Source organism: Ensifer aridi (assembly GCF_002078505.1).
Lineage (GTDB): Bacteria > Pseudomonadota > Alphaproteobacteria > Rhizobiales > Rhizobiaceae > Sinorhizobium > Sinorhizobium aridi.
Genome location: NZ_LUAV01000016.1, coordinates 290374 through 348044 on the forward strand (window position 1 = coordinate 290374; position 57671 = coordinate 348044).

Below are 57671 nucleotides of genomic sequence, written 5' to 3' on the forward strand. Positions count from 1 at the left end.
CCCTAGCCCTCTCCCCGCAAGCGGGGAGAGGGTTCCGGCAGGCGGATGAGGGGCAATCCCTCCACCGCTACTTCGCCGCCTCGACCGCCGCGACGAGTTCCTGCACAGCGTCTTCCGAGCTCAGCTCGCCGTTGAACTGACGGGTGACGACGTCGTAGATCGCGTTCTTGACGGCGGCCGGATTGGCGTGGCCATGGGCCATGGAGCCGTAAAGCGTGCCATTGGCGTTCGCTTCGGCCAGATCTTTGATGGCCTTCTTGCCGCAGGCATCGAAATCGGTGTCCGGGACGTCGGTGCGGGCGGGTGCCGAGCCCTTCACCACGTTGAAGGCCGACTGGAAGGTCGGGCTCTCGATGGCGGATGCCATCTGCAACTGCGCCGGAACCTTATCCTCGGAGACCTTGAACATCACGAACTGGTCGGAGTTGAAGGTGACCGAACCTTGCGTTCCCGGAAAGCGGATGCAGACGAAATCGGTACCCGGCTTCTTGCCGGCCTTCAGGAATTCGCCCTTCGCCCAGTCACCCATGAACTGCAGGCCGGCCTTATTCTCGATCACCATTGCGGAGGCGAGGTTCCAGTCGCGGCCGGAGAAGTTGTCGTCCACATAGGAGCGCAGCTTCGTCATGCGGTCGAAGGCTTCCTTCATCTTGTCGCCGCCGAGCGCTGCCGGATCGAGGTCGATGAAGGCCTGCTTGTAGAAGTCGTTGCCGAGCGAAAGAACGACGGCGTCGAAGATCGTCGCGTCCTGCCAGGCCTGGCCGCCATGGGCGACGGGCGTGATGCCCTGCTCCTTGAACTTGTCGAGCAGCGCAATCAGCTCCTCCCAGCTCGTCGGCTCCTTGCCGCCGGCCTTGTCGAGGGCCGCCTTGTTGATCCAGACCCAGTTCGTCGAATGGACATTGACCGGAGCGGCAATCCAGTGGCCGTCATATTTGGAGAACTGCTGCAGGGCCGTCGGAATCACCTTCTCCCAGCCTTCCTTAGCGGCGATATCGTCCAGATTGCCGAGTGCGCCTTCCTTGGCCCAGTCGAGAATATCGAAGCCGAGCATCTGCACGGCCGTCGGCGCGTTGCCCGCAGTGACCCGGGCGCGCAGTACCGTCATGGCTTCCTTGCCACCGCCGCCGGCGACCGGCATGTCGGTCCAGGTGATGCCCTTGCTTTCCAGATCCTTTTTCAGGACCTCAAGTGCTGTGGCCTCGCCACCGGACGTCCACCAGTGCAGCACTTCCACGTTCTCTGCTGCGCGCGCGGCAGTAGCCGCCAACATCAGTGCTGCAACAGCCGTCGTCGTCATCAACTTGCGCATCGTTATCCTCCCGTTTTGCAAGTTACCGAAGCGGGAATCTCCTCCCGCCTTTTTAATGCCGCCCTCTCCTGCGGACGGCATGGGCTTGCGGTATGTGCCGCCCAACCCATTTAAAACGTTACACCCTTTCGTCGATTGCGACGACTTCCCCCTTCGCCGGATATCTCCCGCGCGCATCGAGGCGCAACTGACCCGCGAAGGAACGGCGAGCCGCGATCATTGTCGTCGCACCCGATGCCATTTTTCGCCTTGCCTCCCGACCTCAGCGCGGCACCCACCAGTTGGTGCGCTCGCCGATATGCATGTTGAGCGTCTTGGTCTCCGTATAGTCCTCCACCGCGTGCCGTCCGAGTTCGCGGCCGAGCCCCGACTGTCGGTAGCCGCCGAAGGGCAGTTCCGCCGCGCCGTCCATGAATGTGTTCATCCAGATCGTCCCGGCACGCACCCGCCGTCCGATCGTGAGACATGTGTCGAAATCGCGGCTCCAGACACTGGCCGACAGGCCATAGTCGATCGAATTGGCGATGCGGATCGCCTCCTCCGTCGTCTCGAAGGTGAGCACCGAGAGGACCGGCCCGAACACCTCCTCGCGCGCCACCGCCATCTCCGGCTTGACGGCCGAGAGGATGGTCGGCGTCATGAATTGGCCCATTCCGAGATCGAGCGGCGCGCCGCCATGGGCGACGGTCGCGCCATCATTCGACGCAGCAGAAACATAGCCGGCGATCTTTTCGAGATGCTGCGGCGTGATGATCGCGCCGACCTGTGTTTCAGGGTCGAGCGGATCGCCGACCTTGACCTTGGCGGAAAGGCTGGCGATGCGCGCCGTCACCTCGTCGGCGATATCGCGGTGGAGAATCAGCCGCGAACCGGCATTGCAGCATTCGCCGGCATTGAAATAGGCGCCAAAGACGGCGGCATCGACGAATTCGTCGAGATTGGCGTCGGGGAAGACGATCTGCGGGTTCTTGCCGCCGAGTTCGAGCGAAACCTTCTTCAGCGTCTGCGCCGCATTCGCCATCGTCAAACGGCCGACGCCGGTCGAACCGGTGAAGGAGACCATGTCGACGTCCGGATGGCTGGTGAGCGGCGCACCCGCTTCCGGTCCCGTGCCGACGATGATGTTGACGACCCCGGCCGGCACGCCGGCCGCTTCCAGGATCTCGCCGAGAACGAGCGTCGAAGCGGAGGTGAGCTCCGATGGCTTGACCACCGTCGTGCAGCCTGCGGCAAGGGCAAAGGGTAACTTCTGGCTGACGATCAGGAAAGGGAAGTTCCAGGGTGTGATGATCGAGACGACGCCGATCGGCTCGCGCAGCACGACGCCGAGCGCGCCCTCGCCGAGCGTATTGTAGCTTTCGCCAGAGAGCTCGCGGGCAAGTGCGGCGGCATAGCGCCAGATGTCCGCAGCCCCTGCCAATTCACCCCTGGCTTGGCTGATAGGCTTGCCGGATTCGATCGCGTCGAGGAAGGCGAGTTCATCGGCGCGTTCCGCAATCATGTCGGCGGCGCGAAGCAGGATCAGCGAGCGTTCCGACGCGGTCATGCGCGCCCAGGGACCGTCCTCGAAGGCGCGCCGCGCGGCTGCGATCGCCCTTTCGGCATCGGCCTTCGTAGCCGCCTGGTAACGGCTGACGACGACGCCGTGACCGGGCGCCACGCGCTCGATCGTGCGGCCCTCGGCTCCGTCAGCCCATTGGCCGTCGATCAGCATGCGGAATTCGCGGTTTTTGTAGTCGCCGAGCGCCTTCGGCCTCACCAGAACCGTCATCACCAGTCTCCCTTGAAGCGCGCTTCGCGCTTTTCGCTGAAGGCCGCGACACCTTCCTTGAGATCGCCGGTCTTGGCGACGAGGATCGAACCCAGCGCCTCGACCGCCGCGCCCCTGTCCTCGCCGCTCGCCGAAGCGATCATCAGCTTCGATATTTCGAGCGCCGCCGGCCCGCGTTTCGCAATCTGCGCGGCATAATCCCGCGCGGCCGGCATCACCATTCCGGTCTCGGTGACCGCGTCGATGAGGCCCTCCGCCCTCGCCTCCTCCGCGGAAAACATCTCGCCGCCGAGCACCATCCGGCGGACGATCTGCGCGCCGAAGCGGGCGACGAGGCGCTGCGTGCCGGACCAGCCGGGCACCATGCCGAGGCCCGTTTCAGGCAGGCCGATCTTCACCTGCTTTTCGGCGATGCGGATATCCGCCGCCGCGGCGAGCTCGAGACCGCCGCCGAGCGCATGGCCGTTCAACGCGGCGATCACCGGCATGCGCAGCGTGGCGAGCCGCTCGAAGACGCGATGGCCGAGGCGCACCCAATCATGACCGAAGGCGGCGGGCTCCATCCCGCCCCAGGCCTTGATGTCGCCGCCGGCGGAAAAGGCCTTGCCCTCGCCGGTTAGAATGACGACTCGTACATCCCGCTCTGCTTCGACCCTATCGCAGGCTGAAGCCAGCGCCTTGAGCATGTCGATGTCGAAGGCGTTGAGCTTTTCCGGCCTCGCGACGGTCATCGTCGCGATCGCGCCGTCGAAATCGATGCGGATGCGTTCGTCAGCCATGACCGCCTCCTGCGAGCCGGCGCGGCGCCTTGGCCGGCAGCCTGAGACCGATCGGCGGCTCTTGGAACAGCGCGGCATTCATGACCTTCAGTTCATCGGAAACGATCAGTGGAAATTCCGACTGGTCGAGGATATGAGTCTCAACATCGACGCCCGGCGCGATCTCGGTCAGCACAATACCTTCCGGCGTCAGCTTCATCACGCAGCGTTCCGTGACATAAGTGATGTCCTGGCCTTGCTCGATCGCACGACGGCCGGAGAAGGTGACGTGCTCCACCTGATGGACGAGCTTCTTGAGTTTGCCTTCCTTCTCGATGACGAGCCGGCCGTCGGCCACGCCAAGTTTCGCGCCGGCATTGAACATCCCGGAGAAGACGATCTTCTTCGCCCGCGCGGTGATATCGACGAAACCCCCTGCCCCCGCCGTCACGTGCGGTCGGAAGCTGAGCTTCGAGACGTTCACCGAGCCGGAGCGGTCGATCTCCAGGAAGGAGAGCAGCGACGCATCGAAGCCGGCGCCCTGGAAATAGGTGAATTGGTGCGGCGACGGCATGAATGCATCGGCATTGGAGGCGCAGCCGAAGGCGAAGTCGAGGAGCGGCACGCCGCCGACTGCACCCTGCTCGATCACCCAAGTCACCGCCCCATGCAGCCCCTCCTCCAGCAGGATGCGCGGCACATTTGCCGAGATGCCGAAGCCGAGATTGACCGCGCTTCCCGCCTGAAGCTCCTGCGCGACCCGGCGCGCGATCACCTTCTGGATGTTGAATTCCGGCAGGCGGAAACTGTCGAGCGGCCGGAAGATCTCGCCGGAAATCGCCGGATCGTAGAGCGTCTGCGTCGTCTGCTTCTGCTCCGGATCGACGACGACATAATCCACGAGAACCCCCGGCACCCGCACGTCATGGGGTTTTAGCGAGCCTTCCTTGGCGAGGCGCTTCACCTGGGCGATGACGATGCCGCCGTTGTTGCGGGCGGCGAGCGCCTGGTCGAGACCGCCCAGATAGGCTCCCTCGTGCTCATAGGTGAGATTGCCGCGTTCGTCCGCCGTCGTCGCGCGGATGATCGCCACCTCAGGCGCGATCGCCTTGAAATAGAGCCAGTCCTCGCCCTCGAAGGTAACCTTCTTCACGACCGGCTCGGCGGCAGCGGACGCGTTCATGGCGCAGCCCTCGCGCGACGGATCGACGAAGGTGTCGAGCCCGACCTTGGTCATCACGCCCGGACGCTTGGCCGCCGCCTCGCGGTGCATGTCGAAAAGGATGCCGGAGGGGATGTTGTAGGCGGCGACCTCGTTCGCGTCGATCATCCGCCAGATCAGCGGCGGCTCGGCGCTCGACGGGCCGGAGGGATAGGAGCCGCCGATGATCTTCTTCAGAAGTCCCCTCTTGGCGATGTAGTCGACGCCTTTGATACCGCTCATGTCGCCGGCGGCGATCGGGTGCAGCGTCGTGAGACCCCGCGGATGGCCGGTCGCATCGAAGTGCTCGCCGATCGCCTTCAGCATCAGGTCCGGGCAGCCGAGGCCGCTGGACGAGGAAACGGAAACGATTGCCCCGTCCGGGATGAGAGCGGCCGCGTCGGCCGGGGAAACATGCTTGCTCATGGTCATGCGCATCAGAGTCCTGCTTCGATCTGGACGGCCATGCCGGTGGCCGCCGCCTTGACGACCGCGAGGCCGGTGGCGAGCGACCAGACCCCGTCCTCGCCAGTCGCCGACGGGGCGCCGTTGCCTTCAATCGCGGCGTGGAAAGCCTCAAGCGCCGTCTCGTAGAGATTGCGGTGGTCGAGCGGCAGTTCGCTCTCGCCCTCTTCGTTGCGCAGCGTGACGGTGCCGACGGGCCGCTGCGTCATCACGTTGCGGCCGATCAGCGAGCCTTCGGTGCCGTGCACTTCGAACCCGGTCTCGGCATATTTCGTCGTGAAAGCATCATGGAACTGGGCGATCACGCCGGAGCGGAAGCGTAAGACCCCCATGACGCCATCCTCGAGCCCTTCCTTGCCCATGCCGGCGCTGTGGCTTATCGCCACGGCCTCGATCGGATCGTCGTCGAGGACGAAGCGCAGCGTATCGGCATCATGCACAGTAATGTCGAGGATGACGCCGCCGCCGGCTTCCGGCCTGTCGAGCCGCCACCCTTGCAGATGCGGCGGCAGATAGACGGCGTGGAAGACCCGCGCCGCGATCGGCCTGCCGATCCGTCCCGCGGCGATCGCTTCCCGCATGGCGCGGTGCGTAGCGGCATTGCGCAGGTGATGGTTGGTGCCGAGCACGACGCCGGCCTCGCAGGCGGCGAGCACCATTTCGCAGCCGTCATTCAAGTTCATCGCCAGCGGTTTCTCGCAGAGAACGTGCTTGCCGGCACGGATCGCCGCGAGCGCCTGATCGTGGTGAAGCTCGTTGGTCGTCGAGATGTAGACCGCGTCCACATCCGCATCGCCAACGAGGTCCTCGATATTCGTTACGGCCTTGCCGATGCCGTTTTCCGTTGCATAGGCCTCACCACGCTCGGCGCTGGAACTCATCACCGATGTCACCTCGCCGCCAGCGGCGCGGATGGCGCCGATCACCCATTCGCGCGCGATCGTGCTCGCGCCGATCAATCCCCAGCGAATCATCGCGATACCTCCCTGGTTCTGCGCTCGACGGCCGCGCCGCAGCTCTGGCGAACGACGAGCCGTACCGGGCTGACGATCGCCTCGGACTCGGCGCGCCCCGCATTGATCTGCTTCAGCAGCAATTCCGCCGCCCGCTCGCCCATGCCCTGCGGGTCGACCGAGACCGTGGTCAGCGCCGGCACGGCGGTCTTCGCTTCGATCACGTCGTCGAAACCGATCACTGCGAAATCCGCACCAGGCTCAAGCCGCCGCGCGCGCAGACCGTCGCAAACGCCGAAAGCGACGGCATCGTTGAAACAGAGCGCCGCCGTTGGCCGCTCCTTCAGCATCATCGCCTGCTCGATTGCGGTCACGCCGCCGGCGCGCGACGGCGCCGAGCCGATGACGAGCTCGTCGGGGGAAGCCAAACCCGCCTCGCGAAGCGCACCGCGGTAGCCGCGCATACGCGCCTCGAAAACGGCGGTATCGGGAAAGCCGCCCAGAAATGCGATGCGGCGATGGCCGCGCTCGATCAGATGGCGGACTGCCGCCATGGCTCCGGCATGATTGTCGGAGGTGAGCGAGGAAACGCCTGCCCCGGCGATATCGCGGACGACGAGCACGACGGGGATGCCGCTGGCAACCAGCGGAGCGAGATCGCCCGCCTCCGTGCCGCGCGCCGGCGAGATGATCAGCCCGGACACGCCGTGCTCGCGCATCGAGGCGATGACTTCGCGCTGACGTTCGATCTTTTCGCCGGTATTGGCGAGGAACTGAACGAAGCCGGCGGATTGCACCACCGCATCGACCCCGACGGCGAGCTCGGCAAAGAAGCTGTTCGTGAGATCGTTGACGACGATGCCGATGATCTTGGATTTCGCCTGCCGGAGATTGGCAGCGCTGCGATTGTAAACATAGCCGAGGTCGCGGATCGCGGCATTCACCCTCGCCCGGGTCGCCTCGTTGACGAGCGGACTTCCCTGCAGGACGAGCGACACGGTCGACTTCGACACGCCGGCGGCGCGCGCAATGTCGACAACCGTCACCCGTTTCTTTGCCATCACTGTCCTCCCACCGGCATTTCTCATTCTTTCCTCTTTAATAATTGGAACGTTCCAATCTCGTCAAGAGCCATTCGCTCACTTTTTGGATCCCCCGTTGATCGGCAACCCGCGCGACGCCAGCGAAAGGCGCTGAGTTAAGCCATTGATGTAGTTGGTACGAAAGGGCTAAGCGGCGAAGAGGACAATGATCACGGAGACCGAGAAGGCTTCTGCTGAGATGCGGAGCATCGCTTTTGCGTCTTGATATTTGGAACGATCTAAATTACTCGATGCCGCAAACTAGAGGAGGATGCACGCCGATGAACAGCCTTTTGCTGCCACGCCAGGACGGCTCGCTCGAGAAATACCGGCTCCGGGGGACGCCGATCGCCCGCCCGGATGCGGTGCCGCGCTTCAACCGCATCGCCTATGCGGCGGCGCACGTCGTCTCCGATCCGCTGCGCGACGCCGACCCCTGGGGAAATCCGGCAATCGACTGGGAGGCAACGATGGCCTTCCGCCATCATCTGTGGGGGCTCGGCTTCAAGATCGCCGAGGCGATGGATACCGCGCAGCGCGGCATGGGCCTTTCTTGGGCCGGCGCCCAGCAACTGATCCGCCGCTCGCTCGCCGAGGCGAAGAGCGTTCCGGGCGCCGATCTTGCCTGCGGCGCCGGCACCGACCAGCTTTCACCCGCGGAAGCGCGATCGATCGAGGATGTCATTGCGGCTTACGAAGAGCAGATCGGTTTCGTCGAGGGCGAGGGTGGCCGGGCGATCATGATGGCGAGCCGTGCGCTCGCGCGGGTGGCGCGTTCCGCCGACGACTACCGGCGCGTCTATGGCCGTATTCTCGCTCAGGCGAAGGACAAGGTTGTGCTGCATTGGCTCGGCGACATGTTCGACCCGCAGCTCAAAGGTTACTGGGGCTCGGAGAACTTCGAGGAGGCGCTCGCGACCGTGCTGTCGATCATCGGCGAGAACAGCGCCAAGGTCGAGGGCATCAAGATCTCGCTGCTCGACAATGTCAAGGAGGTGGCGCTGCGCAACGGCCTGCCGGACGGCGTGCTCTGCTTCACCGGTGACGACTTCAACTATGCGGAGCTGATCGAGGGCGACGGCGAGAGATACAGCCACGCACTGCTCGGCATCTTCGACGCCGTCGCGCCGTCCGCCTCCAAGGCGCTCGCTGCTCTCGCCGCGGGCGATTTTTCGACCTTCCGCGGCACGATCGAGCCGACCGTGCCGCTATCCCGCAAGATCTTCGAGGCGCCAACGCAATACTACAAGGCCGGCGTCGTCTTCCTCGCCTGGCTGAACGGCCACCAGCGCCATTTCACCCTGCCCTCCGGCCTGCAGTCGGCTCGCGGGCTCCTGCATTATGCCGACATCTTCCGTCTGGCCGATCAGGCCAATGTGCTGGATAAGCCGGATTTGGCAGCGGCGCGGATGCGCAATCTGCTTGCGGTGCTGGGAGTGGGGCAGGCGGACTAAGAGGCGGGCGAGGGCGGCGCTACTGCCACCAACCCCTTTTTCGCCAGCATCGCGTCCGGGCTCGGCAGCTTGCCGCGGAAGGCCTTATAGGCGTCTTCCGGATCTATCGAGCCGCCGACGGAATAGATGTTGTCCTTGAGCCTGGCCGCCATCGCCGGGTCGAAGGGATTGCCGGTCTCCTCGAAGGCGGCGAGGGCGTCGGCGTCGAGCACTTCCGACCACATGTAGGAGTAGTAGCCGGCGGAATAGCCGTCGCCGGAGAAGACGTGCAGGAAGTGCGGGCTGCGGTGACGCATGACGATCGATTTCGGCATGCCGATTTTCTCGAGTGTCGCCGCTTCCAGCATCATCGGATCACTGACCGGTTCCGCCGTGTGATAGGCCATGTCGACGAGCGCCGAGGCAGTGAACTCGACGGTGGCGAAGCCGGAATTGAAAGTTCGGGCCGCAAGCACCTTGTCGAGCAGCGCCTCGGGCATCGGTTCACCGGTACGGTAGTGCACGGCATATTTCCTCAGGATCTCCGGCACCGTCAGCCAGTGCTCATAGAGCTGCGACGGCAGTTCGACGAAATCGCGCGAAACGCCCGTGCCGGAGACGGTCGGGTAGGTGACGTCGGAAAGCATGCCGTGCAGTGCGTGGCCGAATTCGTGGAAGAGGGTGCGGGCGTCATCGATTGAGAGCAATGCCGGCTTACCGTCGGCGGGTTTTGCGAAATTGCAGACATTGTAGACGATCGGGATTTCGCCGATCGTCCCGTTCTCGAGCTTCAGCTTGTGCTGCGACTGGAACGAGCTCATCCAGGCGCCCGAGCGCTTGGAGGGACGGGCGAAATAGTCGCCGAGGAAGAGCGCCACGAGCTTGCCCGAGGCGTCGCGAATCTCGAAGACGCGGACATCCGGATGATAGGCGGTAATTCCCTTCTTCTCCGTCGCCGTGATGCCGAAAAGACGATGGGCGACATCGAAGCAGGCATCGATGATCTTTTCGAGCTGCAGATACGGCTTCAACTCGCTTTCCGAGAAGCTGAACTTTTCAGTCCTCAGCTTTTCGGCATAGTGGCGCCAGTCCCACGGCATGACCTCGTGATTGCGACCTTCCGCCGCGATCAGCTTGGCGAGATCGGCCTCCTCTTCGCGGGCGCGCGCCACCGCCTTTTCCCAGACCTGCAGCAACAGGCCGGTGACGGCCTCCGGCGTCTTCGCCATCGTGTCGTCGAGCTTCAGTGCCGCATAGTTCCCGTAGCCGAGCAGCTTCGCCTTCTCGGCCCTGAGTGCGAGAGTCTCGGCGATGATGGCGCGGTTGTCGGTCTCGCCGCCGTTTTCGCCGCGCGCCGTCCAGGCTCTGAACGCCTGCTCGCGAAGCTCCCGGTTCTCCGAAAAGGTCAGGAACGGCTCGATGATCGAACGCGACAGAGTGACCGCGTATTTGCCCTCCTCGCCGCGGTCGCGCGCGACGGCCGCCATCGCGTCCCTGAGGAAGTCGGGGAGACCCGCCAGTTCCTCTTCGCTTGTCAGTAGCAGCACCCAGTCCTTCTCGTCGGCAAGCACGTTCTGACCGAATTTCGCTCCGAGACCGGCGAGCCTCTCGTTGATCGCCGCAAGACGCTCCTGCTCGGGCTTGTCGAGCTTGGCGCCCGATTTCACAAAGCCCTTCCAGTGCCGTTCGAGGACGCGCGTCGCCTCGAGATCGAGGCCGAGTTCCTCCCGCTGCTCCCAGAGCGTATCGATTCGGCGGAAGAGGGCAGGATTGGTGCCGATCTTCGAGTAATGGCGCGACATCTTCGGCGCGATCTCGCGCTCGAGCGCCTGGATCATCTCGTTGGTATCTGCTCCAGCCTTGGTCCAGAAAAGGGCCGAGACGCGCGAAAGATCATCGCCGGCGATTTCCAGCGCGACGACGGTGTTCTCGAAGCTCGGAGGTTCCGGATTGCCGGCGATCGCCTCGATCTCCGCCTCATGGGCGGCGAAGGCGGCCTCGAAGGCGGGCGCGAAATCTTCGTCCTTGATCGCTTCGAAACGCGGCAGGCCTTCATGCCCGGTCCAATTCACCAGGGCGGGATTGAGCGAAGCACTCGCAGTCATGGGATTCCTTTCGCATGCAGGACCGGCAAGGCCGGAAGAGGTTGTGCGCGAGGCGCGGAGAAAGTCAGGTGGTCCGGCCGAAGCCAACCGTCAAGGCTTGCGCACGCCAAAAAGACCGGGTGCCGCATGCCAGACCGCCTGCGCCGCGAAACCGATAAACAGCAGCCCCGAGAGCCGGACGATCGTCAGCTCGTGGCGGCGATAGAAGCGGCGCACGACCGAGGCGCCGATGATCGCGATCAGGATCACGTCGGCAATCAGGAAACCGGTCAGCGACACCGCGAGCAGCATCGGCAGGGCAGTGAATTCCAGCGCGTTGGCGGAGCCGGCGAGAAGTGCGGTAAAGGTCGCAAGCGCCACCGGATAGCCCTTGGGATTGGTGAGGCCGAAGATGAGCCCACGCCTGAGCGGCCGCTCGACGGTCAGGAGCGGCCTGTTCTCGCCCTTCGGGCGGGCGTTGAGGGCCGTCCAGCCGATCCAGGCGAGATAGGCGCCGCAGATGAGGCCGAGGACATCGAAGACTGCCGTGCCGATCGACCGGGCGCCGATGATGGCGACGAGCGCCAGCCCCGACCACAGGAGATCGCCGGCAAGATGGCCGCCCATGAACAGCGCACCGGCTCTTCGACCTTGGCCGGCGCCGATGCCGAGCAGCGCCAGAAAGGCGGGGCCGGGGATCAGCGTATAGGAGAGCGCGGCGAGAAAGGCACCGACAAAAAGCGTCTCGGACATATCGGAAACCCCGGGGTTGCAGCTCGGCCATTCGAGCCGCTGCACTTGATTCCGTCAAGCGGAAACGTGGTTGGGGGAGGGCTGGGCAGGCGATAGCGGTGAGAAGAAGGAGCCGTACAATTCTTTCGCCGATGCAATTTCCCTCGAAACGAAGTTGCGCTAAGAACGCGGCCTGCAGCACCGTGCGCCTGTTTGGACGCACTAAGGTCGCTGTGCATTTTAAGGTGCTGCATGCTCTCATCCTTAAATCGGGCGGGATTTAAGGGAACGTGCAGTGTTTCCCCGCGAAAAGGACTATCCATGACTGTGCGCAATCTCTTCCTTCTGCCCGGCGACGGCATCGGCCCGGAAGCCATGGCGGAAGTCCGCAAAATCATCGCTTACATGAACGCCGAGCTCGCTGCCGGGTTCGTGACGGACGAGGGACTTGTGGGTGGTTCGGCCTATGACGCCCACGGCGCGGCGATCTCGGAAGGCGACATGGCGAAAGCGCTTGCCGCCGATGCCGTGCTCTTCGGTGCCGTCGGCGGACCGAAGTGGGATGCCGTGCCCTACGAAGTGCGGCCGGAAGCCGGGCTCCTGCGCCTGCGCAAGGATCTGGAACTCTTCGCCAACCTCAGGCCCGCCATCTGCTATCCGGCGCTTGCCAACGCGTCCTCGCTGAAACCGGAGCTCGTCGAAGGCCTCGACATCCTCATCGTCCGCGAACTGACCGGCGGCGTCTATTTCGGCGAGCCGAAGGAGATCATCGACCTCGGCAACGGCCAGAAGCGCGGCATCGACACGCAGGTCTACGACACCTACGAAATCGAGCGCATCGCCGGTGTCGCCTTCGAACTCGCACGCACCCGCAAGAACCGCGTCTGCTCGATGGAAAAGCGCAACGTCATGAAGTCGGGCGTGCTCTGGAACCAGGTCGTCACCGAGACCCACAAGGCGAAATATGCCGACGTCCAGCTCGAGCATATGCTGGCGGACGCCGGCGGCATGCAGCTCGTTCGTCAGCCGAAGCAGTTCGACGTGATCGTCACCGACAACCTCTTCGGCGACATGCTCTCCGACGTCGCTGCGATGCTCACCGGTTCGCTTGGCATGCTGCCTTCGGCTTCGCTCGGCGCGCCCGATGCAAAGACCGGCAAGCGCAAGGCGCTCTATGAGCCGGTGCACGGCTCGGCGCCGGACATCGCCGGCAAGGGCATCGCCAACCCGATCGCGATGATTGCCTCCTTTGCCATGTGCCTGCGCTACTCCTTCAACCTGGTCAAGGAAGCGGACAATCTGGAAAAGGCAATCGCCAACGTGCTCGACAAGGGCATCCGCACCGGCGACATCATGGCGGAAGGCTCCCGCCAGGTCGGCACCACCGAGATGGGCGACGCGATCCTTGCCGAGTTCAAGGCGCTTTCGGCCTGACCAGCCGCGCCCTCTTTGCCCGCAAGCCGAAGAAACACCTCCGGATGACCTCCGGAGGTGTTTTCGTTGGAATCCCTTGATTTTTCCTCCTTCGCCTTCACATGGATGAAAGCGATCAGGGAAAAGCAAACATGAACCAACCACTTGCCTCCACAGGCTGGATCTTTCTCACGACGCTCATCCTGGTGCTGGCCTTCGTTCCTTTCGATCCGCAATTATCGGAATGGGCACAGGGCCTTCCGGACGAGATCGTCGACTTCAACCGGACGATCACCGATTTCGGCACCTTTGCCTGGATGATCTACACTTCGACTTTTCTGCTGCTGATCGCCTTCATTGCCAAGCGCGCCTCCGCCCGCGACACCGTTCAACAAAGAGCCCGATCCGCCCGCAATCTCTCGGCCTACTTCCTACTGACGGTTGGCACCGCGAGCGCGCTGGTGCATGGGCTCAAATTCCTGATCGGGCGCGCCCGCCCGGAACTTTTCGCCGACTACGGCGCCTACAGCCTCGCGCCTTTCACCGGTGACAGGTTGTTCGAGAGCTTCCCCTCGGGGCATTCGACCGCCGCCGGCGCCCTCTTCGGCGCGCTGGCAATGCTGCTGCCGCAGCTAAGGCCGCTGTTTTTCATACTGGCGCTGTTGATCGGCGTTTCGCGCGTCATCGTCGGCGCCCATTATCCGAGCGACGTCGCGGCCGGCCTCCTCCTCGGCCTCTGGGTCGCCATGATGATGGCCTTTCTTTTCGCTCGCGAAGGCTGGCTCTTCCGCCTGGACGCTGCCGGGTGGCCGATGCCGAAGGTGGCGGACCCCAACAGGAGGACGAATAGGCAGGAAGGCAAATAAAAAGCCGGCGCGGAAGGCCGCGCCGGAGGCAGGAGAGCTCATTTTTCGGGATGAGGCTTTCCGCCCCTATCCCGCTCAATCAAGCGTGTGGATGTCCCGATCCTTGGTTTCCGGCAGGAAGAGCATGCCGATGACCAGCGTGATGCCGGCGAAGACGATCGGATACCACAGGCCGTAGTAGATATCGCCCTTGGCCGCGCTCATCGCGAAGGCCGTTGCCGGAAGCAGGCCGCCGAACCAGCCATTGCCGATATGATAGGGCAGCGACATGCCGGTGTAGCGGATGCGGGTCGGGAAGAGCTCAACCAGGAGAGCGGCGATCGGGCCATAGACCATCGTCACATAAATGACGAGGACGCTCAGGATAGCGATGATCACCGTCCAGTTGACGCGGGCCGGGTCGGCCACCATGGTGAAGGGGCCGCCCTTGTCGATCGAATAGACCGCCATTTCGGTGGCACCGCCGAGTTCTTCCTTGGTCAGCAGCTTGTCAGCGATCAGCTTGTCGGCCGGAACCACGGTCTTCTCGCCGGCGCGGACAGCAGCGGCGTCGAGTGCCAACTCGGGATTGGCCGCGACGAAGGCGTCGAGCTTGGATTCAGGCACTTTGGCAGCACCGCGTACGAGCGGGTAGCCAGAGGTCTGCAGGGCCATGTTGACCTGTTTCTTGAATGCGGCGTCTTCGGACTTGGCCTTGTCGCCGGCAGCAACCGCATCATAGCCCGTGATCGTCGTTTCGCCGATCTTCACCGTTGCCGGGGTGCCCGCAGCTGCCGTGGTCACGACGTCATAGGGAACGGAGTTCTTGGTCAGGAAGTCGGTGGCGATGTCGCAGGAAGTCGTGAACTTCTGGACGCCAGTCGGGTTGAACTGGAAATTGCAGTCGCCCGGAGCGGCGGTGACGGTTGCACGAATGTTCTGCTGCGCCTCCGCAAGCGCCGGATTGCCGGCCCATGTCATCGCCTTGAACAGCGGGAAGTAGGTGAGCATGGCAAGCAGCAGGCCCGCCATGATGATCGGCTTGCGTCCGATCTTGTCCGAGAGCCAACCGAAGAAGACGAAGAAGCCGGTACCGATCAGAAGCGATGCGGCGACCATCAGGTTAGCCGCCTGAGCGTCGACCTTGAGAATGTTCTGCAGGAAGAACAGCGCGTAGAACTGGCCGGAATACCAGACCACGGCCTGGCCGACGACGGCGCCGAAGAGAGCCAGAAGGGCGATCTTGGCGTTGCGCCATTGACCGAAGGCCTCCGTCAACGGCGCCTTCGAACCCTTGCCTTCTTCCTTCATCTTCTTGAAGGCGGGCGACTCGTTCATCTTCAGCCGGATCCAGACAGAAACGCCGAGCAGCACGCAAGACAGCAGGAACGGTATGCGCCAACCCCACGCAGCGAAAGCTTCCTTACCCACGATGAACTGCACGAGAAGGATAACGACGAGCGACAGGAACAGGCCAAGGGTCGCCGTCGTCTGGATCCACGATGTGAAATAGCCGCGGCGGCCATGCGGCGCGTGCTCGGCGACATAGGTTGCGGCACCGCCATATTCACCGCCGAGCGCCAGGCCCTGCAGCAGACGCAGGACGATCAGGATGATGGGCGCGGTGATGCCGATCGAGGCCGATCCGGGCAGAACGCCGACGAGAAAAGTCGACAGGCCCATGATCAGGATGGTGACGAGGAACGTGTATTTGCGGCCGACGAGATCGCCGAGACGGCCGAAGACTAGCGCGCCGAAGGGTCGCACCAGGAAGCCGGCGGCAAAGGCCAGCAGCGCGAAGATGTTCCGGGTCGTCTCCGGATACTGGCTGAAGAATGTCGCGCCAATATAAAGGGCAAGCGACCCGTAAAGATAGAAATCGTACCATTCGAACACGGTGCCGAGCGAAGAGGCGAAGATGACCTTCTTCTCTTCACCGGTCATTGGGCCGGCTCTTGCGCCGTCCGCCGTTGCGACATTCGCCATTTTGATATCCTCCACTTCAAAAACGGCATACTGGAGCGCCCGTTGTTGTCTGATCCGGTTTCCTCCCCTTACAGCGCCGCGCGTCTATTCAGACGCGCAAAAATCGCTGTAACACTTTCAAGTGCTGCATGATTTCTCCTTAAATCGATTCCGATTTAGGGAATCATGCAGTGAGTCTCCGGACGGGGTGCGCCTTGTGAGAGGATGTCAGAAAAGTGAGGGCCGAGGCAGGGATGCTTTCGGCTTATGACTTTCGTCTAATGCGGCGATCAAGCGCGCCTCATGAGCCGGATCACGGAAAAGTGTGACGCATCCTTCCGCCCCGAACCGGAGCGGACTGAACTGAGGGACTCGCGCGAGACGCGCCGCCTTCTTGACTCTTGCCGAAAAGCGGGTATGAGCAGCGGCGAACGAGGAAACCGCCATGCGACCGAACGGTCCGTCCATTGCTGCGCTGAACTTGCCGGCCCAATCCGCCGGGCGGGTTCACCATTTCTCGCTCGCTAGCAAAACCACGGCCAAAACGACGACGAAAACCGTCTGACGTCTCTGGCCCTCCGCTCTCTCCCCGGTAAGGCCGGGGACCGGAGCCTCGCGGACGATCCGCGCGGTTTCCCCTCCACCAGACGAGGAGAGACAGAAAGAGAGCTTAGATCATGGGTTTCAAGATTGCTGTCGCAGGCGCCACCGGCAATGTCGGCCGGGAGATGCTGAACATTCTATCCGAGCGCGGCTTTCCGGCCGACGAGGTCGTGGCACTCGCCTCCTCGCGCTCGATCGGCACCGAGGTCTCCTACGGCGACAAGACGCTGAAGGTTTCCAACCTCGAAACCTATGACTTCTCCGACACCGACATCTGCCTGATGTCCGCCGGCGGTGCGGTTTCGCAGAAATATTCGCCGAAGATCGGCCAGCAGGGCTGCGTCGTCATCGACAACTCCTCAGCCTGGCGCTATGACGCCGACGTGCCGCTGATCGTGCCGGAAGTAAACGCGGATGCCGTTTCCGGCTTTACCAAGAAGAACATCATCGCCAACCCGAATTGCTCGACCGCGCAGCTCGTGGTCGCGCTGAAGCCGCTGCACGACCGCGCGACGATCAAGCGCGTCGTCGTCTCCACCTATCAGTCGGTTTCCGGCGCCGGCAAGGACGGCATGGACGAGCTCTTCAACCAGACGCGCGCGGTCTTCGTCGCCGATCCGATCGAGAGCAAGAAGTTCACCAAGCGCATCGCATTCAACGTCATTCCGCACATCGACGTCTTCATGGAGGACGGCTACACCAAGGAAGAGTGGAAGGTGCTCGCCGAGACGAAGAAGATGCTCGATCCGAAGATCAAGGTGACCTGCACGGCCGTGCGCGTTCCAGTCTTCATCGGCCATTCGGAATCGGTCAATATCGAATTCGAGAACGAGATCACGGCGGACGAGGCGCGCGAGATCCTGCGTGAAGCGCCCGGTTGCCTGGTCGTGGACAAGCACGAGAACGGCGGCTACGTGACGCCCTACGAATGCGCCGGCGAGGATGCGACCTATATCTCGCGCATCCGCGAGGACGCGACGGTCGAGAACGGGCTCAACATGTGGGTCGTCTCCGACAACCTGCGCAAAGGCGCCGCGCTCAACGCCGTGCAGATCGCCGAGCTGCTGATCAATCGCGGTCTGATCAAGCCGCGCAAGCAGGCCGCCTAGAAAGGCCACAATCGGAATGCAAACGGAACCCCGCTCGGACCTTTGGCCTGCGGGGTTTCGCATTGAGACGGATTCACGTGAAACCAGGGCGGGCCGCACTGCGGGGCACATGTCAGGGTCTGTAGAGATTTTCGAAGGCAACATATTCGGGCAATGACGGGGTATCTCATGCATATGGCAAAGCGCGCAGCGGCAGGGCTCGCGGCCCTCATCACAACGGCAGTTCTTCCGGCCACCGCCATCGCGGCGCAGTGCGGAAACGACGGCAGCGGCTTTGCGGCCTGGCTGTCGGAGTTCAAGCGCGAAGCCGCCGGCAACGGCATCAGCCCTTCGGTGGTCGAACAAGCGCTCGCCAATGTCTCCTACAACAGAGCGACGATCCGCGCCGACCGCGGCCAGAAGAGCTTCAAGCTGTCGTTCGACCAGTTCATGAAAAAACGCGGCGGTCAGACGATCATCTCGCGCGGCAAGAAGATGCGGGCGCAGAACGCCAGGCTTTTCGACAGCATCGAGCAGCGCTACGGCGTCCCGGCCGGTCCTCTGATCGCGATCTGGGGCATGGAGACGGGCTTCGGCTCCTTCATGGGCAAGGAGCATACCCTCTCTGCGGTTTCGACGCTCGCCTATGACTGCCGCCGCTCGGATTACTTCACCAACCAGCTCTACGCCGCCCTCCAACTCGTCGAGCGCGGCGATCTGAGCCCGACTGCCCGCGGCGCTGCCCATGGCGAAATCGGCCAGACGCAGTTCCTGCCGCTGAACGTGCTGAAATACGGCGTCGACGGCGACGGCAACGGCCAGATCGACATGGTCCGCTCCAAGGCGGATGCGCTCGCTTCCACGGCGAACTTCCTGCGTGGCCACGGATGGCAGCCGGGCGGCGGCTATCAGCCCGGCGAGGTCAACTACGCGGCCATCCAGGGTTGGAACGCCGCCAGCGTCTACCAGCAGGCGATCGCCGTCATCGGCGCCGAAATCGACGGCGACTGAAAAGATCAGATGTCGCGATAATTTGGTTTGCCCCTCACCCTAGCCGGCAGGCCGGATGAGGGCTAATCGAAGAACGCGCCTATTTGATTCAGATGCTTTGACTCACGTCCCCGGCCGGGCGAAATCTCCGGTCTTCGCGTCCATCACCCAGAGTTCGCCGGTCGAAATGTCGAACCAGGCGCCGTGGAGGCGCAGCTTCCCCTTCGCCTCGAGGATCTGCACACAGGGAAAGGTCCTGAGATTGGCGATCGAATTGCGGATCGACACGCGCTCGAGCGCCCGCTGGCGCTCCGCCTGGGTCATGAGCTCGTTGCTCTGGATCTGTTCGGCAGCGGGCTTCAGGAGGTTCATCCAGCGGCCGATGAAATCGCCGGGGGAGAGGGGCTCTGCTTCCGGGTCAAGCGCAGCCTTGATGCCGCCGCAACGGCCGTGCCCCATAACCACGATATCGCTGACGCGCAAGGACTGAACGGCAAACTCCAGCGCCGCGGAGGTCGAATGGTAGTGTCCGTCCGGTTCGTAGGGCGGCATCATGTTTGCGACGTTGCGGACGACGAAGAGTTCTCCCGGGCCGCTGTCGAAGATCGTTTCGGGCGCCGCGCGCGAATCGCAGCAGGCGATCACCATCGTCGTCGGCTTTTGCCCGCTCTCCGCGAGCGTCCTGTACCGTTGCTGCTGTTCGCTGAAGCGACCGCTCATGAAATTGCGGTAGCCGGTCAGGAGATTTTCCGGAAAGCTCTGCTTATCCATCAGTTACCCCGTGTCATCCGCTGTCAATCACTGCTGCATGGCCTGTCGGGAACCATGAAGCGTCGAAGTGTTACAGCCACCTTTGCGGATCCGAAAGAGCGAAGAGGGCTTATGAGCTATTTCTTTTATGCCGCCTTATTTCTTCCGCACCTGGCTCGGGTGCATGAGGCGGCGCATCTGCACCATCGCCATCGGCGTCGCGAGGCTCGATGCATCCAATTCGAGCGTCAGTTCGTCGGCGCCGCGTTTGCTGGTCCGGGCGATGATCTCGAAAACGCTGGCGGTCGCCATTTGCAACGCGCGCTCTTCCGGGAGCCCCTCCATGAGCCGCGCGAGGAATACGGCCGCAAGCAGGTCTCCCGTGCCGTTCGGCGGATTGTCGACCAGCCGGTGCTCGGCAAGCAGCGCATGGCGCCCGGACAGATAGAGATTGCCCGTGCCGCCGCTCATCATCGGGATCGCGGACGTCACCAGCACGCGTGACGGTCCAAGGCCAAGCGCCGCATCGAGAATTGCCGCATTCGTTTCGAGCGCGGCACCTGCGAACCAGGAGAGTTCGAAGCGGTTCGGTGTCGCCAGCGTTGCCAGCGGCAACAGCAGATCGCGGATAACGGCGGCGATCTCGGCCGGCACGTAAAGGCCGTTCGCATCGCCGATGATCGGATCGCAGGCATAGATGAGGTCCGGATTGCGTTCACGCAGCGCCGTCACCAGCCGGGCGATGCCGGACGCCTGCTCCGCGGAGCCGAGGTAGCCGGAGAGCACAGCGCGCACCTCGCCGATCCAGGGCGCAGCGACGAGGTCGTCGATAATCGACCGGAAATCCGCGTCCGGCATCGTCACCCGCGTCGACCGGCCGTGCCCCGGATGCCAGGGAAGAATGACGGTCGGCAGCGCCCAGACGCGATGACCAAGCGTTTCCAGTGCGAAGACGGCCGCACGATTGCCAACCGCGCCACGCACCACATGGCTGGAAATGACAATGACGGCGCCATGCGTGGCGGGCATTTCGGACATCAGGCGAACCATCCTTCGATTCTAGAGCACCGCATATCTAATCAGACGCGCAAAGGTCGCCATAGCACTTTGAAGAGCCGCACCACGAAAAGCGCGTTCCGTTGCCCGCCCTCAGCTGAGTGGCATCGACCACGATCGCGGCTCGATTCGAACCACGTCGAGTGGTCTGCCGGCTGTCACGATCCTGTCAATGAGACGCGCGAAAACAAGATGGCCCGCGCCTCGGCTTTTTTGTTCGTTTTGATGTTTTTTCGAGCGATTTTTTCAAAATCGCCTCCGATTTAAATGGATTTAGGCCAAAACTGCGCGAATTTCTCCAAAAACAGGCTCGATTTTGCCGAAATCCATCATAAAAAGCGGTCGCCATTGGCCAGGGTTCTGATAGGTTGATTCCTGTCTTGAGTGGGGAGCGAGTTCATGGGCGTGAAATACAATCCGAAGCGGGATCGGCATATCGATGCGGCCCGGGCGGCGGTGACCAAGATCGGGGCTGAAACCCTGCCACCCGAAATCCTTTTCGGCGGCGCGAGCAACGACGATCTCGACCTCTACACGCCCGAAATGCTGGCGCTGACCGCTGCGCACGCCCGCGACGAACTTGCCCGCTGGGACGGCGGCAAGCCGCGGGTTTCGGTGGAAACCATTCCGGGCGTCACGCCGGGCGGCACCGAGGTCTCGATCATCGCCGTCACCGAGCGCAACATGCCGTTCCTCTATGATTCGGTCATGGGCGAGGTAACGAGCACCCATCGCGATATCCACCTAGCGATCCATCCCATCCTGGTAATGGAGCCGGGCGAGTCCGTGAAGCTCTACGATCCGGACGAGGAGAGTGATCCGGCCCACCGGGTCAGCCATATTCAGATCCACCTGAACAAGCTTGCACCGCTCGAGGCGCGTCAGCTCAGTAAGCGCATCGCGGACGTCCTCGACCAGGTTCATCAGGCGGTGCACGACTGGCCGGCGATGACAGCCCTGCTCGACCAGGCGATGCAAGAACTCGCGGATTACAACGCCTCCCGCAAGAAGAGCGATCGCGACGAGGCGCGGGCCTTCCTTGGCTGGCTAAGGGACAACAATTTCACCTTCCTCGGCATGCGGGAATACACCTATTCCGGCAAGGGCGATCAGGCGACGGTCGAGCGCGGCAAGGGCAGGGGGCTCGGCATTTTGTCCAATCCCGATGTGCGAGTATTGCGCCAAGGCAAGGACGCGGTGCTGACGACGCCGGAGATCATAGCCTTCCTCGAAGGACCGGACTTCCTGATCGTCACCAAGGCGAATGTGAAATCGGTGATCCACCGCCGCGCCTATATGGATTATATCGGCATCAAGCGCTTCGACGCCTCCGGCAATGTCGTCGGCGAGCTCCGCATCGTCGGGCTCTTCACCTCGACCGCCTATACACGGCAAGCGGCGGAAATTCCGCTCCTCAGACACAAGATCGAGAAGGTCATCGATCATTTCGGCTACGACCCGCAGAGCCACTCCGGCAAGACCCTGGCGAACACGCTGGAATCCTATCCGCGCGACGATCTCTTCCAGATCGACGTCGGCCTGCTTGCCGCCTTCTGCGAACAGATCAACGAACTCGGCGACCGGCCGCGTGTGCGCGTGTTGCCGCGCATCGACCATTTCGACCGCTTCGTCTCGGTTCTCGTCTTCGTGCCGCGCGAGCAATATGATTCCGACGTTCGCGAGAAGATCGGCAACTACCTGAAAACGGTCTATGACGGACGGGTCTCGGCCTATTATCCGGCCTTCCCCGAAGGCGGGCTGGCGCGCGTCCATTTCATCATCGGCCGCTCCGGCGGCAAGACGCCGCGCGTTCCGCAGGCCAAGCTCGAGGAGGCGGTGCGCGCCATCGTCACCCGCTGGATCGACCGCTTCAACCTGCTCGCCCGCAACGAGGGCATCGAGATCTCCGCTGGCGAAGCCTATCAGGCGGCCTTCACGCCCGGCGAAGCCTATGCCGACCTCGGCGACATCGCCGCCTGCAAGGCGGACGATCCGATCCGCATTTCCTTCTATCACCGTAGCCAGGAAAGGCCGGACACGCTGGAACTGAAGATCTTCCACGCCGACACCCCCGTCTCGCTCTCCCGCCGCGTACCGCTCCTCGAAAACCTCGGCTTCCGCGTCATCAGCGAGCAGACCTACGACATCGGCGTGCGCGTCGGCGCCGAGGAACCGCGCGACGTCGTCCTGCACGATATGGAACTCATCTACCGCGACGGTCATGCCCTCAATCTCGCCAAGACCGGCGCGGCGCTGGAAGAAGCCTTCCTCGCCGCCTGGAGCGGCACGACCGAGGACGACAACTTCAACCGGCTGGTCCTGCTCGCCGGCCTCACCGCGCGCGAGGTGACGGTGCTGCGCGCCTATGCGCGCTATCTGCGCCAGGCGGGCATCACCTACTCGCAGGGCTATATCGCCGACACGCTGAACAAATATCCGGCGATCGCCGCCGACATATTCCGTCTCTTTGCGACACGCATGGATCCCAAGGCAGACGCAAAGACGCGAACGAAGAAATGCAACTCCTTGCTCGCGGGCGTCGAGGAGGCTCTCTCAGCCGTGCCAAGCCTCGACGAGGACCGGATCCTGCGCCGCTATGTCAACGTCGTCCAGTCGACACTCCGCACCAACTATTTCCAGAAGGGAGCGGACGGAAGTCCGCGTGCAGTTCTCGCCTTCAAGCTCGATCCGAAGCAGCTTGAAGGCCTGCCCGAGCCGCGGCCGTTCCGCGAGATCTTCGTCTACGGCACCGAGGTCGAAGGCGTACACCTGCGCTTCGGCAAGGTGGCGCGCGGCGGCCTTCGCTGGTCCGACCGGGCGCAGGACTACCGTACCGAGGTGCTGGGCCTCGTCAAGGCGCAGCAGGTGAAGAACGCCGTCATCGTTCCGGTCGGCGCCAAGGGTGGCTTCTATCCGAAGCGGCTTCCCCTCGGCGGCAGCCGCGACGAGATCTTCAAGGCGGGAACCGAAGCCTATAAAACCTATATCCGCACCCTTCTGTCGGTGACCGACAACATCGTCGGCCCGGATATCGTGCCGCCCGCGGATACGCTGCGCCTCGACGGCGACGATCCCTATTTCGTCGTCGCGGCCGACAAGGGCACCGCAACCTTCTCGGACACGGCGAACGCGCTCGCCCAGGAAGCGGGCTTCTGGCTCGACGACGCCTTCGCCTCCGGCGGCTCTGCAGGCTACGACCACAAGAAGATGGGCATCACTGCCCGTGGCGCCTGGGAAGCCGTCAAGCGGCACTTCCGCGAGATGGACACCGACATCCAGACGACGCCCTTCACGGTTGCCGGCGTCGGCGACATGTCGGGCGACGTCTTCGGCAACGGCATGCTGCTGTCGGAAAAGATCCGGCTGATCGCCGCCTTCGACCATCGCGACATCTTCATCGATCCGAATCCAGATACCGATCTCTCCTTCGCCGAACGCAAGCGCATGTTCGCGCTGCCGCGCTCGAGCTGGCAGGACTATGACCGCAAGGCGCTTTCGCCCGGAGCGATGATCATTTCGCGCGCCGAGAAGCTGGTGACGCTGACGCCGGAGGCGATGGCGGCGATCGGCATCGACAAACAGAAGGCGACGCCCTTCGAGATCATGAACGCAATCCTGAAGAGCCAGGTCGACCTTCTGTGGTTCGGCGGCATCGGCACCTATGTGCGAGGCAGCAATGAGACCGATGCGGAAGTCGGTGACCGCGCCAACGACCCGATCCGCGTGACCGCGGAAGAGGTGCGGGCACGGGTGATCGGCGAGGGCGCCAATCTCGGTGTCACCCAGAAGGGCCGCATCGGCTTCTCGCTCGCAGGCGGGCGCTGCAATTCCGACGCCATCGACAATTCGGCCGGCGTCAATTCCTCCGACGTCGAGGTCAACATCAAGATCGCGCTCGCCTCGGCTATGCGCGATGGCCGCCTGACCCGGCCCAAGCGCAATACGCTTCTGGCCTCGATGACGGACGAAGTCGCCCAGCTCGTCCTGCGCAACAACTACCAGCAATCGCTGGCGATCTCGCTCACCGAGATGCACGGCCTCGCCAACCGCACGCCGCTGGCGCGGCTGATGGCGCGGCTAGAGACCGACGGCCATCTCAACCGCAAGGTCGAGACGCTGCCGACGGACCAGGCGATGAGCGAACGCTATCAGGCCGGCAAGCCGCTGACGCGTCCGGAAATCGGTGTGCTGCTCTCCTATGCCAAGCTGGTGCTGTTCGAAGAATTGATCCAGAGCGAGCTTCCGGACGATCCCTATTTCACCGCGACGCTGGAGCGGTACTTCCCGGCGAAGATGCGCAAGACCTATGCCGGCGACATCCATGGCCATCGGCTGCGCCGCGAGATCATCGCCACCGTGCTCGCGAACGAAGCGATCAATCGCGGCGGTCCTGCCTTCGTCTCGACGCTGACCGATGCGACGGGCTTTCTTTCCGCCGACGTCGTCAAGGCTGCCGTGCTCGCGCTCGACGGTTTCGACCTGCCGCGCATCTATGCTGAGATCGACGCACTCGACAACAAAGTCGGCGGCCAGGTCCAGAACAGGCTCTATCAGGATGTCGGGCGCGTTTTCGCACTCGTCACCGAAAGGGCACTGCGTACCGGTGCATCCTCCGGGCTTGTTTCCGATGCGGTCCTGCGACTGCGTGACGGACTGCAGAAGCTGCGCGGCACGATGCGCGCGGCGATCTCGAGCGAGAGCGCCGAGGAAGCGCGCCTGAAAGCCGCCGCCTTCATCGAAAACGGCGTGCCGGCCAAGCTCGCGGAGGAGATCGCCGAGCTGTCGCTGATGACGCTCGTACCGGAGATCATGCAGATCGCCGTCGTGACGGGCGAATCACTGAACCGCACGGCTCAAGGCTATTTTGCGGTAACGGAGAACCTCCGGATCAACCGCCTGCTCGCCGCCGCCGACCGCGTGCCTGCCACCGAGCAATTCGAGGCCATGGCGCTGTCGCGGGCCGTTACCGATATCGCCACCGCCCGCCGCGACATCACCATCGCCGCACTTGTCGAACACAAGCGCGACCGAAGCCCTGTTCTCGCCTGGCAGGAACAGGATCGCGCACGCGTCTCAAGCGTCGGCGATCAATTGCGGCTCCTGACCGAAAAGGGCGAGACAACCCTCGCCAAAGTCACGGTCGCAGCCGGCCTTCTCAGCGACCTTGCACGCGGCAGGTCGAAATGACAAAATCCCCGGGCCGTGCTGGTCCGGGGGAACTGATTCCCCGTTCGAGCGCGATCTCGACGCGGAGCGAGCGAGCATGTTCGGAGGGGAAACTTGGAGATCACGGCCGGGCGAGCGGAGAAGCCGAAAACGCCGCGTCTCGGCATAATCGGCTGGATGCTGTTCGACTGGGCGGCGCAGCCCTTCTTCACCGTGATCACCACCTTCATCTTCGCGCCCTACTTCGTTTCCCGGCTAACGGCCGATCCCGTCCATGGACAGGCGGTCTGGGGCTACACACTGACGATCTCGGGTATCGCCATCGCCGTGCTTTCGCCGGTCCTCGGCGCAATCGCCGATGCGACCGGTCCCCGTAAGCCGTGGATCGGCTTCTTCGCCGCCATCAAGATCATCTCGCTCGGCATGCTCTGGTTCGCCGCCCCGGGCTCGCCGCTCCTCTATCCGGCGATCTTTCTGGCGCTCGCGACCGTCGCAGCCGAATTTTCGATCGTCTTCAACGATTCGATGATGTCGCGTCTCGTGAGCGAAAGAGAGGTGGGGCGGATATCGAACATCGCCTGGGGAATGGGCTACCTCGGCGGCATGATCGTCCTGATCGCCGTGGTCGCTTTCATCGCCGGAAGCCCGGAAACCGGCAACACGGCGCTCGGCCTCGATCCGCTGTTCGGGCTCGACCCGAATGAAGGCGAGGATGCCCGCATTACCGGTCCGATCTCTGCCCTCTGGTACCTGATCTTCATCCTGCCGATGTTCCTGTTCACGCCGGATGCGCAAAAGGCGACGACCTCGCTGGCGGAGGCGACGGCACGGGGCCTCGCGGAGCTCAAGGGCACACTCGGCGAACTGAAGGAGAGGGCCGGCATACTGCGCTTCCTGATCGCGCGCATGATCTTCCAGGACGGCGTCAACGGTCTGCTCGCGCTCGGCGGCACCTTTGCGGCCGGCATGTTCGGCTGGCGGACGATGGAGCTTGGCCTTTACGGCATCATATTGAACGTCGTCGCCATCGGCGGATGCCTTTACGCGAGCCGGCTCGATGCCCGCCTTGGTTCCAAGAGGATCGTCGTCGCAAGTCTCGTCTGTCTTACCCTTGCCACGCTCGGTATCGTGTCGACAGGGCCGGGCTTCACGCTTTTCGGGCTCATGCCATTGCCGAACGAGGATTCGGGCGGGCTCTTCGGCACCGCGGCCGAGAAGGCCTATATTCTTTATGGCCTGCTTGTCGGTCTCGCCTTTGGCCCGGTCCAGGCGTCGTCGCGCTCCTATCTCGCCCGCAGCGTCTCACCGGATGAGACCGGGCGGTATTTCGGGCTTTACGCGCTTTCCGGACGCGCCACTTCGTTCCTCGCCCCTGCCTCGGTGGCGACGATCACGGTCATGACCGGATCGGCCCGGACCGGCATGATGGCGCTGGTCGCCTTCCTGGCCGTCGGGCTCGTCCTCCTCCTGCGCACGCCTTATCCGGCTCATCGGCCGGCGTGAAACGCCTGAGCGTCGCAGCCGGCCCTCCGAAGAGTACGCGCCCCGTCAATGCCGGAAATGCCGCATCCCTGTGAACACCATGGCGACATTGTGCTCGTTCGCGGCGGCGATGACCTCTTCGTCGCGCATCGAGCCGCCCGGCTGGATAACGGCGGTGGCACCGGCGGCGATCGCGGAGAGGAGACCGTCGGCGAAGGGCAGGAAGGCCTCCGAGGCGACTGCCGAACCGCGCGTCAGCGGCTCAGCGAAGCCAAGAGTTTTGGCCGCCTCCTCCGCCTTGATGGCAGCGATGCGAGCGGAGTCGACGCGGCTCATCTGGCCGGCGCCGATGCCGGCCGTCTGGCCGTCCTTGGCATAGACGACCGCGTTCGACTTGACGTGCTTCGCCACCTTGAAGGCGAACTTCATATCCTCGAGCTCCTGCGCGCTCGGTGCGCGCCTGGTGACGACCTTCAGTTCCAGGTCCTCGACCATGCCGTTGTCGCGCGTTTGGACGAGCAGGCCCCCGGCGACCGTCTTGGCGGTGAGACCGGGCGTGCGCGGATCCGGCAGGCCGCCGGCCGCAAGCAGCCTCAAGTTCGGCTTGCGGGCGATGACCGCCTTCGCTTCGTCGCTGACCGACGGTGCGATGATCACTTCGGTGAAGAGCTTGACGATCTCTTCCGCCGTCTCGGCGTCGAGCTCCTGGTTGAGCGCGATGATGCCGCCGAAGGCCGAGGTGGAATCGCAGGCAAGAGCCCGCCGATAGGCTTCGGCGAGCGAGGGCGCGGTCGCCACACCGCAGGGGTTGGCGTGCTTGATGATCGCGCAGGCGGGTGCCTTTTCCGGCAGGAACTCCGCCACCAGCTCGTAAGCCGCGTCCGTATCATTGATGTTGTTGTAGGAGAGCTGCTTGCCCTGAATGAGCGTTGCGGTCGCAACGCCCGGCCGCTTTTCGCCGGTCACGTAGAACCCGGCCTTCTGATGTGGGTTCTCGCCGTAGCGCATCTCTTCCTTGAGCACGCCGCCGATCACCCGGTGGCGGGGCATCGGCGTATCGAGCGCCTCGGCAAACCAGTTGGAGATCGCCGCATCATAGGCCGCCGTGCGGGCATAGGCCTTGGCCGCCATTTTCTGGCGGAAGGCGTAGCGGGTCGTGCCGCCCGCGATTTCCTCAAGCAGCGGGGAATAGTCGGCCGGATCAGTGACGATCGTCACATAGGCATGGTTCTTGGCCGACGCGCGGATCATAGCCGGGCCGCCGATGTCGATGTTCTCGACCGTTGTCGGATAATCGCCGCCCTTGGCGCGGACCTCCTCGAATGGATAGAGATTGATGACGGCGAGGTCGATGGCGGCAATGCCGTGCGTGTTCATCGCGGCAACGTGTTCGGCGTCGTCACGAATGGCGAGAAGACCGCCATGAACAGCGGGATGAAGCGTCTTGACGCGACCGTCCATGATCTCCGCAAAACCGGTTAGCTCCGAGACGTCGCTGACCGGAAGGCCTGCGTCGGTGAGCGCCTTGTGCGTGCCGCCGGTCGAGACCAGCCGCACGCCTTTCTGATGCAACGCGCGGGCGAGTTCGACGATGCCGGTCTTGTCTGAAACGGAAAGGAGGGCGGTTTTGATCCGAACCTCGTCCGGGGCGGGGATTTTCTTGGAGGCGACAGCCATCGACCTTGCTCCTTTGGGCAGCGCCGGACGCTTAGGAACTGGTTCCGGCGATTGGGATGGCTGCCCGTTAGCATAGCTTGCCCGGGGAAGAAACCTTCGGCACCGCCAGAAGCTGGCAGCTTGTTGGATTCTTAGGCCTCGCGCGTGAAAGTCCACTGGATTTCCGGCTGTGCAGCCACGGCGAACGTTACCGTTATCTGCGAGGAGGCTCGCACACCAGAGGGATCCGCGAAGAAGACGTCCTCCTCGATCGCCAACGCGCCATCTCGGCAGGCAAAGAGCCAGACTTCGCCGTCGGGCGCGGAGAGGTATACCTCGCTCTCGCTGCGCTGGCGCATGCCGATTGCCGGATGAATATGGAAACGGGCGACCGCGACTCCTGTATCGGCCGGACCCGGGTCGCTGCCGTCGTGCCGCGACAGGCGGTCGCGACCGCGAACCAGGCGGCCGCCGCTCAAGATCCCGATATCGCGCTCGTGGATCAGCCCGAAGGGAGCAAGATAGCCGTCATGGCTCGCCTTGACCGATTCGATGCTTCCGGGCTCATCCCGTCTCTCGACGTCGACACGCGACAGGCTGCTCGTCATGACCGGCCCAAGGAAAGCCGACTGCGAAAATCGGCAGGAGGACGTGTCATTGATCGTGACCGTGGAATGCGCCGCGGTGAGACGCGCCATCAGCCGGAATCGTTCGCCGGCGAATTTCGGTGCGCCGGAATTGATGACGAAACGGCTTCTGCCAGACGACATCTCGAAGGAGAGGCAGCCCGCATGAGCGCTTCGCGAAAGATCGACCGAAAGAGGTAGGCCGGTATCCATGATGATAACGGTGTCGCCGAGCGACAGCCGCTCGTATTGGGCATGCGGCAGCGAACGGAAGGGCTCGCCTGCCGTTTCGTCGTAGCGCAGCACCGAGGCGAGCTCGTGCGCAAGCACCGACGTCGCGCCGTTGAAGAGTGCGAGCTCTCCGCCTTGATGGCGAAAGAAGCGGAGCGCAGGATACATCCGGTCGATACAAGGGATGAGCCGCGACGGTACTTCGTGCCCGAGATTGACATAGGTCTGGCGGAGCGGCAGCAGATCGAGCAGCAGCTCGAGGCTCGCCCGCGGGTTGCGCGAAAAATGGGCGCCGTCAGGCAGGATCTGACGATCGAGCTCCAGGTCGAGATGACGCGCCGCCTTGCGGATGGTAGAGGCCGAGGCCGGCATCGCGACAGACGCCATGGCAATTGCGAGCCGGGCCCTCAGCCGCGCCTCCCCCTCGGGAACGGTCTCGGCAATGTGGCGCAGATAGCGGATCTGGAAGGCGAGGCTCTTCAGGAAGCGACGATAGAACCCGTGCTCGGCATTGCGCAGCACCACCGGCGAATGCGACAGCCAGGCGACGATGCGGTGGGCGACGACATCCGCCTCCCAGGGAATGCCGCCGATGCTGCGACCGTGGCCGCCGATCCATTCGTCCATGATCTGGCGCAGTTTCACATAGCCGGCTTCGTCCTGGATGGCACGCATGTGGCGCAGCCAGCCGAAGGAATGCAGCCGAATCGCGAACTCGTGTGAGGGCAAGTCGATCTCGAAGGGCGATTCGCCTTCCGTGTCGAGCACGCGGCCGCCCAACGGATAACGACCCTCTAGAATTTCCTCTGCGACGAAGGGATCGATCGCCCTGAGATCGGTGGGCGCAACGATCAACCGATCGGGCGTCGAGCCGGCAAAGCGGAGCGCCGTCATGCGGCCGAGCGCAAGCCGGCGCGAAAAGCGGCGCCAGCCTTCGCGCAGGTACAGGTAGAGGAGCCTTCGTTTATTGGAGAACGGCATCGGCGCCCGTAGGTTTCCTCATGACTGCAACGGACCCTTCGAAGCGCTTGAGAGGCGCCTGCGCGGATCGCGCCTGATTCCCTTCCCTCAGCGGCGTGCGCCTTGCCGACGCACGAAAGGACGCTGTAGCACTTTGAATTGCGTCATGATCCTTGAACTGACCTCTGATTTCAGGATCATGCAGTAGGCCGAATGGTGCCGGAAGGATTATTAAACTTTTATCAATCTGGCGCCATTGATAGGCGGGCGCACCCGAAAGCGTCAATTGTCGCGACAAAACAGACTGTTGAAGGAGCCTCGCTCAAACCCGCCCCCGGCGCAGCACCGCGGCATAGAAACCGTCGAGCCCGCCGGAAAAAGGCGGATCGAGCGGCAGCATGGCGGGAGTCGTGCGGAACTCGCCGACGGGGGTGATCGCCTCTTCGAGCCCCGGCCAGTCGGCCACCGCAATCGGAACACGCTCACACCCGCCATCGGCCAGAACACGGGCCACGACCTCCTCGCCCTCACGCGGATCGAGCGAGCAGTTGGAAAAGACGACCAGACCACCGGCCTTCACGACAGAAAGCGCGTGGCGAAGCAGCCGCTCCTGCAGGCGCGCGAGCTTCTCGACGTCTTCCGGCCCCTTGGTCCAGAGCACATCCGGATGCCGCCTCGTCGTGCCGGTCGACGAGCAGGGCGCATCGAGAAGCGCCGCGTCGAAGAGCTCTTCCGGCTGGAATGCGGCCATATCGATCTCCTTCGTGCGGGCTTCGAGGCCGAGCCGATCGAGATTGGCTTTGAGGCGCCTGAGCCTGCTCGACGACTGGTCGAGCGCCATCACTTCTGCACCGGCGAGCACAAGCTGGGCGGTCTTGCCTCCGGGCGCGGCGCAGAGATCCACCACCGTCTTGCCGGCGATATCTCCAAAAAGACGCGCCGGAATGGAGGCGGCCGCATCCTGGACCCACCACGCGCCTTCCGCAAAACCGGGCAGCGACGGGATCGCGCCGGAAAAGTCGCCGAGCCTGACGGAACCGGTCGGCAGGACCGTGCCGCCGAGACGCTCGGCCCAGGAGGCGGGATCGGACTTCACCGAGAGATCGATGGCGGCGGGAATGAGCTGCGCTTCCGATATGCGCTCAGCCTCGGCGCGGCCGTAGTGCGTAACAAGTCTTTCATGGAACCAGGCCGGTATCGCCGGAACGCTGCCGACTTTTTCGAGAATGGCCTCCTTCTCACGCGAAAGCCGCCGGAGCACGGCGTTGACGAGGCTCGCGAAGCGCCGGTTGCGCGGGTCTAACTGAGCCTGCTCGACTGCAAGATCGACGGCGGAATGATCGGGAACATCCAGATAGAGGATTTGCGCCGCGGCAACGGTCAGCACATGTTCGAGAGCGCGGGCGCCCTCCGGCAACGGCGTCTGCAACAGCGAATCGATCGCGAACTTTATGCGCGGCAGATGGCGGAGCGCGGAATTGAGGATGGCGCGGACCAGCGCGCGGTCGGCGTCACTGAGCTCGCGATAGGCTGGGTTTCCATGCTCCTGGTCGAGCATGCCGTCGAGCGGCGTCTTGCGGTCGATCACGGCGCCCAAGATCTTGGCGGCGGCCTGACGACTTCTCAGCCCTGGTTTCGCGGCAGCGCCGCGGTGCGGGTCTTCCGTTCGGGACGGCTTGTGGATTCGGGCTCGTTTCGGACGTGAATCGTTTCTTCTATCTTCGGACATCAGGACCAGGGGCCTTTCGGCGGTTCGGAACCACCGCGACCCCAGCCGGTTCTCGGGACAGAGCGCGATTTGCGCACGTGACTATCAGCGCGAACCGGCGCCGTCGAGCCCGTCGCCATCTCCTGGGCCATTCTCTCCAGCGCCGCGACGCGGTTCTCCGTGTTCGGATGGGTCGAAAAGAGATTGTCCATTCGCTCGCCCGAGAGCGGATTGATGATGAACATATGCGCGGTCGCGGGATTGCGCTCGGCGTCGTCATTGTGGATGACATGCGCGGCTCCGGCGATTTTTCTGAGCGCTGTGGCAAGCCAGAGTGGGTTGCCGCAGATTTCCGCGCCGCGCTGATCGGCGGAATATTCGCGCGTGCGGCTGATTGCCATCTGTACCAGGGCGGCCGCAAGCGGCGCGACGATCATCGCGATCAGCACACCGACGAAGCCGAGAGGATTGTTGTTCTCGCGGTTGCCGCCGAAGAAGAAGGCGAAGTTGCCGAGCATCGAAATCGCACCGGCAAGCGTTGCGGTGATCGTCATCGTCAATGTGTCGCGATTCTGGATATGCGCTAACTCGTGCGCCATGACGCCGGCGACCTCCTCGGAGGAGAGCGAGTGCAGCAGGCCCGTCGAGGCGGCGACCGCCGCATTCTGAGGGTTACGACCGGTGGCAAAGGCGTTCGGCTGCGGGCTGTCGATGACATAGACGCGCGGCATCGGCAGGCCGGCGTTCCGCGCCAGATCGCGCACGATGCCGTAATATTCGGGCGCGCTGCGCTCGTCGACCTCCTGTGCGCGATACATGGCGAGCACCATGCGATCGGAGTTCCAGTAGGAGAAGAAGTTCATGCCCGCGGCGATCACGAGGGCGATCATCATGCCGCCTCGGCCGCCGATGACATAGCCGACGGCCATGAATAGGACGGTCATAAAGGCGAGCAGCATTGCGGTGCGCACGTGGTTCATGAATGAGCTCCAGCCATATTCGTATCGTCGTCCGTGCGGCGATCCGGTGGAAAACCAAGCGCGACTGCTTTCTGTTCCGCCTATATCGCCCGAACGTTTCACGTGAATCAGGTTTTCCGTTCGCACGGAAGCGCTTATATGATGGGGATAAACACTCCGCGCTTCAATATCGTCACGATACACCGGCACCTCGAGATGCAGAACGACAACGACAATTCCCCCGATCATCCCAAACGGCCGCTGCCGCCGGCCGCCCTTCGCGCGCTCGAGGAGGCGGAGGAGCGGCGGCGCGCCGAACAGCCGAACGAAATGCCTGCCGAAGTCGGCGGGCGCGGCGGTCTCGATCCGGCCCGATTCGGCGACTGGGAGATCAAGGGGCGAGCGATCGATTTCTGATATTGGGGGTCTAGTGGGGCCCCACCTGTGGACGTTCGAGGCCCCATATTATTTCACATTACTTCGCCCCGGCGCTTACCGTCCCTCTAGAGGTCGTTTCCTTCGCGAAATCACCGTCGTCAATTGGTACATGTCGCCCAAAAGTGTGCAGCGGTTTTGAGATGACGACATGCACAAAAACAAACACCTAAAGCGCGTCGCACGAATCCGATTGAATGCGAAGCCCTAACCGCCTCGGAAAAGATAGAGTGCCAGTCACGCACCAACGTGAACTTTGCGCGCCAAATCCTCCTGTGGTCATCCTCGGGCTTGACCCGAGGATGACGGAGGAGATGAGTCAAAATACCAGTACGCCTGATGTGCTCAGGCCGGCTCAGAAAGAGAATCCGGCTAAAGAAACCAGTCCCAGCCGAGGGCCCGGGCATCCGACATCAAGCGCGGTTCTGACGATTGGCGATCAGGTCGTCGACAACCGTCGGATCTGCAAGCGTCGAGGTATCGCCGAGGGAACCGAAATCGTCCTCGGCGATCTTGCGGAGAATCCGGCGCATGATCTTGCCCGAGCGCGTCTTCGGCAGGCCGGGGGCGAACTGGATCTTGTCGGGCGTCGCGATCGGCCCGATCTCGGAGCGGACATGCTTGACGAGTTCCTGGCGCAACTCGTCACTGCCGACTTCGCCCGCCATCAGCGAGACATAGCAATAGATGCCCTGTCCCTTGATCGGGTGCGGATAGCCGACGACCGCCGCCTCCGACACGAGATGGTGCGACACGAGCGCGGATTCGACTTCGGCCGTACCGAGACGATGGCCGGAGACATTGAGCACGTCATCGACGCGGCCGGTGATCCAATAATACCCGTCCTCGTCGCGGCGGCAGCCGTCGCCGGTGAAGTATTTGCCCTTGTAAGTCGAGAAATAGGTCTGCACGAAGCGCTCATGATCGCCGTAGACCGTGCGCATCTGCCCCGGCCAACTGTCGACGATGCAGAGATTGCCATCGGCCGACCCCTCGAGCACCTTGCCTTCATTGTCGACGATCTGCGGCTGGACGCCGAAGAAGGGGCGTGTCGCCGAACCCGCCTTGAGATCGGTCGCGCCGGGCAGGGGCGTGATCAGGATACCGCCGGTTTCCGTCTGCCACCAGGTATCGACGATCGGGCAGCGCTCATCGCCGACGACGTGGTAGTACCACTCCCAGGCTTCCGGATTGATCGGCTCGCCGACCGTTCCGAGCAGACGTAGCGAGGAGCGCGACGAGCGCTTGACGAAGTCGTCGCCGGCGCCCATCAGCGAACGGATCGCGGTCGGCGCCGTGTAGAAAATATTGACCTTGTGCTTGTCGACCACTTCCCAGAAGCGGCCAGCATCCGGGAAGTTCGGCACGCCTTCGAACATCAGCGTCGTCGCCGCATTGGCGAGCGGCCCATAGACGATATAGGAATGGCCCGTCACCCAGCCGACATCGGCGGTGCACCAATAGATATCGCCGTCGTGGTAGTCGAACACATATTGATGTGTCATCGAGGCGTAGACGAGATAACCGCCGGTCGTATGAAGAACGCCCTTCGGCTTGCCGGTCGAGCCTGACGTGTAGAGGATGAACAGCGGATCTTCGGCGTTCATCTTCTCCGGCGGGCAATGCGGCTCGACCGTCGCGGTCTCCTGGTGGTACCAGACATCGCGCCCCGGCGCCCAGCCGACTTTGCCGCCGGTACGGCGCACCACCAACACCTTGTCGACCATGACATGCTGCTTGGCGGCGATGTCGATCGCCGTATCGGTGTTTTCCTTGAGCGGTACCGGCTTGCCGCCGCGCACGCCTTCGTCGCAGGTGATGACGAAAGTGGACTCGCAGTCGACGATCCGGCCAGCCAGAGCCTCGGGCGAGAAACCGCCGAAAACGACCGAGTGGATGGCGCCGATGCGAGCGCAGGCGAGCATTGCATAGGCCGCCTCCGGAATCATCGGCATGTAGATGGTGACGCGATCACCCTTCTTGACGCCATGCTTCTTCAAGACGTTGGCAAGCCGGCAAACTTTGTCGTAGAGCTCGTTATAGGTGATCTTCTTATCGAGATAGGGATTATCCCCTTCCCAGATGATCGCGGTCTTCTCGCCGTGGGTCTTGAGGTGCCGGTCGATGCAATTGTAGGAGACGTTGGTGAGCCCGTCTTCGAACCACTTGATCGAGACACTACCCTCGAAGGAGGTGTTCTTGACCTTGGTATAGGGCTCGAACCAATCGATACGCTTTCCGTGCTCGCCCCAGAACTTGTCCGGATCTGCAATGCTCTCTTCATACCATTTGAGATAAGTCTCATTGTCGATGAGAGTGCGGCTCTTGGCCGCTTCCAGGACCGGGTGGGTCTTGACGTCCATATTCTTCCTCCCTGCGCATTTCTGCCTGGATCTCGATGATCGTGGGTCAAATCCTCCCAGAACATCAATATGATCCATCCAAACATAGAGCGGGTGCGCGCCGCTCTTTAGCGGCACTCCAACCGCCCTTTGGACGATTCATAGCAGGTCAAAGCACAGCCGCAATTAGACAAAAGCACATTTGGAAGTGAAGAATTGCAATTTCGAGACAAGAACGGTATAGAACGCCCAATTCCCGGAAATCAGTGGTAGACTCCACGGCCCGCGACACCGGCGCGGCGGACAAAAGGACTATATCCATGGCTCAGCAACTGCTTATGCCCAAGGCAACAGCCGTCTGGCTCGTTGACAACACCGCGCTGTCGTTCGACCAGATCGCGCAGTTCTGCAAGCTGCACCCGCTCGAGGTGAAGGCAATTGCCGACGGTGAATCGGCGCAGGGCATCAAGGGCCTCGATCCAATTGCTACCGGTCAGCTTTCGCGCGACGAGATCGCACGCGGCGAGTCAAATCCGAACCACAAGCTCAAGCTCTCCGAGCCTAAGGTCCGCGTGCCGGACTCCAAGCGCAAGGGCCCGCGTTACACGCCGGTCTCCAAGCGCCAGGACCGTCCGAATGCCATCCTCTGGCTGGTGCGCAACCATCCGGAGCTCAAGGACGCGCAGATTTCGCGGCTCGTCGGCACGACGAAGACGACGATCGAGCAGATCCGCGAGCGCACCCACTGGAACTCGGCTAATCTGACGCCGATGGATCCGGTGACGCTCGGCCTATGCTCGCAGATCGACCTCGACCTAGAAGTCGAACGCGCCTCCAAGGGCCGCCCGCTGCCCTCGGCCGCCGAGACGGGCGCGACCCTCGAGGCCGCCCAAGAGACCGAAAAGCTCGGTTACAATTACGAGCGCGAGGAGGAGAAGGAAATCGACGCCGATGCCGTCTTCGCCAAGCTAAAATCGCTGAAGTCGGATCGCAAGGACGACGAGGACGACGACTACTGATTGCTTCGTCATCGACGACATGCAGAAACCCGGGCCGCACGGTCCGGGTTTTTGTTTGGCTCTAGTTTAAGCTCGAATTGCCCTTAAACCCCAATGCCCTTCGCCCGCAGCGCCGCCGCGATCTCATCCAGAATCGTCGGGTCATCGATCGTCGCCGGCATCTTCCAGGGCTGGCGATCGGCTATCTTCTGCATCGTCGAGCGCAGGATCTTGCCGGAGCGGGTCTTCGGCAGCCGCTTGACGCAGATCGCCGTCCTGAAGGCGGCGACGGGGCCGATGCGTTCGCGCACGAGACCGATGACCTCCTGCTCGATTTCCGCCGTTTCACGGGAAACATTGGAATTGATGACCAGGAAGCCTGTCGGCACCTGTCCCTTGAGGGGGTCGGCAATGCCGATCACGGCGCATTCGGCGACGTCCGGATGGCTGGCACAGACCTCCTCCATCGCACCCGTCGACAGGCGGTGCCCGGCGACGTTGATGATGTCGTCGGTGCGCGCCATGATGAAGATATAGCCGTCCTCGTCGATATAGCCGGCGTCCGCCGTCTTGTAGAAGCCGGGATATTCCTCGAGGTAGGCCGCATGGAAGCGGTGATCGGCGTTCCAAAGCGTCGGCAGGCAACCGGGAGGCAAGGGCAGCTTGATAACGACGTTGCCGAGTGTCCCGGCTTCCACCGGGTGGCCGGCATCGTCGACGACCCGCACGTCATAGCCGGGTAACGGAACCGCCGGCGAACCGTATTTCACCGGCAAGAGTCCGAGGCCCATGGGATTGCCGGCGACAGGCCAGCCGGTTTCCGTCTGCCACCAGTGGTCGATGACGGGCACGCCGAGCGCTCGTTCGGCCCAGCGGATCGTGTCTGGATCAGCGCGTTCGCCCGCCAGATAGAGGGCGCGGAAGCGCGACAGATCGTGGCGGGCCGCATGGGAAGCGTCGGGATCCTCCTTGCGGATCGCGCGCAGCGCCGTCGGCGCCGTGAACATGACCGCGACGCCGTGTTCGGCGATGATGCGCCAATAGGTTCCGGCATCCGGCGTTCCGACCGGCTTGCCTTCAAAGAGGATCGAGGTGCAGCCGTGGAGGAGCGGCCCGTAAACGATGTAGGAGTGCCCGACCACCCAGCCGATGTCGGACGCCGCCCAGAAGACTTCGCCCGGCCGTACGCCGAAGAAATTCTCCATCGACCATTTGAGCGCGACCATGTGGCCGCCATTGTCGCGCACGACGCCCTTTGGCTGTCCGGTAGTCCCCGATGTGTAGAGCACATAGAGCGGATCGTTGGAGGCGACGGGCGTAGAGGGCACGTCCTCGCCGGCCTCCTTCGCCGCGGCAAGCGCCTCGGCGAAATCGATGTCGCGGCCCGGCAGCATGTCTGCGGTGAGTATGTCGCGCTGGAAGATCAGGCAATGCGCGGGCTTGTTGCCGGCGATCTCGATCGCCTGGTCGAGCAGAGGCTTGTAGGCGACGGTACGCCCGGGCTCCAGGCCGCAGCTCGCCGAGACGACGAGCTTGGCCTGGCAATCGTCAATGCGAACGGCGAGCTCATTGGCGGCGAAACCGCCGAAGACGACGGAATGTACCGCGCCGATGCGCGCTGCCGCCAGCATGGCGATCGCCGCTTGAGGGATCATCGGCATATAGATGATGATCCGGTCGCCCTTGCCGATGCCAAGCTTGCAATAGACCGCCGCCATCGCCTTCACGTCCGCGAGCAGCGAGGCATAGGAGATCTTCTCAATCCGGTGGGTGACGGGGCTGTCGTAGATGAAAGCCGCCTGCTCACCGCGTCCCGCCTCCACGTGGCGATCGAGACAATTGTAGCAGGTGTTGGTAACGCCATCGACGAACCAATGTCCATAGGTCCCGCGTTCAGGCTCGAAAATCCGCTCGGGCTTCTTGAACCAGTCGATCGCCTGAGCGGCATCGGCCCAGAAGCCGTGCGGATCGGCTTTCCATGCGGCATACACTTCGGAATAGCGGCTCGCCATCTCCGTTCCTCCCATTGACTTTTCCGGACGAAAGCCCGGCTCCTCGGCTAACGAGGATAGGCCAACGGAGATAAAGGTGAAGCCCGACGAAAGGGGAACGGCGCTCAGCGTGCGCCGAAGATGGCGGAGCCGACCCGCACGCTCGTGGCACCGAAAGCGATCGCGGTTTCGAAATCGCCGGACATGCCCATGGAGAGCTTTGCAAGGCCGCATTGCGCCGCAAGCTTGGCGAGCAAGGCGAAATGCGGGCCCGGATTCTCCTCGATCGGCGGAATGCACATCAGCCCTTCGATGCTCAAGCCCAGTTCGCCGTGGCAGAAGCGGACGAAGGCGACCGTCTCTTCCGGGGCCACGCCCGCCTTCTGCGGTTCGAGGCCGGTATTGACCTGTACGTAGAGCCTGAGATTACGCCCCTGGCGCTTCATTTCCGCGGAAACGGCGCGGGCGATCTTCTCCCGATCGATCGTCTCGATAGCGTCGAAGAGCGCCACCGCGTCCGCGGCCTTGTTGGATTGCAGCGGGCCGATCAGGTGCAGCTCGAGATCAGGCGTTTCGTTTCTAAGCTCAGGCCACTTCGCCTGCGCCTCCTGCACGCGGTTTTCGCCGAATACGCGCTGGCCGGCGGCGATGACGGGCCGTATCGCCTCGGCACCAAAGGTTTTCGAAACGGCAACCAGGCCCACCGCATGCTCCGGACGGTTCGCAGCTTTTTCGCTCTCACGAATCCGGCTCAGGACCTCGCTTAGCCGCTCCTCAACTTCCATCCTCATGCTCCCGATCCAAGAACCGCTTCGACAACTCCCTGCGGATTATTGAAACTTGCGCTGCTTGCCAAGCCCGCGTGAGGTCCGACGGCTGGAATACGCCAAAGTTCGGTGCCAAACCCTTCAAAACTTGACGCTTGAGTGGTTTCGTGATGAAGGTCACGCCAGCTATCATGAGGGCTTTGGCCCCGCAGATTTTCCGGAACATCGACAAAAGACATGGCTACCGAACGATATAATCCGCGCGATGCCGAACCGCGCTGGCAGCAGGAATGGGAAGCACGCAAGGTCTTCGAGACGAAGAACGACGATCCGCGCGAGAAATATTACGTGCTGGAGATGTTCCCCTATCCGTCCGGGCGGATCCACATGGGGCATGTGCGCAACTACACCATGGGCGACGTCGTCGCCCGCTATAAGCGCGCCCGCGGCTTCAACGTGCTGCATCCGATGGGCTGGGATGCCTTCGGCATGCCGGCAGAGAACGCCGCCATGGAGCGCGGCGTGCATCCGGCCGGCTGGACCTACCAGAACATCGGCTCGATGAAGGCGCAACTCAAGGTCATGGGCCTTTCGCTCGACTGGAGCCGCGAATTCGCGACCTGCGATCCCGCCTATTACCAGCGCCAGCAGTACCTCTTCCTCGATTTCCTGGAAAAGGGCCTGGTCTACCGAAAGCAATCCAAGGTCAATTGGGATCCGGTCGACAATACCGTGCTCGCCAACGAGCAGGTGATCGACGGCCGCGGCTGGCGCTCCGGCGCGCTCGTCGAGCAGCGCGAGCTGACGCAATGGTTCTTCCGTATCACCGATTTCAGCCAGGACCTGCTCGACGCGCTCGACACGCTGGATCAGTGGCCGGAAAAAGTGCGGCTGATGCAGAAGAACTGGATCGGCCGCTCCGAAGGCCTGCTGCTCAGATGGGAGCTCGACCCGGCAACGGTTCCCGACGGCACGAAGGAGGTGACCGTCTATACCACGCGTCCGGACACGCTGTTCGGGGCCTCGTTCCTGGCGATCGCGGCCGATCATCCGCTCGCCAAGGAAGCGGCCGAGAAAAGCGCTGAGATCGAGGCCTTCTGCGAGGAGTGCCGGCGCGCCGGCACGTCGCTCGCCGCCCTCGAGACGGCGGAGAAGAAAGGCATAGACACCGGCATCCGCGCCAAGCATCCGCTCGACCCGAGCTGGGAGCTGCCGGTCTATGTCGCCAATTTCGTGCTGATGGATTACGGCACGGGCGCGATCTTCGGCTGCCCGTCCGGCGATCAGCGCGACCTGGACTTCGCCCGCAAGTACGGCCTGCCGGTCGTGCCGGTAGTGATGCCGAACGACGCCGACGCCGCCACCTTCACGATCGGAGACGAGGCCTATGTCGGCGACGGCGTGATGATCAATTCACGCTTCCTCGACGGGATCTCGACCGAAGAGGCCTTCGAGACGATCGCCTCGAAGCTCGAGAAGGACACGCTGAATGGCGTGCCGCGCGCCGAGCGCAAGGTCAATTTCCGTCTGCGCGACTGGGGCATCTCCCGCCAGCGCTATTGGGGCTGCCCGATCCCTGTTATCCATTGCGACGACTGCGGCGTCGTTCCGGTGCCGAAGGCGGACCTGCCCGTCACGCTGCCGCCGGACGTCACCTTCGACAAACCCGGCAACCCGCTCGACCGGCATCCGACCTGGCGGCACGTCGCCTGTCCGGAGTGCGGCAAGGACGCGCGCCGGGAAACCGACACGATGGACACTTTCGTCGATTCCTCCTGGTACTTCGCCCGCTTCACCGCCCCCTGGGAGGACAAGCCGACCGATCCGAACGCCGCCAATCACTGGCTGCCGGTTGACCAGTATATCGGCGGCATCGAGCACGCGATCCTGCACCTGCTCTATTCGCGCTTCTTCACCCGGGCGATGAAGGCCGCGGGCCACGTGGCGATCGACGAGCCCTTCAAGGGGCTCTTCACGCAGGGCATGGTCGTGCACGAGACCTATAGCCGTGGCGAGGGCGCACAGCGGGAATGGATCACCCCCGCTGAAGTCCGCATCGAGGAAGTCGACGGCCAGCGACGCGCAGTTCTCATCGAGACCGGAGAGGAAATCGCCATCGGCTCGATCGAGAAGATGTCGAAATCGAAGAAGAACGTCGTCGATCCGGACGACATCATCGGCTCCTACGGCGCCGACACGGCCCGTTTCTTCGTCCTGTCCGATTCGCCGCCGGACCGCGATGTCATCTGGTCCGAGGCGGGCGTCGAAGGCGCCCACCGATTCGTCCAGCGCGTCTGGAGGCTCATTGCCGAGGCCGCGGAAAACCTCCGCGGCGTCGAAGCGGCCCCAGCGACTGAAGGCGAGGGGCTTGCCGTATCCCAGGCCGCGCACCGCACCCTCAAGGCGGTGGAGGCCGACTACGACAAGCTCGCCTTCAACAAGGCGGTCGCGCGGATCTATGAACTGGTCAACACGCTGGCGGCACCACTGACGCAAGTCGCCGGCGGCAAGGCCGATCCGGCACTGACCGCCGCTGTCAAGGACGCAACCGCGATCCTGATCAATCTGATCGCACCGATGATGCCGCATCTGGCAGAAGAATGCTGGCGCGAGATCGGCGGTGACGGGATCATGGCCGAACGGCCGTGGCCGAAGTTCGACGCGGCTCTCGTCATGGAGAACGAGATCACCCTGCCGGTGCAGATCAACGGCAAGAAGCGCGCCGATTTGACAATTGCGCGCGACGCAGATCAGAGTGCGATCGAAAGCGCCGTTCTGGCGCTGGACGCCGTGAAAACCGCGCTCAACGGCGGCAGCCCGAAAAAGATCATCGTCGTGCCTCAAAGGATCGTCAATGTCGTTGTCTGATAAAGCTGGCTTCCGTCTTCGGTCCTTTCCCGTCCTCGCCGGTGTCCTGCTGCTGACGGCGCTCGGCGGCTGCCAGGTGCGGCCGCTTTATTCAGACGGCCCTACCGGTTCGACCGCGACGGCGCTGGCCTCGATCGAGATTTCGGAGGCGGAGAATCGTGTCGAGCAGGAAGTCCGGAATGCCCTGATCTTTCTGACATCGGGCGGCAAGAGCGAACCCGTCAATCCGCAGTATCATCTGGCGCTTAACGTCTCGCACCGGACGATGGGCGTGCTCTATGACCATACGGATGATGATGACGACGATGACGATGACCCGGGCGCCGGCCGCGTTGTCGTGAAGGCGGACTACAACCTGACGAAGGCGGCTACGGGGGAGACGGTGAAAGCGGGATACCGCACGGCCGTTGCGTTGGTCGACTTCCCCCAACAGGAGTTCGCAAAGGTGCGCGCGATCCGCGACGGCGAGAACCGCGCCGCGAAGGAACTGGCAGAGATCATCAGCGCCGATATTGCCGCCGCCCTCGGCCGCTGATCCGGTGGTGGCATGAGCGAGGTCAAGTCGCACGAGTTCGATAACTTCCTGCAGAGATCTGCGGCGAGCTATCGGCTTTTCCTGCTCTACGGTCCCGATCGCGGCCTCGTCTCCGAACGGGCCGGCCAGCTCGCCGGCGCGTTCGGCATACCGCTCGATGATCCCTTCGCCGTGGTCAAGCTTGATGCAACGCAGTTGCAAGGGGCCGGAAGCGTGCTGGACGAAGTGAATGCCATCGGCCTCTTCGGCGGCGAGAAGCTCGTCTGGGTGCGCGGAGCGTCCGCCGAGAAAGGGCTTGCCGAGGCGCTGCAGATTCTCGCCGCCGAGCCGCCGGCCGGAAGCCGCCTCATCATCGAGGCCGGCGATCTCAAGAAGGGGGCCGCACTCAGGAAGGTGGGGGAAGCAAACCGCACGGTGGCCTCGATCGCCTGCTACAGCGACGATGTCCGCAGCCTGCACACGCTAATAGACAAGGAACTTTCCGAAGCGGGCCTGCGCATAAGCCCGGCGGCGCGTGAGCGCCTCCTCGACGCGCTTGGCGGCGATCGCATGGCCTCGCGCAACGAGCTCCGCAAGCTCGCGCTCTACTGTCGCGGCAAGGAGATCGTCGACGAGGAGGATGTCCTCGGCATCGTCGGCGACGCCAGCGCCATTTCGGTCGACGATGCGGTCGATGCGGTGCTGCAGGGCGACACGGACGCGCTGCTTCACGCCATGAAGAAGATCACGACCTCGAAGACGCCCCCGTTTCTTGTGCTTCAGGCCTGTTTGCGGCAGTTCCAACAATTAGACGTGATGCGCGCGGAAATGGACGCAAACCGCCAGTCGGCCGGCCAGGCGATCGCCAGCCTCGGACGCGGCCTGCATTTTCGCCGCAAACCGATCGTCGAAGCGGCGCTGAAGCATTGGACTGCCCCGGCAATCAGGCGCGAACTGAGCCGGCTACAGGCAACGATCTATCAAAGCCGCGCTCGCCAGAGCCTGGAAGAGAGTCTCGTCATTCAGAATCTGTTGGCGATTACAATCCAATCGGCGAGGCGTTGAGGCAGCTATACCGACTCACGCGCAGCCCGCGAACGAGAAAGAGCCCCGACGTGCAACGCAGTTGCCGATAGTTGCGCCGGGGCGTCATCTTCGTATAGGTCACAAGGTGATTTGTCGCACGACGCTCAGCGCCGTTCGAGCAGCCGGCAAATCTCTTCGAGTTGGTCGAGCGTCTTATAGGCGATCTTCAGGTGTCCGCCGCTGGCCCTATGGCTGACCGTAACCTCGAGGCCGAGACTGTCCGAAAGGGTGCGTTCGAGCGCCAGCGTATCGGCATCCTTTTCCTCGCGATGCCGTCCCTTGGCGAAATTGGGGTCGTTCTGCGCCTTTATATCGTTCTGCGCCAGACGCTCCGCCTCGCGCACCGAAAGCCCCTTGGAGACGATTGTGCGCGCTAGTGCCAAGGGGTCGGAGGTCGGGATCAGGGCGCGCGCGTGCCCCGCCGACAGACTGCCGTCCGATAACATGTCGCGCACCGGCTCCGGCAGTTTCAAAAGCCGCAGACTGTTGGCGACGTGGCTCCGGCTCTTGCCGATGATGTCACCGAGATCATTCTGGGTGTAGCCATGCTCGGCGATCAGTTGCTCATAGCCGAGAGCTTCTTCGAGCGGGTTGAGGTCGGAGCGCTGGACGTTCTCGACGATTGCGATCTCGAGCGCCGTGCGATCATCGACATCGCGCACGATCACCGGAATCTCGGTGAAGCCTGCGAGTTGTGCCGCCCGCCAGCGCCTTTCGCCGGCGATGATTTCGTAGCGCTCGTGGCTGACCGTCCGGACGACGACAGGCTGCACGATGCCGTGCTGGCGAATCGAGCTTGCCAGATCCTGCAGTTCGGCTTCGTCGAACTGCCGGCGTGGGTTGCGGGGATTACGCGACACGAACTCGATCGGCACGCGCCGGTCCGGATTGACCGGAGCAGTCGGCGCCGCGCCGGTCTGCAACGGCTGATCCATTTCGCCGATCAGGGCGGCCAAGCCGCGACCAAGACGTCTCTTGGAGCTGTCGTCGTTCATATCTCACCCAATTTATTACGCTAACGAAACGATCACGCTGCCTTGCGTTGCCGCTCGCGCTGGATCACTTCCGAAGCGAGCTGCAGATAGGCTTGGCTGCCGGCGCATTTCAGATCGTAGAGGATCGCCGGCTTACCGTGCGACGGGGCCTCGGAGACGCGAACATTGCGCGGGATCAAAGTGTGATAGACCTTGTCGCCAAGATGCGTGCGGACATCGCTGACGACCTGCTGCGCCAGGTTGTTACGGGAGTCGAACATGGTCAGCACGATTCCCTGGATATCCAGGCTTGGATTGACCGTGCGACGGACCTGATCCACCGTCTCCAGCAGTTGGCTGAGCCCTTCAAGGGCGAAGAACTCGCACTGCAGAGGAACAAGGACCGAATGTGCGGCGGCCATAGCGTTCATCGTCAAGAGATTGAAGGACGGCGGGCAGTCGACCAGAACGTAGGAATAGGCAAGCGCGTCCGGAGATCCCAGCGCCTTGCGCAACCGGAAGACACGGTCGGACTCCCGAGAAATCTCCATTTCGATTCCCAGCAGATCCATCGTCGAGGGGAGGATGGAGAGATTCGGCACGGCAGTGTTTTGAACGATCTGACTGATGGAGTGCGTCCCCATCATCAGCTCATAGGAGGACAGGTGCCGGTCGCGGCGCTGAATTCCGAGCCCGGTGCTCGCGTTCCCCTGCGGATCGAGATCGACAATCAGCACCTTTTCGCCGATCGCCGCCAGCGCCGTAGCGAGATTGATGGCGGTTGTGGTCTTGCCGACACCGCCCTTCTGGTTGGCAATGGTGATAATCCGATTTCTTGGGCCAAACATGTTCCGCTCGCCTATCACTTCGTCCGACGTGAAAGATTTGCAATCTCGAGCACAACCGAATCCGGCTCGACGATACTTGCATGTTTTACCAGATCGAATTGAAAGCGGCTAACGGCTTTGTCGATTTCCGGTTGATAATCCCGCCCTTTGTGAAAGAAAGCGACGGTTTTGGAGTCCGCATCGAGCATCCAGGGCGCGCAAAACTTCAGCAACTGGCTCAAATCGGCGAGCGCCCGCGCCGAAATTGCGTCGCAGCGGGGAATCACTGCCGGCGCGGCCTCGATTCGAATCGGATGAACCGAGCCGCGCGCGCCGGTCTCGTTCAACGCCACGCGGAGGAAGGCAGCCTTCTTATTGTTGCTTTCGACCAGATGCACCCAGCCATCCGAGAACTCGGAGAGGCAGATGGCGGTGATGACGCCGGGAAAGCCGCCACCGCTGCCGAGGTCCACCCATGTTTTCGGCGCGGGCGAGAGCCGAAAAATCTGGAGGCTGTCGACAATGTGGCGCTGCCACAGGTCGTCCAGCGTGGATGGCGCCACCAGGTTTATCGACTTGGCCCATTTCTGAAAAAGCGCGGCAAAATGCTCGAGTTTGTCGAGCGTTTCACGTGAAACACGCAATCCGTTCAGCCCCGCGGGGAGACTCGTATTCATTGTGGCCTCACCCCGCCACACGCTTGGCGTCACGCTCCTGCCGCCGCAGCCAGGAGATGACCAGCGACACCGCCGCCGGCGTCATGCCGTCGACTTTCATTGCCTGAGCCAGATTGCGCGGCTTCTGCTGCGCCAGCTTCTGCTTCAGCTCGTTCGAGAGGCCGGGCAGGACGCTATAGTCGAAGTCATCCGGAATGATCGCGTTCTCTTCGCGGCGAATGCCGGCAATATCGGCGGCCTGCCGCTCCATATAGACAGCGTAGGCCGCGTCGATTTCCAGCGCCTCGACGACCTTGCGATCGATCGCCTCTAGCTCCGGCCATAGCGGCTTCAGCGCCGCAATCGATTGCTCCGGATAGGACAGGATTTCGAAGGCCGAGCGACGCTGACCGTCCTGGTTGAGGTTCAGGCCGAAGCGCTTTCCCTCGCTGGGCGTAATCGACAGGGACTGAAGAAGCGTGCGCCCCGCGTCATAGTTCAACCTCCAAGCCCCGAAGCGCTCGCGACGGACCGCGCCGACGCAACCGAGGTCGATACCCGTCGGCGTCAGCCGCATGTCGGCATTGTCCGCCCGAAGCGACAGCCGGTATTCCGCCCGCGAGGTGAACATGCGGTAAGGCTCCGTAATGCCCCTTGACGTCAGATCATCGATCATGACGCCGATATAGGAATCGGTGCGGCTGAAAACGAATGGATCGCGGCCGGTAGCCGCAAGTGCTGCATTCAGGCCGGCGACCAGGCCCTGTGCACCCGCCTCTTCGTAGCCGGTGGTGCCGTTGATCTGACCTGCAAGATAAAGGCCGGGAATCTTCCGAACTGCGAGCGAGAGCTCCAGTTCGCGCGGATCGACATGATCATATTCAATCGCGTAGCCGGGCTGCAGGATCGTGACGTTCTCAAGCCCCGGAATGGTGCGAATGAAGGCGTCCTGCACCTCTTCCGGCAGCGAAGTCGAAATGCCATTGGGGTAGACGGTATCGTCGTCCAGCCCTTCCGGCTCCAGGAAGATCTGGTGGCCGTCGCGCTCGCCGAAGCGGACAATCTTGTCCTCAATCGAAGGGCAATAGCGCGGACCAACCCCTTCGATCTGCCCGGAATACATAGCGGAGCGATGAATATTATCGGCGATGATCTTGTGCGTCGCGTCCGTCGTGCGGGTCACCCCGCAGTCGATCTGTCGGTTAACGATCGCATCGGTCATGAAGGAGAAGGGTACCGGATCCGCGTCCGGTCCCTGGCGCCCAACGCGGTCCCAGTCGATCGTCCGTCCGTCGAGACGCGCGGGCGTTCCCGTCTTCAGCCTCCCAAGCTGAAGCCCGAAGCCCCGCAATGTCTCGGAAAGACCGAGAGACGGTTCCTCACCTACACGACCGGCCGGGATCTTGCGATCGCCGATGTGAATCAGGCCCTTCAGGAAAGTTCCCGTCGTGAGTACGACGGCGGCGGCCCGAAAGTTCCGGCCGTCCTTCATGACGACGCCGCATACGGCGCCGTTCTCCGTGAGCAGGTCAAAGGCATCGCCTTCGATCACCGACAGGTTTTCGACCGCATCGATCGCACGCTGCATCGCCTGCCGATAAAGCTTGCGATCCGCTTGCGTTCGCGGCCCGCGCACCGCCGGACCTTTGCGTCGGTTGAGAAGCCTAAACTGAATGCCGGCTACGTCGGCGACGCGCCCCATGAGGCCGTCGAGCGCATCTATCTCACGAACCAAGTGGCCCTTGCCCAGGCCGCCGATGGCCGGATTGCAGGACATCACCCCGATCGTTTCTTTCTTATGCGTGATCAAGGCCGTGCGGGCGCCGAGCCGGGCAGAAGCCGATGCAGCCTCACAGCCTGCATGGCCGCCGCCGATCACGATGACATCATAATTCGTCATAGACATGCTCCAGCTTTCTCGCGCCTTGATTCTCAATTCGGCCTTTCGAGTCAAGACGTTTCACGTGAAACGTGTGTCAGACTCGCCAATGTTGTACCGCCTCGCAGCGAGTGATTTCGCGCCGACCCAAGCGAACGGCAATGCGCCCGAAACCCGCGCCCGCCAATCACCCCGCGCTTGCGCCGTTGCTCCGGCTTCACTTTCCGATGCAGAATTCGGAGAATATCACATCGAGCAGGTTCTCCACATCCACGCGCCCGGTGATCCGGCCCAGCGCGTCGCTCGCAATGCGAAGCTGCTCCGCTCTTATCTCGAGACCGTCCGCGGCCAGGCCGCGCTCCAAGGCCGCGCTCGCCTGTCGCAGGCAATCCACATGCCGCTTACGGGACGGCATCGACAGCGACGTCTTGCCTGCCAGATCCGGAAGATGCGCCTGCAGCGCCCTCAAGAGCGCGGCGATGCCTTCCCCAGTTATCGTCGAAAGAAAGATATCCGCGTCCCTTCTTGCCCATTTCACGTCCGGCCGGTCGATCTTCGTCGCGACGCGTATAACCGCAACGTCCTCCGGCAGCGCCTCATGGACCTGAAAGCCGCCCGGTTTTTCCGATAACAGCAGCACGAGATCGGCATGAGCGATAACTTCTCGCGCCCGCCGTATGCCCTCGCGCTCCACCACTTCCTCGGTCTCGCGCAGCCCGGCTGTATCGAACAGCTTGACAGAGAATCCGGCTAACGAAAGGTCGACGGAAAGAACATCCCGGGTCGTGCCGGCAATCTCAGTGACGATGGCTATGTCCCGTCTCGCCAGTGCGTTCAGCAGGCTCGACTTGCCCGCATTCGGCTCACCGGCAATGACGATCTTGAGCCCGTCGCGGATGATCTCCGCAAGGCCGGCCTTTGCAATATGCGCATCGATTTCCACCCGCAGCTTCTCGACGTCTGCCCAAATCGAAGCGCTGATTGAACCGGGCACGTCGTCCTCGTCGGCAAAGTCGAGCTCCGCTTCAATCATCGCACGTGCGTGCGTGAGGCGCCGGGCCCACCCCGCATAGAGCGCCGACTGCCCGCCGCCGGACTGCTCGACCGCTAGGCGACGTTGCATCTCCGTCTCCGCCGCGATCAGGTCCGCCAAACCTTCCACCTCGACCAGGTCCATCTTGCCGTTCTGAAAGGCGCGCCGCGAGAATTCTCCGGCCTCCGCATGCCGGAGCCCGTGGGCGGCAAGTTCATCAAGGACCGCGTTCACCACCGCCCGTCCGCCGTGAACGTGCAATTCGCAGCAGTCCTCGCCGGTGAAGGATGCCGGCCCGGGAAAGTAGATCACCAGCCCGCTATCCAGCGCGTAACCGTTTCGAGTCCGAATCGTTCTCAACGTCGCGACTCGTGCCGGCGGCACCGAACCGCAAAGATGCATGACCGCATCGGCGGTGGCCGGCCCGCTCATGCGGATCACGGCAACGCCGGCCGGCAATGATCCGCTCGAAAGCGCATAGATCGTGTCCGTGAACAGCATCCAGGTACCGTTTCCTTGCTCCGGGTCGAGCTTACCGGCGAGCGTAAATGCCTCGCATCGAAATGTTAGAATTGAGACCAGGTGGCGCCAATGGGCTTTGCCGCGGTGTTGCGTTGCGCATCGGCGCACGCTTGCCTCCGAGGCTCTAGCGGCGGCGTCTTATGCACGCCTGCGGCCGCGAAATCAAGCCAGAGGATGAGGATACTGGATGACGATGGTTTCGGGGTCGAATCGACCCAAGGAGTTCAGAGGGGATGTGAACTGGAAAAGCGCACACTTTCCCGCCCTCTGTGGAGTGTGTTTCACGTGAATCACGGTCGTCGACGCGCTGCTCGCCCTTCTAGCTTGCTGTAGTCGGTCGGGCCGGAAATTCCCTTCTGGCCGAGGCAAAAAAAGAAGGCCGATGCTCCTCGCACCGGCCTTCATCAATCCCTATGCCCGCAGCATCAGGTGTTCATGGAATCGAAGAAGTCGCCGTTCGTCTTCGTCTGTTTCAGCTTGTCGATGAGGAACTCGATCGCGTCCGTCGTGCCCATGGGCGCGAGAATACGGCGAAGCACGAAGATCTTCTGCAGATCCTGGCGCGGCACCAGCAGGTCCTCCTTGCGGGTGCCGGACTTCAGAATGTCCATCGCCGGGAAGATGCGCTTGTCGGCGACCTTGCGGTCGAGCACGATTTCCGAGTTGCCGGTGCCCTTGAACTCTTCGAAGATGACTTCGTCCATGCGGCTGCCGGTGTCGATCAGCGCCGTCGCGATGATCGTCAGCGAGCCGCCTTCCTCGATGTTGCGGGCGGCACCAAAGAAGCGCTTCGGCCGCTGCAATGCGTTGGCGTCGACACCGCCCGTGAGCACCTTGCCGGAGGAGGGCACGACCGTGTTGTAGGCGCGGCCGAGGCGGGTAATCGAGTCGAGCAGGATGACGACGTCGCGCCCATGTTCGACAAGGCGCTTGGCCTTTTCGATCACCATTTCGGCCACCTGCACGTGGCGCGTCGCCGGTTCGTCGAAGGTCGAGGAAACGACCTCGCCCTTCACCGAGCGCTGCATGTCGGTCACTTCTTCCGGACGCTCGTCGATCAAGAGAACGATCAGATAGCACTCCGGATGGTTCGCCGTGATCGAATGAGCGATGTTCTGCAACAGCACCGTCTTACCGGTGCGCGGTGGCGCGACGATCAGGCCGCGCTGCCCTTTGCCGAGCGGAGCGACGAGATCAATGACGCGCGCCGAGAGATCCTTCGAGGTCGGATTCTCGAGTTCCATCTTGAACCGCTCGTTCGGATAGAGCGGCGTCAGGTTGTCGAAGTGGACCTTATGACGAATCTTCTCCGGATCGTCGAAGTTAATCGTGTTGACCTTCAGAAGCGCGAAATAGCGCTCGCCTTCCTTCGGGCCGCGGATCGGCCCTTCGACCGTGTCGCCCGTCTTCAGCGAGAAACGGCGGATCTGCGAGGGCGAGATGTAGATATCGTCCGGACCGGGAAGATAGTTGGCATTCGCCGAGCGAAGGAAACCGAAACCGTCCTGAAGGACCTCGACGACGCCTTCGCCGATGATCTCTATCTCTTGCTGAGCCAGCATCTTCAGGATCGCGAACATCAGCTCCTGCTTTCGCATGGTGCTGGCGTTTTCTACCTCGAGCTCTTCGGCAACGGCCAGGAGATCGGTCGGCGTCTTGTTCTTAAGGTCTTGAAGCTTCATTTCAGCCATGAAGGGTCCGTGTCTGATTGGGGAATGGAAGGCGGGGTGATTTGTAAGGGAGCTGCGAAGGGGGAGAAGGCAGGCTCTAAAACTTCGTCACAGGCCGCGGGAGAAGGAGATGGGGGGAAAATAGCGATTCACGTGAAACGCCGCAAGGGGCCGAAGCAAATTAGCGACAACTATTACATCTGCGCATCGATTGAAGTCAAAACGGTTTCACGACGACGAGGATGACGATCAGGATCATCAGCAGGGTCGGTGCCTCGTTCATCAGCCTCCAGTAGCGCGCATCCCGTCGATTCTCGTCGTGCTGGAACGCTCTCACCGCGCGGCTGAAATGCACATGCACCAAGGTCAAGAGCACGACGAAGAAAAGCTTGGCGTGCAGCCAGCCGCCCTGAAAGCCGTAGACGCTCCAGGCGAGGTAGAGCCCGAGCGCCCAGGAGATCATCATCGCCGGATTCATGATGATCTTGAGCAGGCGCTGCTCCATCATCTTGAAGGTTTCCGACTGCTCCGAACCCGGTGCTGCGTCGGTGTGATAGATGAAGAGGCGCGGCATATAGAGAAGCGCCGCCATCCAGGAAATCACCGCGATGAGGTGGAGCGCCTTGATCCAGAGATAGAGATCGTCGGGCTGCCAGGCGAAGAGCCCGATCAACAGCGCCGCGAAAAGCGAAAGCGCAATGGCCGCCCGAAGCCGCGCCCGCCTGCCGGGACCGCTATCGGTCTGGCGTTCGCTTGTCATCGCCGCCCTCGAACCCGGGCGACAAGTGCCGCTACATTTTCTGGATCGGCATCCGGCGTGATCCCGTGTCCGAGATTGAAGATCAGCGGCCCCTGGCCGAGCACGTCGAGGATCCGGTCGATGGCGCTTTCCATCGCTGCGCCGCCGGCCACGACCCGCATCGGATCGAGATTGCCCTGGATGGGCCCGTCCTTCTGCAGCTCGGCGGCAAAGGAGAGCGGTACCGACCAGTCGAGGCCGATCGCGTCCGCTCCGGTCAGCCGCCGATAGTCCTTCAGGAAGAGCCCAGCGCCCTTGGCGAAGGCGATGATTCGTGCGGAAGGACGGCGGGCGCGAACCGAAGCGATCATCCGCCGGACGGGCTCGACGGCATAGCGCGCGAATTCCTCTTCACCGAGCACACCCGCCCAGGAATCGAATATCTGCACCGCGTCGGCGCCCGCATCGATCTGCGCTACCAGATAATCTGCCGAGATATCCGCCAGGAACGCCAGTAATTGATCGAAGGCCTTCGGATGGCGGTAGGCGAAGAGGCGCGCCGGCGCCTGGTCCGGCGTTCCGCGGCCCGCAATCATGTAGGTCGCCACCGTCCAGGGCGCACCACAGAAGCCGAGAAGCGTCGTCTCCTCCGGCAATTGACGCCTCAGCCGCGAGACCGTCTCGAAGACGGGTGCGAGATGGCCGATGACCCCCTCGGCGCTGAGTTCGGCGATACCGTCCTCGTCGATCGGGTCCATGCGCGGGCCATGTCCCTCCTCGAAGCGTACATTGCGCTGAAGCGCATCGGGAATGACGAGGATGTCAGAGAAGAGGATTGCCGCATCGAAGCCGTATCGCCGGATCGGCTGCAGCGTCACTTCGACCGCAAGATCCGGCGTATAGCAGAGTTCGAGGAAGCTCCCAGCGCTTGCCCGCGTCTCACGATACTCGGGGAGATAGCGTCCCGCCTGGCGCATCAGCCAGATGGGCGGAGGAACGAGCGTTTTTCCGTTCAACACTTCGAGCACTTTGCGATGCGTTCCGGTCACTCGCCGCTTTCCCAATCTAAAAATAAAACTGAATTGAAAAGGTTTCTATTTCTTAGAGTCGGTGGCTATCAAGGATTAAAATCAATCCTCAGTCGGTTCAGAGACAGCGGAACCGCGTGGACCAGCCGGGAGAAAATCACGGCATTTCGCACCGATGACGGGGAAAGGCGCGAAAATCCTTGAGAGTCAATCTCTTGGTCGCTGAGGGCAAGTTGCGTATCCTGTGGATCGGGAGTCGATCCGCGTGACAATTTGTCGTCGCCATGAGTCTTGTCCACATGCGTCTGCCGGCGAGTTTCGTCCGGGCACGGGATGTGAATAAGTCGGCGCTTTTCCACTTGCCTGACCGCCGGTCGCGCCGTTAGCTGTTTTCGTCCCGCCTTATCAACAGCCCGCGGAGAATTGCGTGGAGAACAAGAAAAACTATTTCCACCTGCACCTCATCTCCGATTCGACCGGTGAGACGCTGATTGCCGCCGGTCGCGCAGCGGCGGCGCAGTTTCAGTCGTCGCATGCGCTCGAGCATGTCTATCCGCTGATCCGCAACCGCAAGCAGTTGATGCAGGTCCTGGATGCTGTCGATGGCGCGCCGGGCATCGTGCTCTACACGATCGTCGATCGGGAGCTCGCCGGCCTCATCGATCAAAGGTGCCGCGAGATCGGCGTTCCCTGCGTCTCCGTGCTCGACCCGATCATCGAGCTCTTCCAGTCCTATCTCGGCTCGCCGTCGCGCCGTCGTTCGGGCGCGCAGCACGTCATGGATGCGGAATACTTCGCCCGCATCGAAGCGCTGAATTTCACCATGGACCATGACGACGGCCAGATGCCGGCCGATTTTAACGAGGCGGACGTCGTCCTCGTCGGCGTGAGCCGCACGTCGAAGACGCCGACAAGCATCTATCTCGCCAATCGCGGTATAAAGACCGCCAATATTCCGATCGTACCTGGCGTGCCGCTACCGGATGCGCTTGTCAGGGCGACTAAGCCGCTGGTCGTCGGCCTCATCGCCTCGGCAGAGCGATTGTCGCAGGTGCGTCAGCATCGTCTGCTCGGAACGACGCAGAACTTTCACGGCGAGGATTATACGGACCGGGCGGCAATCGCCGAGGAGCTAAAATATGCCCGCACCCTCTGCGCCCGTAACAACTGGCCGCTGATCGACGTGACGCGCCGTTCGATCGAGGAAACCGCTGCCGCAATCGTTGCCCTTCGGCCGCGGCTCAGATAGAGCGAATCGGAGAGGTGCGGGACAGTCGAAAGCGCGCTTTCGCCAAGGCCCTTGCACTGAATTGCTTAAGTGCTCTTGCACTGAGCTACTTATATATCGGCCGCACGGTGCGGGTTGATCGAATCCGCGCATCGTAACGGTCCGGAACCCGGGAACGGAAAATGACAAGCTCGCTCGTTTTGGCTTCCGCCAGTCCTTTTCGCCGAGCGCTTCTGACGAATGCCGGCCTTGTCTTCGAGGCTCGGGCCGCTCGGGTGGACGAGCGCGCACTTGAACGGCCGCTCGAGCAATCGGGCGCCTCGCCCGTCGATGTGGCGCTCGCGCTTGCCGAAGCCAAGGGCAAGGACGTGGCGCGGCATTTCGAAAGTGCGCTCGTGATCGGTTCCGATCAGACCATGTCGCTCGGAGCGCGTGTCTATCACAAGCCCAGGGACATGGCGGAAGCCGCCGAGCATCTCCTGTCGCTTTCGGGCAAGACGCACAGCCTGAACAGCGCTGTGGTTCTCGTCCGCGACGACGAGATCGTCTGGCGGCACGTTTCGACTGCCCATATGACGGTCAGGCCGTTGAACCGCGCCTTCATAGAACGACATCTTCAAAAGGTGGGCGAGAAGGCTCTCGCAAGCGTCGGCGCCTATCAGCTCGAGGGTGAGGGCATCCAGCTCTTCGAGAGGATCGAGGGCGACTATTTCACGATCCTCGGTCTGCCGATGCTGCCGCTTCTTTCGAAGCTCCGTGAACTGGGTGCGATCGATGCGTGATTCACGTGAAACATTTGTTAACCATGCCTTCGTCACCGGCTATCCGGTGAAGCATTCGCGCTCGCCGCTCATCCATGGTTATTGGCTGAAGCAGTTCGGAATCGAAGGGAGCTACCGGGCACTCGAGATCACGCCGGAAGCCTTCCCGGATTTCATGCGGCAGCTTGAGGACGAGACGGCAGGCTTCTGCGGCGGCAACGTCACAATTCCTCACAAGGAAGCGGCGTTCCGGCTCGCCGATCGGCCGGACGACCTGAGTGCCGAGCTCGGAGCGGCCAACACGCTCTGGCTCGAAGACGGCGAGGTCTGCGCGACGAATACCGACGGGCGCGGCTTTGTCGCCAATCTCGACGAGCGCGCGAAAGGCTGGGATCGGATTTCGACCGCGGTGGTGCTCGGCGCCGGCGGTGCCAGCCGCGCCGTGATCCAGGCGATCCGCGACCGGGGCGTCAAGGCGATCCATGTCGTGAACCGCACGCCCGAGCGGGCCCGCGAGCTGGCCGACCGCTTCGGCGGTGCGGTGCATGCGCATCCGATGGCGGCACTTGCCGAGACCATGTCCGGCGCCGGTCTCTTCGTGAACACGACCTCTCTCGGCATGGACGGCGAGCAGGCGCCGGCGATCGATTTCTCGCCTATGGCAGGGGACGCCGTCGTGACCGACATCGTCTATGTGCCCCTGAAGACACCGCTGCTGCGCCAGGCGGAGGAGCAGGGCTTTCGCATCGTCGACGGACTTGGCATGCTCCTGCATCAGGCCGTGCCGGGATTCGAAAAATGGTTCGGCCGCAGGCCTGTCGTCGACGAAACGCTTCGGCAGATCATCATCAGCGATATGGACAAGCACGCATGATCATTGTCGGGCTCACGGGCTCCATCGGCATGGGAAAATCGACCGCCGCGGGAATGTTCCGGGAGCTCGGCGTTCCGGTGAACGATGCCGATGAAGTTGTGCACGAGCTCTATCGCGGCGAAGCGGTGGCGCCGGTCGAGGCGGCTTTTCCCGGCGTCGCGAAGGACGGGGCAATCGACAGGGCGGAGCTTTCGCGACGGCTTATCGCCGCCCCCGACCGGCTCGCCGAGCTGGAGCGGATCGTGCACCCGCTCGTTCGTGCGAAGGAGCGGGAGTTCATCGCCCGTCATAAGGCGGCGGGCGCCCCCTTTGTGCTGCTCGATATCCCGCTGCTGTTCGAGACCAAGGCCGAGGAGCGCGTCGACCGCGTCGTTGTCGTCACCTGCGATCCGGAGACGCAGAGGGAGCGGGTCATGAAGCGGCCGGGAATGACGGCGGAGAAATTCGCAATGATCCGCGCGCGTCAGGTGCCCGACAGCGAAAAACGGGCACGCGCGGATTATATCGTCGATACGAGCGACAGCTTCGATGTCACGCGGCAGCAGATTCGCGCCATTGTTGATCAGTTGAGATCGGGGTAGCGGATGTCGCTGAGATTGGGCCTGCCCCCTCACGCAGCCGTAACGGCAATCACCTGTCGCCCCATGTCTCCGAACAAGTGTTACCCATGTCCCCGGACCGAACAGCGGGGAGAGGGGATTTAGAGCGTACCGCTTGCGGATGAGGGGTGGAGAGTAGCCTTCCACAGTCATGTGGCATTCGAAGCTTCAACTGAGAACAAAACGGGATTAGAACTGGCGTTAGCTCGGATCGATTCGCTCCGAAACGGCCCCAGGGAACCCCGCATGCGTGAAATCATCTTCGATACGGAAACGACCGGTCTCGACAGCCGCGAGGATCGAGTGATCGAGATCGGTGGTGTCGAGCTCGAGAACCAGTTTCCGACGGGACGCACGATCCATCTCTACATAAATCCGGCGGACCGTAAGGTTCACCCCGATGCGCTTGCCGTTCACGGCATTACCGATGAGTTCCTCAAGGACAAGCCTTCCTTCGCCGAGGTCGCCGATCAGATCCTCGACTTCTTCGGTGATGCGCGCTGGGTCGCCCACAACGCCACCTTCGATATCGGCTTTATCAATGCGGAGTTCGAGCGGCTCGGATTGCCGCCGATTGTCAATGAGCGTGTG

Annotated in this window: 43 protein-coding genes (1 of these 43 running past the window's edge); 17 read left to right on the forward strand and 26 right to left on the reverse strand. The window is 62.8% G+C overall.

From position 1 onward, the window contains the following. Positions 1 to 67: 67 nt before the first annotated feature. The 6 genes from AYK65_RS16610 to AYK65_RS16635 form a co-directional block, all read right to left on the reverse strand. Positions 68 to 1312 carry an ABC transporter substrate-binding protein gene (locus tag AYK65_RS16610; protein ID WP_026615328.1) on the reverse strand — a complete coding sequence of 415 codons (1245 nt, stop codon included), beginning with the start codon at positions 1310 to 1312 and terminating at the stop codon, positions 68 to 70. A 262-nt stretch (positions 1313 to 1574) separates the two neighbouring features. Further along, positions 1575 to 3083, reverse strand: coding sequence for an aldehyde dehydrogenase family protein (locus AYK65_RS16615; RefSeq protein ID WP_081159020.1), 1509 nt, complete (start codon positions 3081 to 3083; stop codon positions 1575 to 1577). Continuing rightward, a complete protein-coding gene (locus tag AYK65_RS16620; protein ID WP_046120592.1) occupies positions 3083 to 3862 on the reverse strand; it encodes an enoyl-CoA hydratase/isomerase family protein in 780 nt (259 codons plus the stop codon). The genes AYK65_RS16615 and AYK65_RS16620 overlap by 1 nt, the downstream gene beginning before the upstream one ends. Next, positions 3855 to 5480 (reverse strand): acyl CoA:acetate/3-ketoacid CoA transferase, encoded by a 1626-nt coding sequence (locus AYK65_RS16625; RefSeq protein WP_081159021.1) that lies wholly within the window; start codon positions 5478 to 5480, stop codon positions 3855 to 3857. Before AYK65_RS16625 ends, AYK65_RS16620 begins: the two co-directional genes overlap by 8 nt. Continuing rightward, complete coding sequence (locus AYK65_RS16630) at positions 5480 to 6481, reverse strand: Gfo/Idh/MocA family protein (RefSeq protein ID WP_026615324.1); 1002 nt, start codon at positions 6479 to 6481, stop codon at positions 5480 to 5482. Before AYK65_RS16630 ends, AYK65_RS16625 begins: the two co-directional genes overlap by 1 nt. Next, positions 6478 to 7521, reverse strand: a complete 1044-nt coding sequence (locus AYK65_RS16635) for a LacI family DNA-binding transcriptional regulator (protein WP_081159023.1) — start codon at positions 7519 to 7521, stop codon at positions 6478 to 6480. Before AYK65_RS16635 ends, AYK65_RS16630 begins: the two co-directional genes overlap by 4 nt. A gap of 302 nt (positions 7522 to 7823) precedes the next feature. On the opposite strand from AYK65_RS16635, the gene AYK65_RS16640 reads away from it, so the two are divergent. Next, complete coding sequence (locus tag AYK65_RS16640; RefSeq protein WP_081159024.1) at positions 7824 to 8996, forward strand: dihydrodipicolinate synthase family protein; 1173 nt, start codon at positions 7824 to 7826, stop codon at positions 8994 to 8996. On the opposite strand, the gene AYK65_RS16645 is transcribed toward AYK65_RS16640, so the two are convergent. Together AYK65_RS16645 and AYK65_RS16650 are read right to left on the reverse strand one after the other, a co-directional pair. After that, a complete protein-coding gene (locus AYK65_RS16645; RefSeq protein WP_081159026.1) occupies positions 8993 to 11080 on the reverse strand; it encodes a M3 family metallopeptidase in 2088 nt (695 codons plus the stop codon). The genes AYK65_RS16640 and AYK65_RS16645 overlap by 4 nt on opposite strands. 90 nt (positions 11081 to 11170) lie before the next feature. Then, the gene (locus tag AYK65_RS16650; protein WP_081159028.1) at positions 11171 to 11812 is read right to left on the reverse strand and encodes a LysE family translocator; all 642 of its coding nucleotides are present in this window, start codon (positions 11810 to 11812) and stop codon (positions 11171 to 11173) included. 300 nt (positions 11813 to 12112) lie between these two features. On the opposite strand from AYK65_RS16650, the gene leuB reads away from it, so the two are divergent. Further along, entirely contained in the window at positions 12113 to 13225 is a 1113-nt protein-coding gene (leuB, locus tag AYK65_RS16655) for a 3-isopropylmalate dehydrogenase (RefSeq protein WP_026615320.1), read from the forward strand. Between the two features lie 131 nt (positions 13226 to 13356). Then, complete coding sequence (locus AYK65_RS16660) at positions 13357 to 14070, forward strand: phosphatase PAP2 family protein (RefSeq protein WP_026615319.1); 714 nt, start codon at positions 13357 to 13359, stop codon at positions 14068 to 14070. A gap of 75 nt (positions 14071 to 14145) precedes the next feature. Here the strand turns inward: AYK65_RS16660 and AYK65_RS16665 are convergent, their stop codons facing one another. Then, positions 14146 to 16035, reverse strand: a complete 1890-nt coding sequence (locus tag AYK65_RS16665; RefSeq protein WP_026615318.1) for an MFS transporter — start codon at positions 16033 to 16035, stop codon at positions 14146 to 14148. Positions 16036 to 16691: 656 nt separating this feature from the next. On the opposite strand from AYK65_RS16665, the gene AYK65_RS16670 reads away from it, so the two are divergent. Beyond that, positions 16692 to 17726: an aspartate-semialdehyde dehydrogenase gene (locus tag AYK65_RS16670; RefSeq protein WP_026615317.1), complete on the forward strand. Its 1035-nt coding sequence runs from the start codon at positions 16692 to 16694 to the stop codon at positions 17724 to 17726. Between the two features lie 168 nt (positions 17727 to 17894). Continuing rightward, entirely contained in the window at positions 17895 to 18716 is an 822-nt protein-coding gene (locus tag AYK65_RS16675) for a lytic murein transglycosylase (RefSeq protein ID WP_026615316.1), read from the forward strand. Positions 18717 to 18818: 102 nt separating this feature from the next. Here the strand turns inward: AYK65_RS16675 and AYK65_RS16680 are convergent, their stop codons facing one another. Further along, positions 18819 to 19466 (reverse strand): carbonic anhydrase, encoded by a 648-nt coding sequence (locus AYK65_RS16680; RefSeq protein ID WP_026615315.1) that lies wholly within the window; start codon positions 19464 to 19466, stop codon positions 18819 to 18821. 135 nt (positions 19467 to 19601) lie between these two features. Then, on the reverse strand, positions 19602 to 20483 hold the full coding sequence (gene pdxY / locus AYK65_RS16685) for a pyridoxal kinase PdxY (protein ID WP_046120694.1): 882 nt from the start codon (positions 20481 to 20483) through the stop codon (positions 19602 to 19604). 417 nt (positions 20484 to 20900) lie between these two features. Here pdxY and AYK65_RS16690 point away from each other — a divergent pair, with 417 nt between their 5' ends. Beyond that, positions 20901 to 25688 carry an NAD-glutamate dehydrogenase gene (locus tag AYK65_RS16690; RefSeq protein WP_081159029.1) on the forward strand — a complete coding sequence of 1596 codons (4788 nt, stop codon included), beginning with the start codon at positions 20901 to 20903 and terminating at the stop codon, positions 25686 to 25688. 93 nt (positions 25689 to 25781) lie between these two features. Continuing rightward, positions 25782 to 27170 carry an MFS transporter gene (locus AYK65_RS16695; RefSeq protein ID WP_026615312.1) on the forward strand — a complete coding sequence of 463 codons (1389 nt, stop codon included), beginning with the start codon at positions 25782 to 25784 and terminating at the stop codon, positions 27168 to 27170. Positions 27171 to 27215: 45 nt separating this feature from the next. Here the strand turns inward: AYK65_RS16695 and purH are convergent, their stop codons facing one another. From purH to htpX, 4 genes are all read right to left on the reverse strand, one after another. After that, complete coding sequence (purH, locus tag AYK65_RS16700) at positions 27216 to 28826, reverse strand: bifunctional phosphoribosylaminoimidazolecarboxamide formyltransferase/IMP cyclohydrolase (RefSeq protein WP_081159031.1); 1611 nt, start codon at positions 28824 to 28826, stop codon at positions 27216 to 27218. A gap of 131 nt (positions 28827 to 28957) precedes the next feature. Then, positions 28958 to 30643, reverse strand: coding sequence for a heparinase II/III family protein (locus tag AYK65_RS16705; RefSeq protein ID WP_081159032.1), 1686 nt, complete (start codon positions 30641 to 30643; stop codon positions 28958 to 28960). 301 nt (positions 30644 to 30944) lie between these two features. Next, positions 30945 to 32351, reverse strand: a complete 1407-nt coding sequence (locus tag AYK65_RS16710; protein WP_026615309.1) for an RsmB/NOP family class I SAM-dependent RNA methyltransferase — start codon at positions 32349 to 32351, stop codon at positions 30945 to 30947. Then, positions 32351 to 33310, reverse strand: coding sequence for a zinc metalloprotease HtpX (gene htpX, locus AYK65_RS16715; protein ID WP_081159034.1), 960 nt, complete (start codon positions 33308 to 33310; stop codon positions 32351 to 32353). Before htpX ends, AYK65_RS16710 begins: the two co-directional genes overlap by 1 nt. Positions 33311 to 33505: 195 nt before the next feature. On the opposite strand from htpX, the gene AYK65_RS16720 reads away from it, so the two are divergent. Beyond that, a complete protein-coding gene (locus tag AYK65_RS16720) occupies positions 33506 to 33706 on the forward strand; it encodes a DUF1674 domain-containing protein (RefSeq protein WP_139015737.1) in 201 nt (66 codons plus the stop codon). Positions 33707 to 34137: 431 nt separating this feature from the next. Here the strand turns inward: AYK65_RS16720 and acs are convergent, their stop codons facing one another. Then, complete coding sequence (gene acs / locus AYK65_RS16725) at positions 34138 to 36087, reverse strand: acetate--CoA ligase (protein ID WP_081159036.1); 1950 nt, start codon at positions 36085 to 36087, stop codon at positions 34138 to 34140. Positions 36088 to 36386: 299 nt separating this feature from the next. On the opposite strand from acs, the gene AYK65_RS16730 reads away from it, so the two are divergent. After that, a complete protein-coding gene (locus AYK65_RS16730) occupies positions 36387 to 37085 on the forward strand; it encodes a DUF1013 domain-containing protein (protein WP_026615305.1) in 699 nt (232 codons plus the stop codon). An 83-nt stretch (positions 37086 to 37168) separates the two neighbouring features. On the opposite strand, the gene AYK65_RS16735 is transcribed toward AYK65_RS16730, so the two are convergent. Then, complete coding sequence (locus AYK65_RS16735; protein ID WP_081159093.1) at positions 37169 to 39076, reverse strand: AMP-binding protein; 1908 nt, start codon at positions 39074 to 39076, stop codon at positions 37169 to 37171. 104 nt (positions 39077 to 39180) lie between these two features. Further along, positions 39181 to 39840 carry a YggS family pyridoxal phosphate-dependent enzyme gene (locus AYK65_RS16740; RefSeq protein ID WP_046120600.1) on the reverse strand — a complete coding sequence of 220 codons (660 nt, stop codon included), beginning with the start codon at positions 39838 to 39840 and terminating at the stop codon, positions 39181 to 39183. Positions 39841 to 40059: 219 nt separating this feature from the next. Between AYK65_RS16740 and leuS the strand changes: the two genes are divergently transcribed. From leuS to holA, 3 genes are read left to right on the forward strand one after another with little or no spacing between them, the layout of a single operon-like run. After that, positions 40060 to 42690: a leucine--tRNA ligase gene (gene leuS / locus AYK65_RS16750; RefSeq protein ID WP_081159038.1), complete on the forward strand. Its 2631-nt coding sequence runs from the start codon at positions 40060 to 40062 to the stop codon at positions 42688 to 42690. Continuing rightward, on the forward strand, positions 42677 to 43225 hold the full coding sequence (locus AYK65_RS16755) for an LPS assembly lipoprotein LptE (protein ID WP_046120602.1): 549 nt from the start codon (positions 42677 to 42679) through the stop codon (positions 43223 to 43225). Before leuS ends, AYK65_RS16755 begins: the two co-directional genes overlap by 14 nt. Before the next feature lie 12 nt (positions 43226 to 43237). Continuing rightward, on the forward strand, positions 43238 to 44269 hold the full coding sequence (gene holA / locus AYK65_RS16760) for a DNA polymerase III subunit delta (RefSeq protein ID WP_081159039.1): 1032 nt from the start codon (positions 43238 to 43240) through the stop codon (positions 44267 to 44269). Between the two features lie 125 nt (positions 44270 to 44394). On the opposite strand, the gene AYK65_RS16765 is transcribed toward holA, so the two are convergent. The 8 genes from AYK65_RS16765 to hemE all read right to left on the reverse strand — a co-directional run bounded on the left by AYK65_RS16765 (position 44395) and on the right by hemE (position 53639). Beyond that, positions 44395 to 45285, reverse strand: a complete 891-nt coding sequence (locus AYK65_RS16765) for a ParB/RepB/Spo0J family partition protein (protein ID WP_081159040.1) — start codon at positions 45283 to 45285, stop codon at positions 44395 to 44397. A gap of 32 nt (positions 45286 to 45317) precedes the next feature. Then, positions 45318 to 46112 carry a ParA family protein gene (locus AYK65_RS16770; protein WP_081159041.1) on the reverse strand — a complete coding sequence of 265 codons (795 nt, stop codon included), beginning with the start codon at positions 46110 to 46112 and terminating at the stop codon, positions 45318 to 45320. A 14-nt stretch (positions 46113 to 46126) separates the two neighbouring features. Continuing rightward, complete coding sequence (rsmG, locus tag AYK65_RS16775) at positions 46127 to 46768, reverse strand: 16S rRNA (guanine(527)-N(7))-methyltransferase RsmG (RefSeq protein WP_081159042.1); 642 nt, start codon at positions 46766 to 46768, stop codon at positions 46127 to 46129. A 7-nt stretch (positions 46769 to 46775) separates the two neighbouring features. Continuing rightward, entirely contained in the window at positions 46776 to 48647 is a 1872-nt protein-coding gene (mnmG, locus tag AYK65_RS16780) for a tRNA uridine-5-carboxymethylaminomethyl(34) synthesis enzyme MnmG (protein ID WP_081159043.1), read from the reverse strand. 196 nt (positions 48648 to 48843) lie between these two features. Further along, positions 48844 to 50160, reverse strand: a complete 1317-nt coding sequence (mnmE, locus tag AYK65_RS16785) for a tRNA uridine-5-carboxymethylaminomethyl(34) synthesis GTPase MnmE (protein WP_081159044.1) — start codon at positions 50158 to 50160, stop codon at positions 48844 to 48846. Between the two features lie 446 nt (positions 50161 to 50606). After that, the gene (rho, locus tag AYK65_RS16790; protein WP_026615293.1) at positions 50607 to 51872 is read right to left on the reverse strand and encodes a transcription termination factor Rho; all 1266 of its coding nucleotides are present in this window, start codon (positions 51870 to 51872) and stop codon (positions 50607 to 50609) included. A gap of 196 nt (positions 51873 to 52068) precedes the next feature. Next, positions 52069 to 52611 (reverse strand): protoporphyrinogen oxidase HemJ, encoded by a 543-nt coding sequence (gene hemJ / locus AYK65_RS16795; RefSeq protein WP_026615292.1) that lies wholly within the window; start codon positions 52609 to 52611, stop codon positions 52069 to 52071. Then, positions 52608 to 53639: a uroporphyrinogen decarboxylase gene (gene hemE, locus AYK65_RS16800; RefSeq protein WP_081159045.1), complete on the reverse strand. Its 1032-nt coding sequence runs from the start codon at positions 53637 to 53639 to the stop codon at positions 52608 to 52610. Before hemE ends, hemJ begins: the two co-directional genes overlap by 4 nt. A 406-nt stretch (positions 53640 to 54045) precedes the next feature. On the opposite strand from hemE, the gene AYK65_RS16805 reads away from it, so the two are divergent. The 5 genes from AYK65_RS16805 to dnaQ form a co-directional block, all read left to right on the forward strand. Beyond that, on the forward strand, positions 54046 to 54867 hold the full coding sequence (locus tag AYK65_RS16805; protein ID WP_081159046.1) for a pyruvate, water dikinase regulatory protein: 822 nt from the start codon (positions 54046 to 54048) through the stop codon (positions 54865 to 54867). A gap of 161 nt (positions 54868 to 55028) precedes the next feature. After that, complete coding sequence (locus AYK65_RS16810) at positions 55029 to 55628, forward strand: Maf-like protein (RefSeq protein WP_026615289.1); 600 nt, start codon at positions 55029 to 55031, stop codon at positions 55626 to 55628. Then, positions 55621 to 56481 (forward strand): shikimate dehydrogenase, encoded by an 861-nt coding sequence (locus AYK65_RS16815; protein ID WP_081159047.1) that lies wholly within the window; start codon positions 55621 to 55623, stop codon positions 56479 to 56481. Before AYK65_RS16810 ends, AYK65_RS16815 begins: the two co-directional genes overlap by 8 nt. Further along, a complete protein-coding gene (gene coaE / locus AYK65_RS16820) occupies positions 56478 to 57062 on the forward strand; it encodes a dephospho-CoA kinase (RefSeq protein ID WP_026615287.1) in 585 nt (194 codons plus the stop codon). Before AYK65_RS16815 ends, coaE begins: the two co-directional genes overlap by 4 nt. A 264-nt stretch (positions 57063 to 57326) precedes the next feature. Beyond that, a protein-coding gene (gene dnaQ / locus AYK65_RS16825; RefSeq protein WP_081159048.1) for a DNA polymerase III subunit epsilon crosses the window boundary here: on the forward strand, positions 57327 to 57671 show its start. Its footprint extends 354 nt past the window's final position; only the first 345 of its 699 coding nucleotides appear in the window; it begins with the start codon at positions 57327 to 57329; its stop codon lies beyond the right edge, outside the window.

Coding starts and splice junctions, on each gene's coding strand:
- AYK65_RS16690 (WP_081159029.1), top strand. CDS start 20,901: ATGGGCGTGAAATACAATCCGAAGCGGGATCGGCATATCGATGCGGCC.
- AYK65_RS16720 (WP_139015737.1), top strand. CDS start 33,506: ATGCAGAACGACAACGACAATTCCCCCGATCATCCCAAACGGCCGCTG.
- AYK65_RS16815 (WP_081159047.1), top strand. CDS start 55,621: ATGCGTGATTCACGTGAAACATTTGTTAACCATGCCTTCGTCACCGGC.
- AYK65_RS16615 (WP_081159020.1), bottom strand. CDS start 3,083: ATGACGGTTCTGGTGAGGCCGAAGGCGCTCGGCGACTACAAAAACCGC.
- pdxY (WP_046120694.1), bottom strand. CDS start 20,483: ATGTCCGAAATGCCCGCCACGCATGGCGCCGTCATTGTCATTTCCAGC.
- AYK65_RS16610 (WP_026615328.1), bottom strand. CDS start 1,312: ATGCGCAAGTTGATGACGACGACGGCTGTTGCAGCACTGATGTTGGCG.
- AYK65_RS16710 (WP_026615309.1), bottom strand. CDS start 32,351: ATGTCCGAAGATAGAAGAAACGATTCACGTCCGAAACGAGCCCGAATC.
- AYK65_RS16705 (WP_081159032.1), bottom strand. CDS start 30,643: ATGCCGTTCTCCAATAAACGAAGGCTCCTCTACCTGTACCTGCGCGAA.
- AYK65_RS16730 (WP_026615305.1), top strand. CDS start 36,387: ATGGCTCAGCAACTGCTTATGCCCAAGGCAACAGCCGTCTGGCTCGTT.
- mnmG (WP_081159043.1), bottom strand. CDS start 48,647: ATGACGAATTATGATGTCATCGTGATCGGCGGCGGCCATGCAGGCTGT.
- rsmG (WP_081159042.1), bottom strand. CDS start 46,768: ATGAATACGAGTCTCCCCGCGGGGCTGAACGGATTGCGTGTTTCACGT.
- htpX (WP_081159034.1), bottom strand. CDS start 33,310: ATGAACCACGTGCGCACCGCAATGCTGCTCGCCTTTATGACCGTCCTA.
- AYK65_RS16650 (WP_081159028.1), bottom strand. CDS start 11,812: ATGTCCGAGACGCTTTTTGTCGGTGCCTTTCTCGCCGCGCTCTCCTAT.
- AYK65_RS16770 (WP_081159041.1), bottom strand. CDS start 46,112: ATGTTTGGCCCAAGAAATCGGATTATCACCATTGCCAACCAGAAGGGC.
- AYK65_RS16660 (WP_026615319.1), top strand. CDS start 13,357: ATGAACCAACCACTTGCCTCCACAGGCTGGATCTTTCTCACGACGCTC.
- AYK65_RS16675 (WP_026615316.1), top strand. CDS start 17,895: ATGCATATGGCAAAGCGCGCAGCGGCAGGGCTCGCGGCCCTCATCACA.
- AYK65_RS16635 (WP_081159023.1), bottom strand. CDS start 7,521: ATGGCAAAGAAACGGGTGACGGTTGTCGACATTGCGCGCGCCGCCGGC.
- AYK65_RS16640 (WP_081159024.1), top strand. CDS start 7,824: ATGAACAGCCTTTTGCTGCCACGCCAGGACGGCTCGCTCGAGAAATAC.
- AYK65_RS16810 (WP_026615289.1), top strand. CDS start 55,029: ATGACAAGCTCGCTCGTTTTGGCTTCCGCCAGTCCTTTTCGCCGAGCG.
- AYK65_RS16645 (WP_081159026.1), bottom strand. CDS start 11,080: ATGACTGCGAGTGCTTCGCTCAATCCCGCCCTGGTGAATTGGACCGGG.
- mnmE (WP_081159044.1), bottom strand. CDS start 50,160: ATGCTGTTCACGGACACGATCTATGCGCTTTCGAGCGGATCATTGCCG.
- AYK65_RS16620 (WP_046120592.1), bottom strand. CDS start 3,862: ATGGCTGACGAACGCATCCGCATCGATTTCGACGGCGCGATCGCGACG.
- coaE (WP_026615287.1), top strand. CDS start 56,478: ATGATCATTGTCGGGCTCACGGGCTCCATCGGCATGGGAAAATCGACC.
- AYK65_RS16765 (WP_081159040.1), bottom strand. CDS start 45,285: ATGAACGACGACAGCTCCAAGAGACGTCTTGGTCGCGGCTTGGCCGCC.
- acs (WP_081159036.1), bottom strand. CDS start 36,087: ATGGACGTCAAGACCCACCCGGTCCTGGAAGCGGCCAAGAGCCGCACT.
- hemJ (WP_026615292.1), bottom strand. CDS start 52,611: ATGACAAGCGAACGCCAGACCGATAGCGGTCCCGGCAGGCGGGCGCGG.
- AYK65_RS16735 (WP_081159093.1), bottom strand. CDS start 39,076: ATGGCGAGCCGCTATTCCGAAGTGTATGCCGCATGGAAAGCCGATCCG.
- rho (WP_026615293.1), bottom strand. CDS start 51,872: ATGGCTGAAATGAAGCTTCAAGACCTTAAGAACAAGACGCCGACCGAT.
- leuB (WP_026615320.1), top strand. CDS start 12,113: ATGACTGTGCGCAATCTCTTCCTTCTGCCCGGCGACGGCATCGGCCCG.
- holA (WP_081159039.1), top strand. CDS start 43,238: ATGAGCGAGGTCAAGTCGCACGAGTTCGATAACTTCCTGCAGAGATCT.
- AYK65_RS16670 (WP_026615317.1), top strand. CDS start 16,692: ATGGGTTTCAAGATTGCTGTCGCAGGCGCCACCGGCAATGTCGGCCGG.
- AYK65_RS16680 (WP_026615315.1), bottom strand. CDS start 19,466: ATGGATAAGCAGAGCTTTCCGGAAAATCTCCTGACCGGCTACCGCAAT.
- AYK65_RS16740 (WP_046120600.1), bottom strand. CDS start 39,840: ATGGAAGTTGAGGAGCGGCTAAGCGAGGTCCTGAGCCGGATTCGTGAG.
- AYK65_RS16755 (WP_046120602.1), top strand. CDS start 42,677: ATGTCGTTGTCTGATAAAGCTGGCTTCCGTCTTCGGTCCTTTCCCGTC.
- purH (WP_081159031.1), bottom strand. CDS start 28,826: ATGGCTGTCGCCTCCAAGAAAATCCCCGCCCCGGACGAGGTTCGGATC.
- AYK65_RS16665 (WP_026615318.1), bottom strand. CDS start 16,035: ATGGCGAATGTCGCAACGGCGGACGGCGCAAGAGCCGGCCCAATGACC.
- AYK65_RS16625 (WP_081159021.1), bottom strand. CDS start 5,480: ATGCGCATGACCATGAGCAAGCATGTTTCCCCGGCCGACGCGGCCGCT.
- leuS (WP_081159038.1), top strand. CDS start 40,060: ATGGCTACCGAACGATATAATCCGCGCGATGCCGAACCGCGCTGGCAG.
- AYK65_RS16630 (WP_026615324.1), bottom strand. CDS start 6,481: ATGATTCGCTGGGGATTGATCGGCGCGAGCACGATCGCGCGCGAATGG.